A 55,626-nucleotide genomic window follows, 5' to 3' on the forward strand; every position below is an offset into this window, starting at 1 on the left:
AGACCACCCCCGAAACCGGCGCGGTGATGTCCAGCCGGTCCAGCTGTTCGATCAGCGCCAGACGCTGCTCGCGCAGTTCCAGTTCGCGGTATTGCAGGTCGCGCAGGCGGGTAATCGCCTCTTCGCGGCGGCCGGTTCCCAGCTTGAGGATTTCGATGTCGATCTCGGTGATCCGCCCGCCGGCCTGGGCCTTCTGCGCCTCGAGATCGCCCATCGTTCCGCTCAGCCGCGCCTCTTCGCGCTGCAGGCTCAGGACACGCGCAGCCTGGGCCAGCCCCTGATCCAGCAGGCGCTGCTGGTCGGTCAGTTCCTGCGAGATCAGCTCCAGCTGCTTGGTCAGCGCCACCTGCTGCGCCTCGATCCCCTCGATCTGGTTGGCAATCTGTCCGCGGCGTTTTTCCAGTTGGGCGATCTCGGTCACGGTCGATTCCGCCCGCGCCGCCATCAGCCGCCGCTGACCGGCTATCAGGTCAGGGACATCGGGGTTGGTCTTCGCCGCCTCCAGCACCAGCGGATCAAAGGTGATGGTGTCACGCTCATCGCGCTCGGCCTCAAGGCGCCCGCGGCGCGCCATCAATTCGTAAAGCTGGCTTTCATTGATCGCCAGCTGTGATTTCAGCTGCGTATCGTCCAGCCGGATCAGCACCTCGCCGGCCTGAACCTCGACACCTTCATCCACCAGAAGCTCGGCCACGACGCCGCCATCCGGATGCTGGACGACCTGGCGGTTCTGATCCACCTCGATCCGCCCCCCGGCAATGATCGCGCCCGAGATATTGGTGGCCACCGCCCAGGTGCCGAAGCCGCCGACCAGCACCAGCAAACTCACGAGGCCGATCATCATCGGGCCGCGCGTCGACCAGCTTGAAGTGTCGCCCGAGCTCATTGCACACCTCCCGGCCCGGCGGATTGGGCTATTTCCGAGTGATTCTTGACCACGTCCTTCAACACCTTGTCCTTGGGGCCATAGGCCCGGAGCGTTCCCAACTCCAGCATCAATAGCATGTCGCATTCCTTGATCGCCGCGGGCCGGTGGGCCATGATCAGGATCGCCTTGCCCTGTGCCTTCATCCCGCGAATGGCGGTATTGACGGCCTCGCTGCCCTCGTTATCGAGGTTCGAGTTCGGCTCGTCCAGCACCAGCACAACCGGGTCGCCATACATGGCGCGGGCAAGGCCGATCCGCTGCATTTGCCCACCCGAAAGCTTTCCGCCCGACGAGCTGACCCGGGTATCGTACCCGTTGGGCAGCTTCAGGATCATCTCGTGCGCATCTGCCTTCTTTGCGGCGATCACCACCTGCTCGGCATCGGGCGATTGCGACAGCTTGGCGATATTCTCGGCGATCGTCCCGTCAAACAGCTGCACACGCTGCGGCAGATAACCGATATGCTGGCCAAGCACCTCGGGCGCGTATTGTTCCAGCGCGGCGCCATCCAACCGGATCTTGCCGCCCGCGCAACGCCAGGTACCGGTCAGGGCCCGCGCCAGCGTGGACTTGCCCGCGCCCGATGCCCCGATCACGCCGACGGCCTGCCCCGGCTTCACCGTGAAGGTGACGCCCTTCAGCGCGGGCTGACGTTCGCCCGGCGGCACGACAGAGGCCTGTTGCACTTCCAGCAGCGCGCGCGGCTTGGGCAGGGGTGTGCGCGCCTGTTCCGGCGGCACCTGCCCCAGCAACCCCGCCAGGTTTTCCCAGCCTTTCACCGCCCGCTGCACGACCGCCCATTGGCCGATGGATTGCTCGATCGGGGCCAGCGCACGGCCCAGCAGGATCGACCCCGCAATCATCGCGCCCGGCGTCAATTCGTTCTGCAGGACCAGATACGCCCCAAGGCCCAGCATGGCCGATTGCAGAAACAGGCGAAAAGTCTTGGTACCGGTGGTGAACGTGCCCCCAAGGTCGGCGGAATGGATCTGCTCCTGCAGGGCCTTTTCCCGGGCCACCTGCCAGCGATCGAACGCGGCCTCGCGCATCCCCATCGCCTGTACCATCTCGGCCTCGGACCGGATCTGGGTCGAGATCGCCTCGGCCTCGACAGACGCTGAGTTGGCCTTGGCCAGCGGACGTTTGGTGATCGCCTGATTGATCAGGGTGACCGCGATCAGGATACCGCCGCCGGCCAGCGCCAGCGAACCGAGCCAGGGGTGGAAAATCCAGATCCCCGCAAGGAAAAACGGTGTCCACGGGATGTCGAACATCGCCGTCAGCACCGGCGAGCTCAACAGGCGCTGGATCGCCTCCAGATCACGCAATCCGGTAGCGGTGCTGGCATCGGGCGCCACGGCGGACTTGCGAATCACGGCGTCGAATACCCGACGGTCCAGCCGCGCCTGGAACCGCGCCGCAACCCGGCCCATGATTCGCCCGCGCGCGTAATCCAGCAGGCCCATCATCCCGTAGAGAAAGACAACCAGAACCGACAGGGCGATCAGCGTTTCGACCGACCGGCTGCCAAGTACCCGGTCATAAACCTGAAGCATGTAAAGCGGTCCGGTAAGCATCAGAAGATTGGCGAAAAAGCCAAAAATCCCGACAAACCAGTACAAACTCCGGCTTTCCTTGCGGGCTGCGCGCAGCTCTTCCCGGCCCGCCTCGAGTATTCTCTTGTCCATTTATTCCGTGTTCCGCTCTTTGTCCGCCGCGAGTGTTCGTGCGTCGGTTTTGCCTGCCTTACAGGAAATGTCACCATTCTGCCACAACGAGGTGCGGATTTCCGTACCTATGCTGGGCTTTGTAGTGTGATAGGCTAAATAACGCCTCAATAGATTTAGGACCGGATAAGAAATTGCTGCCGTTCATCAAAACTCTCTGCCGCATGGCACGCCCGGCGGCGTCTCTTGCCGGGCTTGGCATCCTGATGGCCTGCGCCCATCCAGAGCAGGTCGTGTCGCGCGGTCAGACACCTGACCCGTATGAGAAATTCAACCGCAAGGTACACAAGTTCAACCGCGGCCTTGACCGTGCGCTGATCCGCCCTGCGGGCAAAGGCTACAGCGCCGCTATCCCGGATGACATCGAAACCGCGATCGGGCGCTTTGCCTTCAACCTGTCGATTCCCAGTGCCGTGGTGAACAGCGTGCTGCAGGGCAACATGCGCGGTGCCATTCAGGACACCGCCCGGTTTGCCGTCAACAGCACCGTTGGCCTGGGTGGTTTTTTCGATCCGGCCAGTGAATTGAGCATGCCCGCACCCACCGACGCGGATTTCGGCCAGACCCTGTATGTATGGGGCGTCCAAGAAGGGAATTACGGCGAGGTACCGATTCTCGGCCCGGGCACCGACCGGCACCTGGCAGGCAAGGTGGTGGACGTCTTCACCAACCCGCTGACCTACGTGCTGCCCGACCCGGAAAAATACTATGGTACCGGCGCATCCCTGGCCTCGCGCCTAAGTGATAGGGCCCGCTATTCCGATACCATCGATTCCGTATTATATGAGAGCGAAGACAGCTACGCGGCGACGCGATCACTTTATCTGCAGAATCGCCGCTTCAAGCTGGACGGGGGCCGCAGCGATAATTATCGGGACCCCTATGACGAGCTCTACGGAGTACCGAGTGAGGATCCTGCCAATGTTACCGACGACCAATGAACTGAACCGCCGCCATCTTATCGCAACCGGAATTGCCGCCGCCGCATTTGCCGGGCTGCCGGGGGATGCCTTTGCGCTTACGGATGCGCGGGCCCGCGCGCTGGTGGATCGGGTGGTGGATGACATCAACAAGGTTATCGCCTCGGGCAAATCGCAATCTGCGATGATTGCGGATTTCGAGCGCATCTTTACCCGCTACGCCGATGTGAACGTGATCGCGCAATCGACGCTCGGGCCGGATTCGCGCCGCGCCAGCAGCAGCCAGCTGCGCGCCTATACGACCGCCTTCCGCGGTTATGTGGCGCGCAAATACGGCAAGCGGTTTCGCGAGTTCATCGGCGGCAGGATCGAAGTCCACAAGGTGCGCAAGGTCAAATCCTGGCACGAGGTCATTTCCACCGTGCAACTGCGCGGCTCGTCCCCGTTCGACGTTCGGTTCCTGGTCTCGGACCGCTCCGGCAAGGACCTGTTCTTCGATCTGATCATCGAGGGGGTCAGCCTGCGTTTGAGCGAGCGCACCGAAATCGGTGCCATGCTGGATCGCCGCAAGGGTGATATTGACGCCCTGATCGCGGATCTGAAAACCGCCGGGTAAGCCAGAGCGTCCGGTTCGGATTCCTGCCTGCGGAGGGCGGCCTGTGCTTCGGGGTCGGGAAATTCGAAAGTGATCGATGATCGGTATTGCCTGCCTGATCCGCTTGTCGCCGTACCACGCGCGCCTCGGGACTCGGGCGAATAAGATCGTCAGTGCAGGCTCAGCAACGCGACGGCACCCACGAAGATCAGGCTCAGCGCCCAGACGAGATCCAGGTTGAACCAGCCTTTCGAAAGGAATTTCAGGCCCAGCCAGTGATAGACGCCCACCGCGATCGCCCCGCCGGTACCTGCCATCGCGATCGTATGCGTCAGGGCGACGGCCAGCGCGACCCCGGCATCGCTTTGCATCAGATCATAGGCCGCGGCGTGACCGGCATCATCGTCCAATGTGCCGCAAATGCCCAGGTAGATCGGCACCAGCATCAAGCCGGCGCCATGGGCCATCGCCACCAGGAACGACCACAGCGCAAGGCGCCCCGGCGGCACCCGTGCCAGAAACCGCGGGTGGCGGCGCTTGAACAGCAGGTAGAGGCCAAGCGCAATCACCAGGCAGGCGGCACCGATCTGAATCTGCTGCTGCCATTCGACCAGAAACAACAGCGCCGCAAACGGCAGCAGGATAACCACCATCGCCAACAGGTGTCCCGCCGCCAGCGCCAGCAACGCTCGGTAAAGACCGCCGTAGTGCCGCTCCATCAATGCCGAGGATACGGCCAGCGGCCAGCCCATACCCGGGTTGACCCCGTGATAGATCCCCGACGCCACAACGGCCCACCACAGGGCCGTTGTCGTGCTCAATGCCTCCACGCGTCAGACAGACGGATAGCAGAAGCTGTCGGTTGAGCAATCGCCGCCCTCAAGGCGGATCTGGTGGCTGCGATAGCCTTCGGGGAAGTCGACCCAGAAGTCCTTGTCCAGCGTCAGGCCGCCCTTGGCGTCGGCGTGCGCCATGACCATCGCCGCCCCGCGGTCGCCGGGATAGAACTGGTCATCCCAGGTGGAATAGAGCGAGTTGGTCCAGTAGACCCGCTTGCCGTCGCGGCTGATCTCGACCATCTGCGGGCCGTAGCCAAAACTCTTGCCGTTGGGGTGTTTGTGATTGGCGACAATGCCCCCCAGTTCGACCTTGCCGGTAAGCTTGGGTTTCATCGGATCTGAGACATCGTATTGGTGCATCTCGCCCAGGCCCCAGCAGGACACATAGAGGAACCTGTCATCCAGGCTCAGGTCGATATCCGTGACCAGCGGCGGCACCGCCTCGAACCCCTGCAGCAGCGGCGGCAGATCGTCCTTGGCCGCGGGCACCGGATCTATGGTGATGGTCTTCTTGGCCTCGAAACTGCCATCCGCCTTGCGCCACCAGGTAAAGATCGAGCCCTGCAGATTGGTCGTATCCACCACCACCCCGCAGAACCCGTGTTCCTTGGCGGGGTCATGCGCCGGGCGGATCTCAAGCGCCATCTGGTGATTTTCACCAAGGTCGATCGTCTGGACGTTCTTGCGCCCGCGCAGATCCCAGAAATGAATCGAATGACCGTATTTGTTGGACAGAAGGTCCTCGGGGACGACACCGTTTTCGAACTGCGGCGGCAAGGCCCATTCCGAGCTGACCATGTAGTCGCGCGGAAGGTTCCACCAGAAATCGTAGTGTTTGTCCTGAACGCCGCGATCCATTTCGTAGCGGCCCAAAATGTCGAAGGTTTCACAATCCATGATGAAGATCCCCGGCGGGCCATCGGTGCCGTCCTTGCCGCCACCGCCCAAGGTCGAAACATAGATCCCCTCGGGGCCGCAATGGATCGTGTGCGGCCGCGAATAGCCGGTCTTTTCAAACAGCTCCTCCGGCTCGATGATCTTGTGGATCTTGGCCTTGAGCGGTTCCTTGACATCAATGACGTAAATCCGGCTGGACCGGATGCCGGGAATGATCAGATAGCGCCGCTCCAGGAACGCGTGACCTGTCAGCGGCGACAAGGCGGACGAACACGCATTCCAGCCGAAATGGTGAAATTCATCGCCCTTGTTGGGCATGAAAAGGCTTTGCAGGATCTTGCCGTAGGATTTCGATTTCGGATCGACATCGATCACCGCCAGGCCATCGGGTTGCGAGCCGTCGGGGCTCAGCATCAGGGTAAACGCCAGCGTTTCCGCCGGCGCTTTCATGGCCAGCTTCGGGGTTGCGTGGAATGTCGGGTCTGGTCTCAAATTCATGATATGCATCCTCCCTGGCGGCCGTAATTGACTGGTTTTTCTAAGGCCGCCTCTTGAAAATTTGCACAGAATCAAATGTCAGACAATTGAATTTTTTCTCCCGTGACCAGCCGATGGCAGAATGCCGTCCCGGAAATGGTCAAGTGCCGGGAAAACCATTGGCTTTTTGCCGCATCCGGCATCGGGGCATCATCCATCACGTTCCGTGTCAGCGATTATTGCCCTTCACACCGCTAGATGATCGCACCGCGAACCTTGGCGGACACCCATTCCGAGATCACAACGGCAAGCAGGATGACCAGCAGGATCAGGGCGACCTGCGGCCAGGCCAGAATGTTGAGCGACGCGGATAATTGCAGCCCGATGCCGCCAGCCCCGACCAGGCCCAGAACCGTGGATTCGCGGATGTTGATATCCCAGCGGAAAACCGCGATGCCGGCAAAGGCGGGCAGGATCTGTGGCACGATTCCATAGGCCATCACCTGCCAGCGCGACGCGCCGGTGGCGGTGATCGCCTCGACCTGGGTGTGGTCGATCTCTTCGATCGCCTCGTAGAGCAGCTTGGCGCAAAAACCGATGGACCGGATGGCAATCGCGATCACGCCCGCGAATACCCCAGGCCCGATGATGGCGATCAGCAGGAGCGCCCAGATCAGTGAATTGATCGAGCGTGTCGAGACGATGATCAGCAGCGCCACGGGACGGATGAACAGCGACGACGGCGTGGTGTTGCGTGCCGCCAGAAAGGCCACCGGAACCGCCAGCAGCAACGCGATGATCGTGCCCAGCGTGGCGATGTTGATCGTGTCCCAGATCGGTTTGCCCAGCTGGGTGATATATTCCCATTTCGGCGGCGTCGCACGGCGCCAGATATCCCCGGCGATATTGGGCGCATCCCAGACGAAAAACCACGTGGTGGCTGCCGATATCTGTTGCCAGCAATAGGCAAAGCCGGCGATTCCGATCAACCAGAGCACCCAGTGGGCCAGCGTTTCCCGACCCGTTCTGCGCTGCCAGACCTTCTGGTCCCTCACGTCCTGAACCGGCATTACTGTACCCTCTCGCGAATGATACCCGAGAGGTATTCCAACGCCATGACGATGCCGATAATCAGCAGCAGGATGGCCGCGGCGGTATCGTATTCATAGCGATCGAACGAGGTATTCAGCGTGGCACCGATCCCGCCGGCCCCGACCAGGCCCAGGATGGCGCTTTCGCGGAAATTGATGTCGATCCGGTACATCGACAGCCCGATCAGGCGCGGCATCACCTGCGGCTGCACCCCGTAATTGATCCACTGCAGCCAGCCGGCGCCCGATGCCTTGATCGCCTCGGCCTGCACCCGGTCCATGCTTTCGATATCCTCGGCCAGCAGTTTCGACAGGAACCCGATGGTGGCGAAACTGAGCGTCAGGAAACCGGCAAGCGGACCAAAGCCGAAAATCGCCACCAGCAGGATCGCGACGATGATCTCCTGCAGCGCGCGGCTGATGGCGATGATCCCGCGGCAGAGCAGGTAGACCGGCAGGGGGGCTATGTTGCGCGCCGCCCCCAGCGCGATGGGGATCGAGATGCCGATCCCCACGACCGAGGCCGCGATGGTCATGATGATGCTTTCCAGCATCCCGTCCCAGATGTCGCCCGAACGCGAAACGAAATCGGGGCTGGTAAAGGCCAGGATGAACTGTTTGCCACGCTCGAGCCCCTCGTAGACCCGCGCCCAGTTGACCTCGATAGTCAGAACCGCGGCCAGCAGGTAACAGGCGCCACCAATGACCAGAACCCAGCGCAACCACCGGCGTTGGATGAAGGGCGGTTTCCGCCACGGGCGGCCGACCATCGCCTCCAGACCGGCGCTCATTCCGCCGCCTCCACGTCGTCATCCTCGTCATCGACCTTTTCGATCGTCGCTTCCCAGTCCTCCTCGCCATAGATTGTCGTCAGCACATCGGGCGTCAGCGCATCGGGCGGGCCGTCGAATTCGATGGCGCCAAACCGCAGGCCGATCACCCGCTGCACGAACATTTGCGCCAGCGCCACGTCATGGATGTTGATGATCGCGGCCAGCCCGCGTTCCTTGCACAGCTCGCAGATTAGCCGCATGATCTGGCGCGAGGTCTTCGGATCGAGCGACGCGGTGGGTTCGTCCACCAACAGCAACGCGGGGTTCTGGATCAGGGCTCGGCAGATACCCACGCGCTGCCGCTGCCCGCCGGAAAGTTCATCCGCCCGCTTGTCGGCCATGTCCAGAAGGCCCACGCGATCCAGCAGGCGAAACGCCTCGTCCACGTCGGACTGAGGGTATTTGCGCAAAAAACTTCGCCAGAAACCGACATATCCCAACCGGCCCGACAGCACGTTCTCCATGACGGTCAGGCGCTCGACCAGCGCATATTCCTGAAAGATCATTCCCATGCGGCGGCGTTCGCGGCGCAGCGCCCCCGAGGACAGTCCCGTCAGGTCCACGTCGCCCAGATAGACATTGCCCGATGTCGGCTCGACCAGCCGGTTGATGCAGCGGATCAGCGTTGACTTTCCCGCCCCCGACGGACCGATCAGCGCCAGAACCTGGCCCTCGGGCACCTCAAGGTCGACCGACTTCAGCGCCTGGTCCCCGGTCTTGTAGGTCTTCACCAGCTTTTCAAGCCGCAGCATGAAAGCCCTCCCACCCATTATTCTCGTGTGGAAAAGGGCGGCCTGTTCTTGCCGCCCCTTTCCCGGTTTCAGTAGCGCCTATTGACACGCGTAGCTGACGTCATTGGCAGCGTCGATCTTGCGGATCACTTCCCAGTAATCCTTGTAGGTGATCTCGATGAACTGCGCCTCGCCGTTCTTGCTGAACTCTTCCTCAAGGCTGGTCCCGGCCCAGTCAAAGCTGAAGAAGGCGTTTCTGATCTTGTCCTGCAGCTCGGGCGTGAGGTTATGAACCACACCGTAGCCGGTCGTCGGGAAGGTCTGAGACTTGTAGATCGACACCAGCTGGTCGGCTTTGACCACATCGCGTTTCAGCATGCGCGCCAGCACCGAATTGGCGATTGATGCCGCCGGATAGTCCTTGTTGGCGACACCGAGGATGGAATTGTCATGTTTGCCGGAATAGACCGGTTCGAAATCGCGATCGGGCAGCATGTCGTAATCCGCCTTCAGGATCGCCGACGGTGCCTTGAAACCCGAATTGGACGTGGGCGAGGTGAAGGCCAGCTGCCCGCCCTTGATGTCCTCGACCTTTTCGATTCCCGATCCCGGATAGGTCAGGATTTCCATCTCGTAGCCAAAGCTGCCATCCTCGCCCGCCATGATCGTGAACGGGCGGAACCCGGCACAGTTCACCGCCAGCGGGTTGGACCCGGTGTTGAAACCTGCAATATGCAGCCGCCCCGAGCGCATTGCCTCGATCTGGGCCGCGTTGTTCTGAACCGGGAAGAACATGACGCTCTTGCCGGTTTCGTTTTCCAGATGGGTCAGGAAATCCGACCAGGCTTCCTTGTAGACAGCCGGATCCTCGACCGGTGTGTAGGCAAAGATCAGCGTGTCCGGATCGATCAGCTGGCTTGCATCCGCGGGAATGTCGGCAATCAGATCGCCGTCGGCATCGCAGAACCGTTCATCCAGATCGCCGCGCGGGCAATTCTGAGCCGCCGCCGGCGCGGCGGTCAGCGACAGGCAAAAGGCGCAGGCGGCGCCGGACAGAAATTTCGACAAGATATGCATTTGATCTCCTCTCCTTTCGAATGAGGCTAGTTTCGATTGCCCCGATTAACAAAGAAAAAGTCGTCCCCGTTTGCTGTCGTGCAATACAGACCAACCCCTTCACGGATCATCATCAACACATGGCAAGGACAATACAACCAGATTAGGAACGCCACACACTGCCTTGCTGACAAAGATCGCCTGCGGCACGCGCAGGCGATGCGGACACCACACCAGACATTCTTGACAGCAAGGTGACTGTATTCGCGCCACGACAAGACTGTTCGGCCGCACCGCATCCGGTGGAGACGCCGGTTGCGCCGCCCGGCCAATCAAATGGGACAAGAGCGGCACAGCGGGTTGACACCATTGCCGGGCTATGGCCCCTTGCCCATCCGAAGAATACAAGGACGACCCCATGTCATTGCAATTCCTGCTTACCGCGCTTGTGGTCGTTCTGATCCCCGGCACTGGCGTCATCTATACGCTGGCCATCGCATTTGGCCGGGGATGGCGGGCCAGCATCTATGCTGCGCTCGGCTGCACGCTCGGCATTGTCCCGCATATCCTGGCGGCAACGCTGGGGCTGGCCGCGCTGCTGCATATCTCCGCCCTGCTCTTCCAGGTGGTAAAATTCGCGGGCGTGGCGTACTTGCTCTACCTCGCCTGGCAGGCGATCAGATCCGGTGGCGCGCTGTCGGTCGAGGCCTGCCCCACGGCGCAGCGCGGGTGGCGCATTGCCTGGCGCGGGGCGCTCATCAACATCCTGAACCCGAAGCTGTCGGTCTTTTTCCTGGCCCTGCTGCCGCCGTTCCTGTCGGGTGATCCCGCCACTGCCACGGCCGAGTTGCTGGGGCTGGGTGCCGTCTTCATGGGGCTGACACTGGTGGTTTTCGTCACATACGGGGTCTTCGCCGCGACACTGCGCAGCCGTCTCTTATCCTCGGATGCGGCGATGCGATGGCTGAATCGCAGTTTTGCCGCGCTCTTTGCAGCACTTGGCGCGCGCCTGGCGCTTGAGAAGGCGTGACATACTCCATTCCCCACGCGCCGCTGTTGCTGTGGCCGGCGGGGTTGATCCGATTTGTCCTGTGCGCACTTGTCCCATCGGGGCTGAACGTAACCTCAAATGTTCCGGCGCGACGGGCTTTCGTCACCACCGCGGGCATGTATTCGGCGCTGGAATGCAGCCAGCTGAAGCCCTGTTCCTGCTGATGGTGGGTTTCATCGGATTACTTGGCCTTGGCCGGCTTTTCTGGCACTACGGCCTGGCCCCGGCATGGTGGACGCGCCCGCGGATTCCACTGACGCCCGGTGTGCGGACCTGCCTAGCAACGGGAGCATTCCTATGACCGGCGACTTGGAAACCCTCAGGGTTTATGGCGACATGGCAACAGACTATGCCGCCATGACCTCGGATGCGGATAAGGATCCCTCATTGACGACCTTTATCAACGCGCTGCCCACCGGCGCGCATGTCCTGGACCTGGGCTGTGGTCCGGGCGCGGCTGCGGCGCAGATGGCTCAGGCCGGCCTGATTGTGAATGCGACCGATGCCGCGCAGGCGATGGTTGATCTGGCGGGCCGACATGCCGGGGTCCGTGCCTGGCTTGCCACGTTCGATGACCTCACCGGCAGCAACCTCTATGACGGTATCTGGGCAAATTTCAGCCTGCTGCACGCCCCCCGCGCCGACATGCCCCGCCACCTTGTCACGCTGCGCGAGCTTCTGCGTCCCGGGGGCATGTTCCACATCGGCATGAAAACAGGCACCGGCGAACAGCGCGACAAGCTGGGCAGGCTTTATACGTATTACACCGCCGAAGAGTTGACCGGCCTGTTGCAGGATGCCGGTTTCACGCCCTTTTCCAGCACAACCGGCCGCGAAAAGGGCCTGGATGGGGTGGTGGCAGATTGGGTGGCGATTACCGCACATGGTTAAACTGCTTGCCTATACCGACGGGGCCTGTTCGGGCAATCCCGGCCCGGGGGGCTGGGGTGTGCTGATGCGGGCGATGGACGGCGACAGAATCGTCAAGCAGCGCGAGCTGCAGGGCGGCGAGGCCGAGACCACCAACAACCGGATGGAGCTGCTGGCGGCGATCCACGCGTTGGAAACGCTTGAGCGGTCCAGCGCGATCACGGTCGTGACAGACAGCGCCTATGTCAAGAACGGCGTCACCGGATGGATTCACGGCTGGAAGCGCAACGGCTGGAAGACCTCGAACAGGAAACCGGTGAAGAATGCCGAGCTGTGGCAGCGGCTGGATGCGGCTCAGGCCCGCCACGACGTGACCTGGGAATGGGTAAAGGGCCATGCCGGCCACCCTGAAAACGAACGCGCGGATGAACTGGCCCGCGCGGGCATGGCGCCGTTCAAGCCAGCCAAGTCCAAAAAGGCCGAGCAATGAGCCCGCTGGTATTGCTCGATTATGCCGCGGTGCTGATATTCGCCCTGACGGGCGCGCTGGTAGCCAGCCGGGCGCAGTTAGACATCGTCGGCTTTGCCTTCATGGCGTCGATCACGGCGGTGGGCGGCGGCACGGTGCGCGACGTGCTGCTGGACCGCAATCCGGTATTCTGGATCGGCAATCCCACCTACATCTTCATCGCTCTGGGCGCAGCGGTGTTCATCTACTTCACCGCGCATCTGGTCGAAAGCCGCTATCGCTGGCTGGTCTGGCTGGACAGTTTTGCGCTGGCCGTCGCCGTGCCCGCCGGGATGGCCGCCGCGATGATGACGCTGCAGCCCGGGCCGGTTCTGGTGATGATGGGGGTGACAACGGGATGCCTGGGCGGGCTGCTGCGCGATGTGGTCGCCAACCAGGTGCCGCTGGTCCTGAAACAGGGCGAGCTTTACGTGACCGCAGCCCTTGGCGGCGCTCTGGCGGGTCTGCTGGCGATGCAGTTCACCCACCTGACGACGCCGGTCCTGCTGACCTGCGCTATCGTTACCTGGGCCCTGCGCGCGGGGTCAATCATCTTTGGCTGGAAACTGCCCGTCTACAAGAGCCGGCCACCCCGGCAATGAAGAAGCACGAGGGCAACATGGCGGAACAAGCCGCCATCAAGGCGGCGAGTTCAGGCAACCATCTGATCTGCCAAGCCGCCATTCGGGCCGCTGGCGGCCACGCATCTGGAATGTTCTATCTTGCCTCCAAACTGCTGTGACCGTTAACAAAGTAAGTGGTTAAGGCTGCTGGGGGGACAGAGATGAACGAGCAGGTTGCGAATCCGACCGAAGAGACACTGGACCCCTGCGACTGGGACGGGCTGCAGGGTCTGGCGCATCAGGTCATTGACGACGCGATTGCCCATATTCGGGACGTGCGCGACCGCCCGGTCTGGCGCGAGATGCCCGAGCAGGTCAGAAAAGCCTTTGCAAGTCCGACGCCAGAACGGCCGCAACCGCTTCCGGATGTCTACAGGGAACTTCAGGAACTGCTCATGCCCTACCCGATGGGAAACATCCATCCGCGGTTCTGGATGTGGTTCATGGGGGCGGGTAGCTTCAGCGGTGCTTTGGCCGAGTTCATCGCGGCCGTCGACGGCTCCAACCTTGGCGGCGGGAACAACGCCGCGGCCCTGATGGACCTGCAGGTCGTGGATTGGCTGAAACAGATGACCGGCTTTCCCGAAAGCGCCGGGGGAACATTGGTCAGTGGCGGTTCCATGGCCAATATCATCGGGCTGACCGCCGCGCGCACTGCAATGGCAGGCATCGACGTTCGCGCCGAAGGGGTTGCCGCCATGCCGCAGCAACTGCGCTACTATGGCTCCGAACAGGCCCATAGTTGCCATCAGAAGGCCGTGGAGCTTCTGGGACTGGGCAACAGGGCTTTGCGCCGGGTACCCACGGGGCCGGATTTCCGGATGGATGTCAGCGCCTTGCAAGACATGATTGCCGAGGACCGCAAAGCCGGTCATCGTCCAGCCTGCGTCATCGCGACCGCCGGCACGGTAAACACCGGCGCCATCGATGACCTGCCCGAGATTGGCGCGCTTTGCCGAAAGGAAGGGCTTTGGTTCCATGTGGATGGCTGCATCGGCGCGCTGGCCGCCATTGCCCCGGAGAACGGGCGCTTGGTGCGCGGGCTGGAAACGGCCGACTCAATGGCTCTTGACCCCCACAAATGGTTGCATGTGCCCTTTGAAGCCGGTTGTGCACTGGTCCGGGACGCAAACACCCACCGGAACACATTTGCCGTCCACCCTGAATATCTTGAGGAAAAACCGCGTGGCATCGCGGCCGGCGAATATCTGCATGATTACAATCTTCAGACTTCCCGCGCGTTCCGGGCACTGAAAATCTGGCTGACGCTGAAGGAGCACGGCACCGAGAAGTTTGGCCGGTTGATTGACCAGAACATCGCGCAGGCCCACTATCTCAGCGGCTTGATCGAACGCGCGCCAAACCTGCAGATGATGGCACCGACGACGCTTAACATCGTCTGTTTCCGTTTCGATCCAGGTGCGCTGCAGGAGGCCGAACTGCGTGAACTGAACACGGAAATCATGCTGCGAATGCAGGAAACCGGCATCGCCGCCGTTTCCGACACCTCTGTTGCCGGGCATCACTGCCTGCGCGTGGCAATCTGCAACCATCGCACCAAGCGCGAGGATCTTGACTTGCTGGTTCAAGAAGTATCCCGGGTCGGTGCTGTGTTGACCTGTGGCGAAGGAATGGGCGCAGCGACAACAGACTGATCGCAGCCAACCAGAGGAACGGAGCAGGGTTGCCCGCAGGTCTGGCGCGCGCCTGTGCTGATCAGTCCGTTTGCAGGAACGGGTGTCGTGGGCTCAAAGAGCCAGAAGCCTCATGCCTGATTGCTTGCCCCGATGGGGGCCAGAGCGACCAGCGGTCGAAAATTCCAGCGTGACGCTCTGGTTGCTTCAACGGCGCCAGTGGGTCGGCACGATCACCAGCGCGCCGATCGAGGACAGGATCGCGTCGAAGCCCGGTGTTCCGAAGCGGATCCCGAACATGATCCGCACGAAATAGAACAGGAACGCCCCGCCCACGCAGATGATGATGGATTGCAGGTAGCCGTTATGCGTGAAACCCGATTTCTCGCTGACATAGCCGACGATCCCGGCAATCACCACGGTTCCGATCAGCACTGGAAACATGAAGCTCTCCCTAGTCAAGACAGGCGGGAGGAGACCAGCCGCGCATCACCTCGGCGGTGTCCGCCGCTTTGCGTCCCTCGCGCTGAAGCGAGGTTACCGCAATCGCGCCGTCACCGGTACCCACATAGAGCGTCCGGTCCGTCGCCTGTATCTCTCCGGGCGCGGCATCGGCCTTGGCAACAGAGGCCCTCAGAAACTTGAGCCTTTCTCCGCCCGCCATGGCCCATGCGCCGGGAAAGGGCGACAACCCGTTGATCTGCCGCACGATCTGATCCGAGGGGCGCGACCAGTCAATCCGGGCTTCGGATTTGTCGATCTTGGCGGCATAGCTCACCCCCGCCTCCGGCTGCGGCTCGGGGGTCAGCCTGTCCAGTCGGGAAAGCGCATCCACGATCGCCTCGGCCCCCAGAGCCGACAGCCGGTCATGCAATTCGCCCGTCGTTTCCGTTTGACCGATTGTTACCGCCTTGCGCAGCAGCACCGGCCCGGTATCGAGCCCTGCTTCCATCTGCATGATGCAGATGCCGGTTTCGGTATCGCCTGCCATGATGGCGCGGTGAATCGGTGCCGCGCCACGCCAGCGCGGCAGGAGCGACGCGTGGATGTTCAGGCACCCGAGTGCGGGCGCGTCCAGCACCGGCTGCGGCAGGATCAGCCCGTATGCGACGACCACCGCAAGGTCGGCGTTGAGCGCCGCGAACGCCTGTTGTTCATAGGGGTCTTTCAGCGTGACCGGATGGCGCACCGGCAATCCCAGCTCCCACGCGCGGGTCTCGACCGGCGTCGGCCGGTCATTCTTGCCACGGCCCGCCGGACGCGGCGGCTGGCAGTAGACACAGGCGATCTCGTGCCCGGCCCCGACCAGCGCGTCGAGCGCGGGTACGGAAAACTCGGGCGATCCCATGAAAACGATGCGCATCGCCTCAGACCTTCCGTGCCTTGCGGATCAGCATGTCGCGTTTGACCTTGCTGAGACGGTCGAAATACATCCGCCCGGCAAGGTGATCTATCTGATGCTGCACGCTGGTCGCCCACAGCTTGACGAAATCGCGCTCTTCGATCTCACCCGCCTCGTTCAGAAACCTGACAGTCACCGCCCGGGGGCGTTTGATCCGGGCCGAAACACCGGGCAGGTTGGGGCTGGCCTCGGTATGTTCGCGTGTTTCGATACTCGCGTGAATCACTTCCGGATTGGCCATGCGCACCACCTGCCCCCGCGTTTCGCTTGCATCAACCACGGCGAGCCGCCGCATCACGCCGATCTGCACGGCGGCAAGGCCCACGCCCGGCATCGCCTCCATCGTGTCGATCATGTCATCCCAGATCGCATGTATCTCGTCGGTGATGGTGGCAACCGTTTCCGCAGGGCTGCGCAACCGCTTGTCGGGCCAAGGCAAACAGGGCCTGACAGTCACGCGCGGGCCTTCTCGCGCTTCAGCTTCTGCATCTTGCGCGTTATCAGCTGCCGCTTCATCGCGCCCAGGTAATCAATGAATAGCTTGCCGTTCAGGTGATCGATCTCGTGCTGAACACAGGTGGCCCAGAGGCCATCGAAAGTCTCGGAATGTTCGTTCCCGTCCATGCCGATCCAGCGGACATCCACAACCTTGGGGCGCTTGATTTCGGCAAACTGATCGGGGATCGAAAGGCACCCCTCCTCGTAGACATTCTTTTCATCGGACGCAGCGACGATCTCGGGGTTGAACATCACCATCGGGCGCGGTGTTTCGTCTTCTTCCTTGATGCAATCCAGAACGATCAGGCGGCTGAGAACGCCCACCTGCGGTGCAGCAAGGCCAATGCCCGGCGCGTCGTACATCGTCTCCAGCATGTCCCCGGCCAGCGTGCGCAGCTCGTCCGACAGGTCGTCGACGGGGGCGCACATCTTCTTCAGGCGTGGATCCGGGTGGATGAGAATGGGCAGTTTCATGGGGGTGATTTAGGCCATGTGCGGGTAATCTGCAACGCCCCTTGCGCTCGATGTACAATCCGCTAGCGTGCGCCCCGACCCCCAAGGAGTTTCCCATGAATTTCGATCAGATCATCGACCGCCGCGGCACGAATTGCACCAAATGGGACATGATGGGTGCGCCGTCGGTCGGCGTGTCCGCCGAGGACGGTATCCCGATGTGGATTGCCGACATGGATTTCGAGGCGCCCGATTTCCTTCAGGAGGCCGTACACGGGTTGGTTGAAAGGGCCAATTACGGGTATTTCATCGGCGAAGACAGCCTCAAGGAGCGGATCGCCTGGTGGATGCAGACCCGCCATGGCTGGGCCGCAGACCCCGCGTCGATGTCTTCGACCTATGGTCTTGGCAATGGCATCGCGCTCTGCCTGCAGGCCTTCACCCAACCGGGAGATGAAGTTATCATTTTCACGCCGGTCTACCACGAATTCGCAAAGAAGGTGGCAAATGCCGGCCGCACCGTGCACGAAAGCCCGCTGGTCATCCGCGACGGCGTTTACCACATGGATCTCGATGCGCTTGGGGATTCGATGACCGGGCGCGAAAAGGTGCTGTTATTCTGTTCGCCGCATAACCCGGCCGGGCGCATCTGGACCGCGGGCGAATTGCAGGCGCTGGCCGAATTCTGTGCGCGCCATGATCTGATATTGCTTTCGGACGACGTACATAACGATCTGACCTATCCCGGCGAAACCTATGTGCCGATCCCCGTTGCCGCACCGTCGGTGACGAACCGTCTGGTCATGCTGACTTCGGCCTCCAAGACCTTCAATGTCGCCGGTACAAGGCTGGGCACGATCACGATCCCCGACGATGGGTTGCGCGCGAAGTTCAGTGCCGTTCTCACTGGCCTCAACATACAGCCGAACCTTCTGGGCCTTGTCCTGACCGAGGCTGCCTATTCAGCGCGCGGCGCTGCCTGGGTGGATGAGTTGAGGACGTATGTTGCCGAAAACAGCCGCCTCTTTCTGGCAGGCACCTCCGAGATTCCCGGCGTCACCCCGATGCCGATGCAATCGACCTATCTCAGCTGGCTGGATTTTACCAATACCGGCATGGAGATGGGCGAGGTGATCCGCCGCGTCCGGCAAGACGCCCGCATCGCACCCTCGATCGGGGCCGATTTCGGCACCGGCGGCGAAAACTTCCTGCGTTTCAATATCGGCACTACGCGCGCCCGGGTTCTTGAGGCCGTCGAACGCCTGCAAGCGGCATTCTCCGATCTGCAATAGGCTGGTACCGGTCAAACAAAGTTCCCTATGCGGACAAAACGGCCGTTCGGTTGGGTGCCCCCGCGCGGTGTCAAGGCCGCAGGCCGCCGCGCGATCGCCAAACCGCCCCCCGGCTGGCGATCGGGTGATGTTGCCACATCCTTCAGGGCATTGTCGGATTTGGCGGGGATAAACAGCGCCGAACCAAGTTTGTTCGCCACCCCGCGGTCTGGCCATCGCGCGGCTCGCGTTGCCTGACCACTCACGGCTCGGAGCCGTCGTAGCCGCCCTTTTTACCAGCAAACTTCGCCGCCCGCATAACTCACACGGGGACATAACAAGTCTCAGACCGGCTTGGCCTCGGGTTTGGGGCGCAGCGCTTCCAGCGGTTTACGCACGGTTTCGCGCAGGCCCGACCCGCTGGAGGCCTGCACCCGCTTGGTCGCCTCGACCAGCAGAACACCGCCCGCGGCAACGACGGACAGCTTCCCGCCCAGGCTTTCCCACATCCCCGCGGTCTTGCGCCAGAACCGACGCTCGGACGGCGGCTGATAGAGCGCATGTGCGTGTTTGACCGGCATGAAATCAAGCGATTTCAGCTGGCTTTCCAACTGTCCCTGACTGTAGGGGCGGCCGGACCCGAACGGCGTCCGGTCGCTGCGCGACCACAGGCCGGCACGGTTGGGCACCACGAACAGGGCCGAGCCGCCCGGCCCCAGAACCCGCCAGCACTCCTCGAGCAGGGCGGTGGGCTGTTCGCTGGCCTCGAGCCCGTGAATGACCAGCAGCTTGTCGACATGACCGGTTTCAAGCGGCCACCAGGTTTCCTCGCAAAGCACGGATACGTTGGGGCCGTCCGACGGCCAGCCAATGACGCCCTGCGGCGCAGGCATCAACGCCAGAACCCGCCGGGCATCCGACAGGTAGGGTCGCAGGAACGGCACCGCGAAACCGTACCCCGCCACGGTCTGACCCTTTGCCTCGGGCCAGATCCGCGAGACTTCGGCGCGTATGGTTTTCTGCGCCGCGCGCCCTAGCGCACTGCGATAGTAGAAATTTCGTAGATCCTGTACATCTAGGTGCATTGCAGCCCGGCCCGTGATCGGTCACTCTGACGTTAACATATTCGGCTAAGGGAAAAACACCGTGACACTAGAAATCCTGACCATCCCGTGCCTGTCGGACAACTACGCCTATCTGGCCCATGATCCCGCCACGGGCGAGACAGCGGCGATCGATGTTCCCGAGGCGGGGCCGATCCTGCGGGCGCTAGACGAAAAGGGCTGGACGCTGAGCCAGGTGCTGATCACCCACCATCATGCCGATCATGTCGACGGCCTGGCCGAACTGCTTGCCGCTGCGCCCGCCCAGGTCATCGGGGCTGGGGCGGACGCGCACCGCCTGCCACCGCTGGATGTCGCGGTGAAAGAAGGTGACACGATTTCGCTCGGCAAAGATCAGGGACATGTCATCGACGTATCGGGCCACACGGTCGGCCACGTCGCCTTTCACTTCCCCCAGAGCAACGCGGTTTTCACCGCCGACAGTCTGATGGCCCTAGGTTGCGGGCGGGTGTTCGAGGGGACGATGCCGCAGATGTGGGCCAGCTTGCAGAAACTCTGCGCGCTGCCACCGGAAACCATCGTCTATTCCGGCCACGAATACACCCAGACGAACGCCAAATTCGCCCTGACGGTTGATCCGTCAAATGCTGCCCTTATATCCAGGGCATCCGCAGTTGGCGACGCGCGTGCGCAGGGTCGGCCGACTGTTCCCTCAACGCTCGCCGAGGAATTGGCCACCAACCCTTTCCTGCGCACGACCGACCCCGACATTCAGGCCCAGCTGGGAATGCAGGGGGCGGACCCCGCCGACGTCTTTGCAGAAATCCGCACACGCAAAGATTGTTTTTGACACACCAAGCCTGCGTAATTCCTCAACAATGTCAGGAAAAGTGACCGCGTTGTGCCAAAAAAGCCTTGAAGCGCACACGATATCGACCAAACTTTAATGTTATGAGGCCATGGTCAGGGGCAGAGGACCCGACCCAGATCAGAAGGAGCACCAAACGTGCCTTCATTCTCGAATACGCTGGAACAGGCAATTCACGCGGCTTTGGCACTGGCCAACGCCCGCCAGCACGAATTCGCCACGCTGGAACATCTGCTTCTGGCCCTGATAGACGAACCTGACGCAACCCGTGTCCTCAAGGCATGCAGCGTCGACACAGAGGATTTGCGCGGCACGCTGGTAGAATTCATCGACGACGACCTGTCGAACCTGGTGACCGATATCGAAGGCTCCGAAGCGGTGCCCACGGCAGCCTTCCAGCGTGTCATCCAGCGCGCGGCGATCCACGTCCAGTCGTCGGGCCGGACCGAGGTAACCGGCGCCAATGTGCTGGTCGCCATCTTTGCTGAACGCGAATCGAACGCTGCGTATTTCCTGCAGGCGCAGGACATGACCCGTTATGACGCGGTCAATTTCATCGCCCATGGCGTGGCGAAGGATCCTGCCTATGGCGAAACCCGTCCAGTTACCGGCGCCGCCGATGAAAGCCAGGATAACACGCAATCTTCGACCGAGACGGATGCGGTTGAGGCTGGCGAATCCGCCCTCGCGAAATACTGTGTGGACCTGAATGAGAAATCCCGCCGTGGCGATGTCGATCCGCTGATCGGCCGCTCGCACGAGGTTGAGCGCTGCATTCAGGTGCTTTGCCGCCGGCGCAAGAACAACCCGCTGCTGGTGGGTGACCCCGGCGTCGGCAAAACCGCGATTGCCGAAGGCTTGGCACACAAGGTGGTTCAGGGCGAAACCCCCGATGTCCTGTCACGCACCACGATTTACTCGCTTGACATGGGCGCGTTGTTGGCCGGCACGCGCTATCGCGGCGATTTCGAAGAGCGCCTGAAGGCGGTCGTGACCGAATTGGAAGACCACCCCGATGCGGTTCTGTTCATCGACGAAATTCATACGGTGATCGGCGCGGGTGCCACCTCCGGTGGAGCGATGGATGCGTCGAACCTGCTGAAACCGGCCTTGCAGGGCGGCAAGCTTCGTTGCATGGGGTCGACCACCTTCAAGGAATTCCGTCAGCATTTCGAGAAAGACCGCGCCCTGTCGCGCCGGTTCCAGAAAATCGACGTGGTCGAACCGACGGTTGAAGACACGGTAAAGATCCTCAAGGGACTGAAACCCTATTTCGAGGAACATCACGCCGTCAAATACACCGCCGATGCGATCAAGAGCGCGGTCGAACTGTCGGCGCGCTACATCAACGATCGCAAACTGCCCGACAAGGCCATTGACGTGATCGACGAGGCCGGTGCCGCCCAGCACCTGGTGGCGGCATCGAAGCGGCGCAAGAATATCGGCGCGAAAGAGATCGAGGAGGTCGTGGCCAAGATCGCGCGGATCCCTCCGAAGAACGTCTCGAAGGACGATGCCGAAGTTCTGAAGGACCTCGAAAAATCGCTCAAGCGGGTGGTTTTCGGCCAGGACAACGCGATCGAGGCGCTCAGTTCGTCGATCAAGCTGGCACGGGCCGGTCTGCGCGAGCCGGAAAAACCCATCGGCAACTACCTCTTCGCCGGGCCGACCGGCGTGGGCAAGACCGAGGTCGCCAAGCAACTCGCGGATACGCTGGGTGTCGAACTGCTGCGGTTCGACATGTCCGAATACATGGAGAAACACGCCGTGTCGCGCCTGATCGGCGCACCGCCGGGCTATGTCGGTTTCGACCAGGGTGGCCTGCTGACCGATGGCGTGGATCAGCACCCGCATTGCGTGCTGCTGCTGGACGAGCTGGAAAAAGCGCACCCGGATGTTTTCAACATCCTCCTGCAGGTCATGGATCATGGCAGCCTGACGGACCATAACGGCAGGACCGTCGATTTCCGCAACGTGGTCCTGATCATGACGTCGAATGCCGGCGCGTCGGAACTGGCGAAATCGGCCATCGGTTTTGGCCGTGACCGCCGCGAGGGCGAAGATACCGCAGCAATCGAACGCACCTTCACGCCTGAATTCCGCAATCGTCTGGATGCGGTGATCTCCTTCGCACCGCTGGGCAAAGAGATCATCCTGCAGGTGGTCGAGAAATTCGTACTGCAGCTTGAGGCACAGTTGATGGATCGCAACGTGACCATCGAACTGACGACACCTGCTGCCGAATGGCTGGCTGACAAGGGATATGACGACAAGATGGGCGCGCGCCCGCTGGGCCGCGTCATCCAGGAGCATATCAAGAAGCCGCTGGCCGAAGAGCTGCTGTTTGGCAAGTTGGCAAAAGGCGGCGTCGTGAAAGTGGGTGTCAAGGCCGGCAAGATCGACCTCAAGATCGAAGGTCCGGACCGCCCACGCCTTGCTGGCAAGAAGCCGCCGCTTCTCACCGCGGATTGAGCCTGAGATCAGTTGCGCAGCAATCTGCTGCGCAACCTTGCCCGGCCAAGGCCGGGACAGGCATGCCGGTCCGCCCGAGGGGCGGCGCCAATGATCCAATCGGCATTTCAAAGGACCATTTCGATGGTCCGGCTCTGTCGGCTTTCAGATCAGAGATTTTGTCATCTGGGCCAGGAAACGCCGGGCTTCCGATGCGTATCGCGCCGTCAGTGGCCTGATCACGGATGGTGCCTTGTGACACACGCACGCAGCACTTGGTAAACCCGAAATCTGGCCCGGCCCGGAGATACTTGGCGGTTGATACAGTACCAAGAAACATCCCGAACGCGAGGCCACGGGTGCGAGAGCTATATCGGGCACTGCGGGCAACGGCTCGACGATCCCGGAATACCCATCAGAAGTGATCCGGGAACAGCCCCTTGATGAAGCGCCGGATGATCGACGTCGCAACCTCGCGCGAAAAGGCATCCGCGTTTGACATGTAATCCACCCACATGCCTTCCAGCATGACCAGCAGGCCGAATGTCGCGTCCCGCGCCAGGACGGAGTCACCCGCTTCGCCGTAGTCGCGGGCGATGGTCTTGAACGCACCATGCAGCGTGGCGCGCAGGCGTTTGTCTCTCGTACTGCTGTAGTGCGCGATGTCCGTGTGAGTCGGCGCCGCACCGCGGAAAGCGTGCCATATCCGGGTGGAGCGTTCGTTCATCACCCCTTCGCTGAGATCCGCCTGCACGACAGCCATGACGATCGCTTCGGGATCGTCACCGGCCCGCGCGACGTAGCTGTCAAGTTCACGGTAATACTGCTGTCCGAAAGCTTCCGCCGCCGCCCCCAGAAGCTGTTCTTTCCCACCGAAATGCAGGTGAATCATCCCACGCGAGAGCTTCGCACGCTGGATGATGTTGCTGACCGTCGTGTCCGAGATCCCGCTCTCGGCAATCGTATCAAGCGTGGCCCTGATCAGCGCGCTCCGATTGGTTTCCGGATCGCGTTTCGCCGGTTTTCTAGCGGTTTCGGGTTCTGTCTCTGCGTCTGCAGCGGTCAAGCGGGCGGCCTCCTGTCAGGGGGTCGAAACGACCCATCGCACAAAGATATTTGACACAACCAAAATGAAGAGGCAATACTTAATGGACGATCGTCCATTAAGAATCAAGGCGCAGATAAACGACAAGACCGGGTACAGCCGCATGAGAAGCGAAGCAGCCAAGGGGATGACATTGAGCGCGCCTGCGACGCTCTACGTCGGCTTTCTTGTGGCCGCACCCCTCGCGATCCTCGTCGCCTATTCGCTCTGGACGCAGACCTACGTTTCGGTCGACCGCACCCTGACACTGGCCAACTACCGCGAGGCGCTGACCGACCCGCTTGTGCGGCACCTGATGCTGCGTTCGATCCTCATCGCCGGGGCGGTCACGGTTGCGACGGTCCTGCTGGCCTATCCGATCGCCTATTTCATCGCGCTCAGGGCAAGACGGAAGACCATCTGGCTGTTGCTCATCACCATACCCTTCTGGTCCAGCTATCTGTTGCGTGTCTTTGCCTGGAAACTTGTGCTCGGGTTCAATGGTGTCTTGAACTCGGCGCTTCTGGGCCTCGGGCTGATCGACGAACCGCTGACCTTTCTGCTCTACAACGAGTTCGCCGTGGTGCTGACACTGGCCCACGCATGGGCGCCCTTCGCGATCCTGCCGATCTACGTGTCGATCCAGAAGATCGACCCCAGCCTGCTGGAAGCGGCAACCGATCTGGGAAACGGGCCGGTTCAGCGCTTCTTGCGCGTAACGCTGCCGCTGACCATTCCGGGCATCATCGCCGCCTGCCTGATCATTTTCATCCCGACGGTGGGTGACTACGTGACACCGTCATTGGTGGGCGGCTCGGACGGCAAGATGATCGCCAACCTCATCCAGGTGCAGTTCGGCGCCGCCAACAACTGGCCCCTGGGGGCAACACTCTCGCTTCTGGCGATGATGTCGGTCGGCTTCGTTGCAATCGTCTTTGTCCTGTCAGCCAGCGGCTTGGGGAGGCGCATCAGATGACCCGCCCCTCCGGCCTCGCAATCTACGCCCTCCTGTACCTGGTTTTTCTTTATCTGCCGGTGCTGTTCCTGCCGCTCTTTTCCTTCAACGCGGGCACCATCGTGGCCTTTCCCATCAAGGGCTGGACCCTGGAATGGTACCGCCAGCTGGGCGGCCAAGAGACATTGATCCAGGCGCTGGTGAACAGCCTTATCGTGGGGCTTGTCGCCGCGCTTCTGGCCACGTCAATGGGGCTATTCGCGGCGCGCGCCTATGTCCGCTACAGGTTTCGCGGCAAACAGGCCTCGGAAGGTCTCGTCATGCTGCCGCTGGTCATTCCGGGCATCATCGTAGCCTCGTCGATGCTTGTGCTATTCATCTCGATCGGTATCAAGCCGTCGCTGACCGCGGTCACGCTGGGGCACACATTCCTGGCGCTGCCGTTTTCGGTTTCGATCATGAAATCCGCCTTCGACGATTTCGATCCCTCGCTTGAAGAAGCCGCTTTCGACCTCGGCTCAAGCGTGTTCGAAACCTTCCGGCGCGTGACCCTGCCGATCGTGGCGCCGGGTATCGTGGCCAGCCTGCTGGTCACTTTCACGGTCAGTTTCGACGAATTCGTTCTGGCTTTCTTCCTGTCTGGCAATCAGCCCACCCTGCCCGTCTACATCTGGAGCCAGATCCGGTTCCCCGCAAAGCTGCCCAACACGCTCGCGCTCGGGTCTTTGCTGCTGCTGGCGTCGGTGGCGCTTCTGGTTGCCGCAGAATTCTTCCGCCGCCGTTCCAGCAAGTCGACGATATGAGGCGCCCATGACCACGAAAAACATCATCCAGCTTCAGGGTATCGAAAAGCGGTTTGGCAAATTCGTCGCGGTCTCGAACCTTGATCTGGACCTGCGCGAAGGTGAATTCTTTTCGCTGCTCGGGCCGTCGGGATGCGGCAAGACGACCGCCCTGCGCATGATCGCGGGTTTCCAGGAACCGAGCGCCGGAAAGGTCATCATCGACGGTGAGGACATGGCAGGCATCCCGGCCAACAGCCGCCCGACCAACATGGTCTTCCAAAGCTACGCCATCTTTCCGCACCTGAATGTCGGCAACAACGTCGCCTATGGTTTGCGCCATCGCGGCATTTCGAAATCCGAGATCAACACCCGCGTGACCGAAGCGCTGGAGATGGTCGAACTCGGCGGGCTGCAAGAGCGCGGCGCAACGGAACTGTCCGGCGGTCAGCGGCAACGGGTGGCCCTGGCGCGGGCCCTCGTGATGCGCCCCAAGGTTCTGCTGCTCGACGAACCGCTGTCGGCGCTCGACAAGAAGCTGCGCGAACAGATGCAGTTCGAAATGCGGCATCTGCAACGGGAACTTGGGATCACCTTCGTGATGGTCACCCATGACCAGTACGAGGCGATGACCATGTCTGACCGGATCGGCGTCATGTTCGAAGGACGCCTTGTCCAGGTCGATGAACCCTCGACGCTCTATGCCAAACCTTGCAACAAGGACATCGCGAGCTTCATCGGCGAGATGAACTTCCTGCCCGCCCGTGTCGAAGCGGACACCGGCGACAGCCTGAAGATCTCGGTCCCCTGTTTCGGCGAGATGAACATCCTGAAGAACCCGAATGTCGTGCAAACCGGGCGCGAGATCGAAATCGGCATCCGGCCCGAGCAACTGGAGATCTCGGCGCAGAAACCCGAAGGATATGACAGCATGGTCGCGGGCAAGATCCGCGATGTGGCATTCTATGGTGAGAACGTGCACTACCACGTTCAGGTCGAGGGCGCTGACCGGCCCATTGCCGCCTCGGTGCCCAACTATTTCCACACGGTCGACCATCGCCCCGGCGATCCGGTCTGGCTGGGTGTGCAGAGCGCCTCGGTCATCGACCTGGGCCAACGTCAATCAAAACCACAATAGGGAGAAGATGATGAAACCGACAATGATGGGGGCAATCGCGCTATCGGCGATCGTGACCGCCGGGGGTGCCTGGGCGGATGGGGCCGCGTTGAAAGTCTTTGACTGGTCCGGCTACGAAGATCAGGGCTTTTTCGGCGCCTACATGGAAAAACACGGCGCCGCGCCGACCTACACTTTCTTCGGCAGTCAGGAAGAAGCCTTTACCAAGCTGCAATCGGGATTTCAGGCCGATCTGGCACACCCGTGTTCGGACGCGGTGCGCAAATGGGTCGCGGCCGATCTGATCCAGCCGCTTGACCCCGCCAGGTTGAACAACTGGGACGCGATGCTGGAAGAGATCAAGAATGTCGATGGCATCGTGATCGACGGCAATGTCTACATGATGCCGTTTGAATGGGGCAATACCGGGTTGATCTACCGCACCGACAAGATCTCGGATGACCAGATTTCCCTGCAACTTCTGGCCGATCCGGCCTATCAGGGCAAGATCGCCATTCCCGACGCGGCCTCAAGCGCCTATGCGCTGGCGTCGCTCGCCACGGGGAACGCGACCGACTATACCAAACTGAGCGACGAGCAGTTTCAGGCGGCGTCGGATTTCCTGCGGTCAATCCACCCGAATGTCCGCTTCTACTGGTCCGATGCCGGCCAGATGGACCAGGCGATGGCCAGCGGCGAGTTGGAAATGGGCTGGGCCTGGAACCAGTCCGAACTGAACCTGATCTGGAACGAGACGCCCGCGAAGATGATGCGCGATGTCGACAAGGGTATCGCCACCTGGGTCTGCGGTTACGTCCACCTGAAATCATCGACCACGCCCGTCGATCAGATCTATGATCACCTCAACGCGCTATCCGACGCGGCCAGCGGCAAATACATCATCGAGAACTGGGGATACCCGCACGCCAATGCCGAAGCGTTTGCCGTTTCCGACCAGGATCTGATCGCGCAATACGGCTTCGATGATCCCAAGGTATTCTTCGAAGGCAGCCTGTTCTTCGACGCGGTCGAACCAGCGCTGGAAGCCAAGATGCTGAAAGAATTCGAGCGGATCAAGGCCGGTTTCTGAACCCGATACCAAACGCCCGGGCCGCCTACGGTCCGGGCCATCCAACCAGTAAAAGGCGTTCTCATGTCAGAGGCGAAGCAATATTCTGTGCTGTTCGAACCGGTCCGGATTGGGCCGGTGACCGCGCGCAACCGCTTTTTCCAGGTGCCCCATTGCAATGGCATGGGCCATGTCAGGCCACAGGCCGAAGCAGCGATGCGGGCGATGAAGGCCGAAGGTGGCTGGGCGGTCGTCAGCAATCAGGAGACCGAAATTCACCCCACATCGGACCTGTCGCCCTTTGCCGAGAACAGGTTGTGGGATGAACGCGACATCCCCGCGCTGCGGCTGATGACCGATGCGGTGCATGACAAGGGGTCGCTGGCGGCCATCGAACTGGTGCACAACGGCAACCACGCGCAGAACCTTTTCAGCCGCGCGCCGGTGCTGGCACCCTCGGACATGTCGGTCGATTACCCGCACCCCAAGCAGGCCCGCGCGATGGACAAATCCGACATCCGCGACCTGCGCCGCTGGCATCGCGACGCCGCGATCCGCGCGCGCGATGCAGGTTTCGACATCATCTATGTCTATGCCGGCCACCAGATGACCGTTGCGCAGCATTTCATGCTGCCGCACATGAACGCGCGTGGCGACGAATATGGCGGCAGCCTTGAGAACCGCGTGCGGCTGACCCGCGAATTGCTGGAAGAAACCCGCGAAGCCGTCGGCGATACCTGCGCCGTGGCTTTCCGGTTTGCGGTGGATGAGATGTTGGGGGCGGATGGTATGCAGGCCGCCGAAGAGGGCCGCGCCATCGTCGAAATGCTGGCCGAGCTTCCCGATCTGTGGGACGTGAACGTGTCCAACTGGGCCAATGATTCCGTCACCACGCGGTTCCAGCCGCAGGATGGCTACCAGAACGACTACATCTCGTTCGTCAAGTCGGTGACCAGCAAACCTGTTGTCGGCGTCGGCCGGCTGACCTCGCCCGACATGATGGTGTCGATGGTGCGCAAGGGCGTGGTTGACCTGATCGGCGCGGCCCGCCCGTCAATCGCCGATCCGTTCCTGCCGCAGAAGATCGAACAGGGCCGCATCGACGAGATCCGCGAATGTATCGGCTGCAATATCTGCGTCATGGCCGACACTGCCGGTGTGCCCATCCGCTGCACGCAGAACCCGACCATGGGTGAGGAATGGCGGCGCGGCTGGCACCCGGAGAAGATCGCGCCGAAAGGCGATGAGGACGAAACGCTGGTGATCGGCGCGGGCCCCGCAGGCCTTGAATGCGCGCTGCAGCTTGCGCGGCGGGGTTATCAGGTAACCCTTGCCGAGGCGGCAGAGGCGCCCGGGGGCCGGGTGCTGCGCGAAAGTGGTTTGCCAGGCCTGGGCGCATGGAAACGCGTCGCCGATTACCGCCTGAACGAACTGCGGCAGCGCGCAAATGTCCAGATCTTCACCGAAAGCCGGTTGAACGCGGACGAGGTTCTGGAACTGGACATCCGCAACGTGTTTGTCGCGACCGGCTCCCGATGGCGCAGGGATGGCATCGGACGCAACACGCTGCGCACCCCGCCGCAGATCGACGCCTCGGCCACTATTCTGACCCCCGATGACATCATGGCCGGCGCAGCCCCGCCCGGCGAAACCATCGCGATCTATGATGACGACCATGCCTATATCGCCGGGGTTCTGGCCGAAAAACTGGCACAGGACGGGCACAAGGTGATCCTGGTGACGCCCGAAGGCCTGGTCTCCAGCTTTACCGGGCTGACGCTGGAACTGCACCGGGTGCAGGCCCGCCTGATGGAGCTTGGTGTTGAAATCATCTGCAATCATGTTCTGGCGGGTCTCGGGGCCGGGGAAATGGAAATTTCTTGTGGCTTTACCGGGCGTAGGCGGAACATCGCATGCAATTCAGCCCTGCTGGTCACCGAACGCCTGCGTGAAACCGCGCTTTACGACGCGTTGAAGGACAAGGGCCTGAAAACGCTGGAACTGATCGGCGATGCCGCCGGTCCGGCGCTGATCGCGGACGCGGTCTATGCGGGCCACATGGCCGCCCGCAATTTCGAACGCAGCAAGCAAGAGATCGAGCGGGACTGGTTCCGCAGGGAAATCACGGCTCTAACGGACGGAGGTATGTCATGACATCGCGGCCCGGAGATTTGAACGACCTGATGTCGAAACACAGGCCCGGTTATGCCCTTCCGCGGGAGTTCTACACCTCGCAGGCGATGTTCGACCATGACATCGACAAGGTCTGGAACCGCAACTGGATCTGGGTCGGGCACGAAAGCCAGATCCCCGAACCGGGTGATTACTTCCTTTTCGATTACGGCACTGAATCGCTGATCATCGTGCGGGACCGGCAGGGTGACATACGCGCACATCTGAATGTCTGCCGCCATCGCGGGTCGCGCGTGTGCACCGAAGGGGCCGGCAAAGCGCGTGTCTTTGTCTGTCCCTACCACGCCTGGACATACGAGCTGTCGGGCGAATTGCGGGCCGGGCGCGATATGGGGGCGGATTTCGATCCGGCGAAATGGGGCCTGCTGGCGGCGCAGGTCATCGTGTTTCAGGGCATGATCCTTGTCTGCCCCGGCGATGACGCTCCACCCCTGGCCACGGCGCTGGAACAGCTTGCGCCGCTGACCGCGCCATTCGCCTTCGAGGATCTCAAGGTTGTGCACGAGGCCCGTTACCCGGTGCCCGCCAACTGGAAGCTTGCGGTGGAGAACTACCTTGAATGCTATCATTGCGCCCCGGCCCACCAGGAATATGCGCGATCGCACACCCTGAAATCGCCACAGCAGATGGCTGCCCTGATGCCCGCCCTGCAGGAACGCAGCGCGGCCGTCGGGTTGCCCACTGTCGAGCTCAACATGACCGGTCCCGATGCCATCGCACCCGGCGCCGATGCCTATTACCGCCGCTATCCGCTGTTCGAGGGCTACAAGACCGGCAGTCGCGATGGTGAACCGCTGGCGCCGCTGCTTGGCTCCCTGACCGGTTTCGATGGCGGCGCGACCGACGTGAGCATTGGCATCCTGAACTTCTTCCTGGTCTATTCCGACCACGCGGTCGGCTACCGCTTTGTCCCGCGAAACGTTCAGGAAACCGACATTCACGTGGTCTGGATGGTCCGCAAGGATGCGGAAGAAGGGCGTGATTACAACACCGACGATCTGACATGGCTCTGGCATGTCACGTCGCAGGATGACGAGAGGATCATCCGGCACAACCAGGCAGGCGTGAATTCGCATTTCTTCCGGCCCGGCCCGCTGGCCGAGATGGAATGGGCGATCAACGATTTCTACGACTATTACAAGAAAATGATCGCCACCGCCTGATCGGGGCTTCTCATCCTGCGCTGTGGCCGCCGCGGCCGCAGCAGCGACGATCCTATCGAAAGCGACACCAATGACCTTGCAGAACGACTTCGCCGATATACGCGAATGGGACAACCACAATTTCGTCCACCCCTGGGAGGGGATGGCCGATATCGGCCATAACGAACGCACCTTCACCGAAACCGCCAGCGGCATCTACGTGACGACGGAAACCGGCAAGCGCCTGATTGATGGCCCGGCCGGGATGTGGTGCGTGCAGCTTGGCTATGGCAACGCGGAAATGGCCGATGCGATGGCGGGACAGGCACGGGAAATGGCGTATTTCTCGCCGTTCAACAACGCCAATTCGGCCCCCGCCCGGCTGGCGCACGAGATCGCGAAACGCACGCCCGGCGACCTCAACCACGTGTTCTTCACCACCGGGGGGTCAACGGCTGTCGATACTGCCCTTCGTTTCGTGCAGTTTCGCAACAACCTGCTGGGAAAACCGGATAAAAAGGTCATCATTTCGCGTCAGAAAGCCTATCACGGATCGACCTTCCTGGCCGCCAGTGTCAGCGGCAAGGAACGCGACAAAGGGTGGCTCGATCAGCCCTCCGGCATCGCCTATTTCCTGCCGAACGTGAATCCCTCGCTCCGCCCCGTGGGCATGAGCATCGGTGACTTCCTTGACGAGAAGATCACCGACCTTGAGCGCGCCATCGTCGATATCGGCGCGGACCGGGTTGCTGCATTCATTGCCGAGCCGATCCTGGCATCGGGCGGCGTCATCGTTCCGCCCAGGGGCTATCACAGGAAATGCCTGGAAGTTTGCCGCAATCACGACGTTCTCTACATATCCGACGAGGTCGTCACCGCATGGGGTCGGTTGGGCCACTGGTTCGCGTCCGAAGACGCGTTCGACATCGTGCCCGACATCATCACCACGGCGAAGGGCCTGACCTCCGGTTACGTCCCGATGGGGGCCTGCATCATCTCGGATGCGTTGATCGAGAGCATTTCCGGCGAAAGCTCGCAGGGCTCGACATTCTCGAACGGCTATACCTATTCGGGGCATCCGGTCGCCGCCGCCGCCGCCCTGAAGAACATCGAAATCATCGAGCGGGAAAACCTGCTGGAGCATGTCAGGGAAGTTGCCCTGCATTTCCAGGAAAGGCTGCATGGCTTGCGCGAAAACCCGATTGTCGGCGATACCAGAGGCATGGGTCTTGTCGGCTGTGTCGAATGCAATACGGGAACGGATCGCGATTCCCTGGAAATCGACAGAACCATCGGCGCCCGCATTGATCAGCATTGTCAGGAGCTGGGCCTGATGCTGCGGCCGCTCATCAACATGTGCGTGTTCTCTCCTCCGCTGATCATTTCAAGGGATCAGATCGACCAGATGTTCGATATCATGGATATTGGGATCAAGCGCGCGACCGCCGAACTGGCAAAGAGCGGGATCCACGCGATGTGAGTTTGTGCAGGCACAGGCCAGGCGCCGCAGACGGAAATCATCTGTTCCGGACCGACCCGCGGCATTTGGCAGATCCATGCCTCATGGCGGCGCGTTCGTGGCCAGTCCCGATGCGGAACTCGCCGGGATACCGGGTCTATTTACCTGTGAACTTCAGCTCGATGCGCCGGTTCTGCGCGCGCGCCTCGGCGGTGTCCTCGGTGTTGATCGGCTGGTACTGACCAAAGCCGTTGGCCGATAGTCGGTCAGGCGGCATCCCCAGCACGTCGATCATGTAGCGCACCACCGACAGCGCCCGCGCCTGGCTGAGCTCCCAGTTATCGGCAAACCGTGCTGCCCCGATGATCGGCACGTCATCCGTGTGCCCGTCCACCTGCAGCACCCAATCGATCTCGTCGGGGATCTCGTTCGCCACCTTGCCCAGGATATCCGTGACCTTCGCGATCTCCACCTGCCCCTCCGGCGACAATCGCGCCTCGCCCTGCGCGAAGAGCACCTCGGAGGAAAAGACGAAACGGTCGCCGACAATGCGCACGCCCTCCTGCGCGCCCAGCACATCCCGCAACCGGCCAAAGAACTCGGACCGGTAGCGTTCCAGGTCCTGCTTCTCGGCCTCCAGCAGCTTTAGCCGTTCTTCCTGAAGCCTGCGCTTTTCCGCCTCCAATTCACGCGCGCGGCGCTCCTCGGCGGCGACCCGCGCCAGGGCGGTGTTCAGGTCACGCCCGAGATTTTGCAACTGGATATCGGCCGTCGCCTCGCGCGTCTTGGCCTCATCGAGCAGGGCCTGAAGCCCGGACAGTTGCTCGCGCAGGGCCGCGACCTGACGGTTCAGCAACGCCTGCTGCTGCTGCGCTTCGCTCGCCAGTTCCTGCTGCTCTGCCAGTTCCGCCTGGGCTTGTGCCAGAAGTGCTGCGCGCTCTTCGGCCTTGCTGAGGCTTTCGCCGGCCGCGCTTTCCGCTGCCAGTTTTGCCGCCAGGGCGGCGGCCAGCTGTTTGCGCACTTCCTCTGCGTCCAGCGCATCAGCCTGAACGGATTGCTGGGCGGCCAGCGCCTCGGCCAGTTGCCGTTGGGTGGCGTTCAGCTCGGCCTGCATATTGGCCAGCCGGGCCTCTAGCTCGGCGATCCGAGCAGTCCTTTCCGCCGCCTCCGAAACCGCCGTCTGCCGCGCCGATCCGGCCTCGGACAGCTCTGCTTCGACAGCGGCCAGGCGCCCTTGCAGCCGGGCCACCTCCGCCTCGCGTTCGGTCAGGGTATCCTGCATCGTGGCCAGCGCACCCTGGGCGTCTTCCTGTGCCAGAAGCGCCGCTGCCAGTTGAAGATCCAGATCCTCGCCTGCCGAACGTGCCGCCGCCAGCATGGCCAGGGTTTCCTCGGCCTTACGGCGCTCTTCTTCCAGCGCAAGCGTAAGGGCGGTCAATTGGGCCTCGGAATTCTCCAGCCGGTCGCGCAGGGCTTCCGCCGCGGCGGCCTCGGCCAGCCGGGCCTGTTCCTCTTCGCTCAACTGCGCCTGCAGGTCTGTGACCTGCGCACCCAGGTTTTCCTGCGTCTCGGCATTGCGCCGCCGCAGATCGGCCACCAGCGCATCCAGCGCGGCACGACGTGCGGCGGCCAGGCGCGCGGCTTCGGCCTGTGCGTCCACCTCTTCGCGCAATCCCGCCAGTGCCAGCTGCAGCGCCTCCTGCTCGGACAGCAGGCTGTCGCGTTCGCCTTCCAGCTCGGCCACTCGGCCCAGGGCACTGTCACGCTGCGCTAATAGACCGGCCACCTGCTCTTCGAACGAGGCAATGCGCGCCGCCTGTTCCGCCTCGCGACGGCGGACATCGCCGAGCGTCGCCGACAATTCACCCACACGCGCCTCGAGCGAGGTGTTGCGGTCCTGTTCCAGCCCCAGTGCCTGCGCCAGCGCCGCCACCTCGGCCGACAGGGCATCGAGCTTGGATTCCTGCCCGCTGATGGTTTCGCGCAGCACGAATTGCACCACCATGAAAATGGTCAGCACGAACATAAGCACCAGCAACAAGCCGGTCATCGCGTCCACGAAACCCGGCCAGATCGAGGCCTGGAACCGGGTGCCGGTGCGTCGCGAGAGGGCCATGGGTTATCCGTCCCCCAATCCGTGGGCCGGATCCGTGTCACGCCTGATGAACTGTTCCAGCACGCGGGTCAGCGCGGCCAGATCGGTGCGCAGCTCGGTCATGCTTTCCTGCCGGCCGGCGCTGATTTCCTCGAGGATGCGCAACATCTGCACGTCGATCGACCGCAGCCGCATCCGGCTTTCGGCGTCGATCCCCTCGTCGCCACGTTCCACCAGCTTTTCGATCAGCCGCTCCTGGCTTTCCGCCAGCCGCATCAGCGCGGCTTCGCCGCTATTGGCATTGCCGGCCTCGATCCGGTCGCTCAGGCGCTGGATGCTCTCGGTCAGCGCACCCAGTTTTTCGTCAACGGCGTCGCGGCTGATATCCGACTGGGTCAGCATCATCTGCAGCGATTCCATCTGCTCGCCCATATGGTCCACCACGTGGGCCATCATGTTCTGCTCCGGGCTGCCGTCGCCATCTCCGGCGGAGAACCCGACACGCGTGATGGTCGACATCCATTCCTCGAGCTCGCGATAGAACCGGTTCTGCCCGTGGCCCGCGAAAAGCTCCAGCAAGCCCACCACCAGCGAGCCGGCCAACCCCAGCAGCGACGAAGCAAAGGCCACGCCCATCCCGCCCAGTTGTGCTTCGAGCCCGGTCATCAGCCGGTTGAACACCGCCACCCCGCCTTCGCCCTCCTGTGGGGCCAGTGACCGGATCGTGTCCACGACCGCCGGCACGGTAGTGGCCAGGCCGTAGAACGTGCCCAGAAGGCCCAGGAAAATCAGCATGTTGACGATGTAGCGGGTGATTTCGCGCGCCTCGTCGATCCGCTGTGCAACCGAATCGAGGATCGAGCGCGCCGAGGACGATGCCACCTGCATCCGCTTGCCGCGCTGGCGCAGCAGCGTCGCCAGCGGCGCCAGCAATAGCGGCGCCTGGATGAACTCGTGCCCCGGGCGCTGCGCCGCAAAGCCTTCGATCCAGCGGACCGAGCCGATCAACTGAAAGACCTGCCAGAAACAGGCCAGAACACCGATCAGAAACACGAAGACGATGAAGCCGTTCAGCCAGGGATTGGCCTGAAACACCGGCAAAACCCGCGGCAATGCCAGAAAGGCCCCTGCCCCTGTCAGCCCAAGGACCACCAGCATCAGGATGATCTGGCGAACGGGATGTGAAAACTGCGGCTCGACCTCACGGTCCGGCTGGTCCATCTGGACGCTCCCGACACTTGTTCTTGCTGGCCTGCACCCTACGCGGATGCGGCAATCGTGCCAAGGATTTATGCGGAAGCTGCCCTGACGCGGGCGGTCAGCCACTCAAGATCGGTATCGTGAATCCCCAATTCGCCAAGATGCGACGCGGTGTTGTAGAGATATTCGTCATTCGGGCCGCGCCCGCCATGCGCCCGGGCGATGATCTCTGCCTGTTCTTCCAACGGCAGCCCGCCGCAATACTGCACGTGTTCGGGGTCGACCACATAGGTGACCGCCTCGACATGGCGGCCATCGGCCAGGCGGATTTCAAGGAATTTCTCAAGATAGGCCGAGGAGATCAGTTCGCGTTCACGCAGATAGTCCATCGTCGCCTCCTCAGACCCGTCGGCCACGGCAAAGGCGACGCCCTGGCAGGTCGCGTGCTCATCCTCGTCCAGGGCCAGCACCAGGCCCGGATTTTCATCCGTACCGCGATGATGGATCGACCTCATGCAGAAACTGCGGTGATAGCCGGGCAGCGTGGCGATGACCTTCTCGCGCACCTCGAAACCGGGGTTCCACATCAGCGAACCATAGCCGAATACCCACAGTGTCATGGTGTTGTTCCTCGCGCTTTTTATCCTATAAACACCAAAGCCAAGGGGCATTAAAGGGGCATCCGGAAATGAGGTTTCTTCTCACCCTCATCCTGCTGGCGGCGGTCGGCTGGTCGGGCTACTGGTTCATTGGCGCAGAGGGGTCGCAGTCGGCATTCGAACGCTGGATCGACCAGCGGCGCGATGACGGCTGGGTGGCGGAATATGGCGACCTTGCGGTGCGCGGCTTTCCCAACCGGTTCGATACCACCTTTACCGATCTGTCCCTGGCCGACCCAGAAACGGGGCTGGCATGGCAGGCCCCGATTTTTCAGCTCCTCGCGCTCAGCTACCGGCCCAACAGCGTGATCGCCATCTGGCCGCGGGCGCAAATGATTGCCACGCCGCAAGGCAAATATCAGCTGTCCAGCGACGATATGCGCGCCAGCCTGACCTTGCAGCCGAACGCCCAGTTGGCGTTGGAACGCACCACCCTGACCGCGGAAAACCTGATTGTCACGGCGTCGAACCCGCCGGAAACCGCCAGTGTCGGCGCCCTGACCCTTGCCGCCGAACGCAACGAGGGTTCTGATGCCACCTATCGTCTGGGACTGGCGGCGGACAAGGTCAAACCCTCTGCCCCTTGGCTGAAAAGGGTTGATCCCCGCGGCACCCTTCCCGACACGCTGCACGCGCTGAAGGCTGACCTGACCGTCACGTTCGACAAGCCCTGGAACCGTGCCGCGATCGAGGTAGCACGCCCGCAACCTCGCAGGATCGACCTGAAGCTGGCGCAGGCCCGCTGGGGCCAGCTTGATCTGCAACTGGCCGGTTCGGTCGATGTGGACGAGGGCGGCCAGCCGAAGGGGCAGATCACGGTCAAGGCCAGGAATTGGCGTGACATTCTGGACCTCGCCGTGACCTCGGGTGCCATCCCCGAAGGCCTGGGATCAACGCTGGAGGATGCGCTCGGCCTGATGGCAGGCCTTTCGGGCAATCCGAATACGCTGGATATTCCGCTGGATTTCCGTAATGGCCGGATGCTGCTGGGGCCGGTGCCGATTGGCCCTGCCCCGGTCCTGACGATCCGCTGATACCTAGCGGCAGTACGAGCCGCTGCGATACCGCGCCGTATCGAAATGGAAGTGATCGCGGTGGTACCGGTCCGCGTTGGGGCCCAGAACCGTACCGAAAGGTCCGCAGGCGGCGCGGTGCATCTTTTTCAGAATGCGGCCATTTTTCCCCCTTCCCCAGTGCTTGAGCACCGAGATTTCGTTGCCATCGCGCAGGGTGATGGCGGAAATGTCGATCGCGCGCCCCTTGCCATGTTCGGAAATGCGGGCTCCCTTGCGGCCATTACGTGTCCGGCAGGCGTAATGCGCCGCAACCCGCAGACGGGCGATACCACCACCGCGCTTGCCCACGGCGGGTTTCAGGCCCCGGTCAATCCAGGATTTCAGCGCCCGTGCCGTGGCGCAGTCCATCACCGCCTGCTGGCTGAGCGTCACCCCGCTGACCGAACGGACCTTTACTGCGCCGTCGATACCGCACCCCTTGATCCGGCCCGGAACGCGCCCGACGGCAATGCCCTGAATCGCGATATCGCCACAGACCGCACCTTTCCTGGCAAGACGCCGTTCGGCGCGCGACTTGCGGTCGCGCGATTTCGGCCTGAGAGATTCGAACAGTCCGACGCGCCGGATCGCGGCGGTATCGGTGGCCGTGCCCGGACGTGCGACGGGGCGTAGCGAAGTGTAAGGTGCGTTCGCGGCGGCAGCGGAGGATGTGACAACCAGCAATATCATCAACAACTTCCGCATGGCCTATACCTTTCCGCGTCCGAAATCCGGTGCATCCGTATCCTGGCCCGCCGCGATGATGCCCTTGCGGATCGCGCGTGTACGGGTGAAATAGGCATGAAGATGTTCGCCGTCGCCGTCGCGGATCGCCTTTTGCAGGGCAAAAAGCTCTTCGGTGAAACGGCCCAGGATTTCCAGCGTGGCGTCCTTGTTCGACAGGAACACGTCGCGCCACATTGTCGGGTCGCTGGCCGCGATCCGGGTGAAATCGCGGAACCCGGCAGCGGAATACTGGATAACCTCGGTTTCGGTCACGCGGCGAATGTCATCGGCCACGCCCACCATCGTGTAGGCGATCAGGTGCGGCGCATGGCTGATCACTGCCAGCACAAGATCGTGGTGGTCGGCATCCATCTCGCCGGTCAGCGCCCCCATGCCCTGCCAGAGCTTTTCGACCTTCTCCACCGCATCCCTGTCGGCGCCGATTTGCGGCACGACCAGGCACCAGCGATGGTCGAACAGCTCGGCAAAACCGGATCGCGGCCCGGAATGCTCGGTACCGGCCAGCGGGTGGGCGGGAACGAAATGTACCCCTTCGGGCAGATGCGGCGCAACCGCGTCGATCACCGCTTTCTTGACCGACCCCACGTCGCTGACCGTGGCACCGGGTTTCAGCGCCGGGGCGATTTCCGCGGCCACGGCCCCCATCGCGCCCACGGGCACGCAAAGCACCACCAGGTCCGCGCCTTCGACCGCCTCTGCCATGCTGTCGCAGACCCGGTCGCACAGGCCGATCTCGCGCGCGATGTCGCGGCTTTCGGATGAGCGCGCATAGCCCGTCACCTCACCGGCCAGCCCGCTGCGTTTCATCGCCCAGAACATCGACGAGGCGATCAGACCAAGACCGATCAGCGCCACGCGATCGTAAATCACGCTCATTCCTCATCCCCCATGAACTGCCCCACCGCATGGGCCACCCGGCGGCAGCTGGGTTCGTCGCCCACGGTGATGCGCAGGCAATGCGGCAGGTTGTAGCCTGCCACCTTGCGCACGATCAGCCCCTGGGATTTCAGGTATTCATCGCAGGCATCGGCCTCTGCCCGGTCGGCAAAACGCGCCAGGATAAAATTGGCCAGAGAGGTATCGGACACCACCCCATGCCCGGCCAATGCCTCGGCCAGCCAGTGCCGCAGACGATTGTTTTCATTGCGGCATTTCTCGGCCCAGCCGGTATCCCGCACTGCTGCCTCGGCCGCGGCCAGCGCCGCGGTCGACAGGTTGAACGGACCGCGCACGCGGTTCAGCACATCCACCACATGTTGCGGGCCATAGCCCCAGCCCACGCGCAGCCCGCCCAGACCGTAAAGCTTGGAAAAGGTGCGCGTCATCACCACGTTCTGGCGGCTGTCGACCAGCCCGGCGCCGCCATCGTAACCCTCGACATATTCCGCATAGGCCCCGTCGATCACCAGCAGGGCCTGCGGCGGCAATCCATCGGCCAGCCGCGCCATCTCGGCCTCGCCGATCATCGTGCCGGTCGGGTTGTTGGGGTTGGCGATGAACACCAGACGGGTCGCGTCGGTGCAGGCCGCCAGGATCGCATCCACATCCGTGACCCTGCCGCGTTCCGGCACCTCGACAGGTGTGCCGCCATTGGCCAGGGTCGATATCCGGTACATGGCAAAACCATGCTCGGTATGGATCACTTCGTCGCCGGGCCCGGCATAGGCCTGGCAGAGAAAGGCGATGATCTCGTCACTGCCGACACCGCAGACCACGCGCGACGGATCCACGCCATGCACCTCGCCGATGGCAGCGCGCAGCGCGCCGTGATCGGTTGAGGGATAGCGGTGCAGATCAAAGGCGACCTTGCGAAACGCCTCCTTCACCGCGTCGGAAGGCCCGAACGGGTTTTCATTTGAACTCAGCTTCACCACGTTGCTGACGCCGTCCACATGCGCGGCGCCGCCCTGGTAAAGTTCGATATCCATGATCCCCGGACGGGGTGTGATGACTGTCATAGATCCGCCTCCCGTGGCGTGTTCTATCCGTGGCTCTTGGGCTTGACCAGCACCAAACGAAAAAGACCGCGGCGGTTTCCCGTCGCGGCCCCTGGCAGAAAAAATCTTGGCTTAGTTCTGCGCGTAGAATTCGATGACGAGATTCGGTTCCATCATCACCGGATAAGGCACGTCGCTCAGGCCCGGGGTGCGGACGAAGGTTGCGGTCATCTTGGAATGGTCCGCGTCGATGTAATCCGGCACGTCGCGCTCGGCCAGTTGGGTGGCTTCCAGCAGAACTGCCATCTGCTTGGAGCGGTCGCGCACCTCGATCACGTCACCCTCTTTCACGCGGTAGGAGGGGATGTTGACCTTCTTGCCGTTCACGCGGACATGGCCGTGGTTCACGAACTGGCGCGCGGCGAACATGGTGGCGACGAACTTGGCGCGGTACACGACCGCGTCCAGGCGGCGCTCCAGCAGGCCGATCAGGTTCTCGCCGGTGTCACCCTTCACACGGGCCGCTTCGGCATAGATGCGTTTGAACTGTTTCTCGGTCAGGTCGCCGTAGTAGCCTTTCAGCTTCTGCTTGGCGCGCAGCTGCAGGCCGAAGTCGCTGATTTTGCCCTTGCGGCGCTGGCCATGCTGGCCCGGGCCGTATTCGCGGCGGTTGACCGGGGATTTCGGACGCCCCCAGATGTTTTCGCCCATCCGGCGGTCGATCTTGTACTTGGCAGACGTGCGTTTGGTCACGGCTGATCTCCTTCGTTTTTGAGTGCCGCTTCATCTTGTCCGAAAACCGGTTCCCACTTTCCGGGATGAAGCGCGCTGTGAAGGGCGTTGTCCTCTGGATTTCTCCTGACAGGGATCCCCTTGCGGGGGCCACCAACACCAATGAATGCGCGCTTATACTGCGTTGCAGCGTGGTGTCAACCGGGTTGGGCCAGGCGGCCCGAATATGTGCCTGGATTCTCAACCGGGGATGACAATGCCCGCTTTCAGCCCACTTTTACCGATACGGCGCACCAGACGAACAGCCGAAACTAGACGGAGGCAGACATGGCGATCAGGAGTTGATCCTCATTAATCTTCCGAAGTTGAGACGCGAAATCATGGATGGAAACAGACTTTCGCATTGGCTCAATAACCTCATCCTCCAAGCTCCCAGAGTAAAAGTGTAGTAGTATTCCAGCCTGATGCACACCGGCGACGGATATTACGTCATCAATGACGTGCGTCCAAAGTTCAAAGCTGTCTGGCGCATTGATTTGGTGTCGTTCTTCAGCCCGCTCATCCGCTTTCGTTCGATGCGCAATCCATCTTTCTATCTTCGTTGCCGACCACCCTTTTTTCTTTAGCTTGGCAACCTGTTTTGACCTCTGGTTATTCAACCTTCCGCTTGCATATTCTGTTGGCGAGAGGGCTGTTCCACAATCGCAATGCCCAACCGTCGTAAGGAAGAGATTTTCATCTGGTTGTAGCGCGTTGCGCATTGATGCGTTGTCAAATGGCATTGCTCGTCGACCGTGTCGGCGAAGCACCACATCAATTGCTTTGGCATCTCCGCCTTTTACAATGATTGAAATGAAGAAACACATGCTTTCATCTTAGACTGGTGCTAGCACGCCGGAAAGACCCCCTTGCTGTCCAAGAACATGATTCACGCCCAAAGCAGGCATTGTAGAGAGCGCAGGAACCGGCAACTTTATCCGCTTCGCTGCCGGTATGAACGTAGCGCTTTTTCGGATCAGCGAAGACTTTGTCTAGGCCGCCTCATGGGCCAGAATCGCCGCCTCGGAACTGCTCAGGTTGCGCCGGGCGAAGCTGCCATAGGCCAAGGGCTCGATTTCCAGCCGCGGGTTCAGGTCCAGCAGGCGGGATCTGTCCGCCTTGTCCAGCATGTCCAGCGACGTACCGGCCGGGTGAAAGCTTTCGGTCTCGATCCCGTTGGCCCACAGAATCTGGTGTCGCGGCAGCATCAGGTGCACATAGGTCACCTCGCGCACGGCCAGATCGACCGAAATCGTTCCGTTGTTGATCAGGTCCCTGGCCGAGACCAGCACCTCGGGAACGTTGAACAGCGATTGCGCCACCTCTCCCTTGACCAGTATCCGGTGTTCGGGGCTGACCAGCAATTCATCATCCGGGCGCCCGATCCCGAGCGCGCCGGCGCTGATGCGGACCGGGCGCAGGCGCGGCATGGCAAAGAGGCGTGCACCGGTCATGCGCCGGCTGCCGATCCATTCGATCTCCTGCGCGCCGTTATCCTTGGTCTGGACCCGGTCGCCCTCGCGCAGTTCCTCCACCAGGCGCGGGCCCTCGGGCGTCTCGATCCGCGTTCCGGGGGTAAAGCAGATCACGCCACCGGACATCGGCTGGCTTGCGTCGCTACGCATCCCGGCGAGCGAATTGTGCACCACCCACATCTCGGTATCGCGGGGCGGGATCTCATCGACGAACATCAGCAGCGGCGGTGCGCCGCGCCCGACGTCGATCACGGTGATCGTATAGCTCTGCGCGCCATCGGTCACGACGAACCCGTTGTCGATCAGCGGATCCTCGACCTCGATGCTTTCGATATCCGTGGTATGCGTGATCGCCGCCCCCACCAGCCGCCGCACCATCCGTGCGGCGCGCCTGCGGTTTGTCACATCGCCGTCTGCCTGCCCGAGACGCAGGAGTTCACCAGGCCCGTCCACCCGCACCACATCGCCCCGCCAGGACCATGCGGCCCCCATGCTGAGCGACTGGACCGGGGCGGCCTCTAAACCGTCCACTTCCGTCTGCGACCAGGAGATGACAAACGTGCCGCGAAAGCCCGTCTTCATTGCCTGTATGCCTGCCTTTTTTAATTATTATTAACCAAAGGTTAACAGAGGCGAATCACCCTGGGAAGCCCCGAGAATCGCGTAAAAGCTATTTTTTCGGCGCCGTCGCAAGAATTCCACACATGGACCGCTGCACTATGATCTGACGAAGGGCCCCATGCCGGTTTGATTCAGCAGTTCCGCACCGGAGCCCGTCAGCAAAACCGTGTTCGATACAAAGTAGTTGCCACGCCCGGTTTCCGTGAACCACGACATCAGGTGAAAGGTCATCCCCTCCTGCATTTCCAGATCCGAATCGTGCCTCAGGCCCAGCACGCGCGGCCCGCCTGTCCAGGATGGCGGGAAACCGATCCCCACCAGGTATCCACAATGGTGCCGTCGGTATTCGGGCATCCCGGCCGCATCCACCACCGCCTGCCAGCCATCATAGACATCCCGTGCCCGGCGGCCCGGTTTCAGCGCCTGCAGGGTCGCTTCGAACGCGGCCTTGCTCAGCTCCGCGGCATCGGCATCCGCATCGGATATGCCACCGATATTCACCAGCCGGCCCATCGGCGCATTGTAGCGCGCGACGCATCCGGCAACCTCCAGAAACACGGCCTCGCGGTGGGTGCCGTCGCCCCAGGTCGTGTGTTCCTCGGCCATGCGCCAGGCCGGGCGCAGAAACGGGCCGAACCCCGGCGGCCCGCCGCCGGCGCGGGTCATCGCGGCAAGGCATTCGGCGGCCACATCTGCCTCGGCGGCGCCCTCATGGATTGCCTCGATCGCGGCTTGTGTGCCCGCGTCAGCCGCCCGCGCGGACCGGCGCATGAAGCCCTGTTCCTCGACCGACTTCACCAGCCGCAGCGTATCGACCATACCGGTGATATCGACCCAGCCCGCGGTTTCGATCCCGGTCTTGATCTGCGTGCCCATCGCCAGGCTCATGCCGGAGGATCCCGCCTCGATCCCCAGCGTCCTGCCGCCGCATGTGCCGGCCAGATGCGTCACCACGACATCCGCCGCGGATTCCGAATCCGAATGGCCGATGAAACGCGCATTGCGCACCTGGTTGCGGACCACCACATGCTCCATCTGTCGGGTGATCAGCACCAGATCGCCCACTTCCGGAACGATCAGGACATGCGGGGCGAAATAGCCCCAGTGATCCAGCCCGATCAGGTAGAAGATATTCTCAGGCGACGACAGCAGCGCGATGTCGACCTCGCGCGCGGCCATCGCGAGCCGTACGGCGGCGACGCGCCGGGCCAGTTCGGCGTCGGAAAACGGGTTCGCGTGCATTCTCCCTCCTGCCCTGTTCTGCTGATACTGTCACAGTGCCCCGTGAAAATCACCGTATTTGTCCTGTGCTGCTTACGCGGTAAGATACGGGCAGACGGGATCGGAGACCGTGCGATGAACAGACCCGGTGACATGACCAGCGCGGCGCGCGCCGCTATTCTGGGCAAGCCGCGCTTTGACGAGGGGCGCAATGCGCGGGCCAGGATCGGATTTGTCCTGATCCCCAATGAACAGACCATCGAAGAGGAAATGACCCGCCACATGCCGCCTGGCGTCGGGGCCCATTTCAGCCGGGCCACGATGCCACGGGAGATTTCGACGAAAAGCCTTAGCCACTTGCGCGGATCGCTGGCGGAAACCGCCGCGCGCATCCTGCCCGATGACGGGCTGGACGTGATCTGCTTCGCCTGCACCTCGGGCACCGTGGCCGTGGGCGAAGAGGTTTCCTGCGCCGAACTGTCACGCGGCGCGCCGGGGGCGAAAGCCACGACGCTTGCCGGGGCAGTGCGCAAGGCACTGGCCGCCACCGGCGCACGAAACATCGCGCTCGGCTCGCCTTACGTGGCCGAGTTGAACGATAACGTCGCGGCCTATCTGGGCCGGGCCGGGTTCAACGTGGTCGCAAGCCACGGGATGGGGCTGAGTTATGACACGCAGATGATCCGCGTCGCCCCCGGATACCTTGTCGACTATGCCCGCGCCATCGACACGCCCGAGGCGGATACGATCCTGCTCAGCTGCGGGGCCCTGCGCAGCATCGAGGTGGTGGACGAGATCGAGCAGCAGCTTGGCAAGACGGTGATCTGTTCCAACCAGGCCATGCTTTGGGATTGCCTGCGGCTGGCGGGGATCGACGACAGGCTGCCCGGGCTGGGCCGTCTTTTGCGGGAATACTGAGCCGGGTCAGAGCGGTCGCATCCAGAACTGCAGCGCATGGTCGGTCTCGTCGGGCTGGTCCAGGTCTTTCCATCGGTAGGTTGCCGTCACGCCCTCCAGCGGGGCGTAGCCGCGCTTGCGCCAGAACGGATCCAGCGGCGCGTAACCGGCCGGGCGCAACGGGTGATCGCCGGGCCTGACCACTGCGCAAAAGGCCGAATACGCGCGGCCCAGATCGCGGGCATGTGCCTCGCGCTTGTCAAAGAAGGCATGGCCGACGCCATGACCGCGATAATCCGGCAGCAAGACACTTTCGGCGCAATAGAACACGCCCGTCAGGTCAATATCGCGCCCGGCGAAGGCCGCGGCGAATTCTCCGTGATCCTCCATCGGCGTCCCGGTCGAGGCCCCGACCAGCCGGGCACCGTCAAACGCCCCCACGAGGATGGCATCGGGACTGTCGCGATAGGTCTGCAGATACGCCGCCTCGTAGGCGGTATCGCCATCATAGAGATAGGGAAAGGCGCGAAACACCTCGATCCGCAAACGCGCCACATCTTCCAGCGCCGCGCCAAGCGCCTCGCCGGTCAACCGATCAACCCGGATCATGACACCTGGCGCACCCAGTCAGCGAGGTTGTAATAGGTCACGACCCGGGTGATCTTGCCGTTTTCAAGGCTGAAGAACGAACCGGCAGGCAGGCGATAGGTCTGTCCATTCGCCTCGGGCAGCCCCGCGTCGGTTTCCAGGTAGGTGCCGTTCACCACGTATTCTGCGGCCGCCCGGCAGCCGTCCTCGGCGTCGAATATCACCATGTCGGTCAGTTCTTCGCGATAACAACGGCTCATGTGCTCGCAAAAGCTGCGGAACAGATCCTTGCCCTGCCGCACGTTGCCTTCGTTGACATGGTGCCGCACATCATCCGACAGGCAGGCCAGCATCGCCGACAGGTCGCCGGTATTGAATGCGTCGAAATAGTTGCGCACGGTCGTGTTCATGGCTCTTCCCTTGGTGGCCCCCAACGCTCGGTCAGGTGGCTGATGATCTGGTCGCGGGTCTGGCGATAGGCCGCCAGCTTGGCCTCTCGGGTCTCGCCAAGCCCGGTCGGGTCCATGATCGGCCAGTAGCTGACTTCCAGATGGAAAACCCGCGTCAGTTCCAGCGCGCGCCGCTGACTTGCCGGGCTGAGCGAGACGACGAGATCGAAGGACGACAGATCATCGCCCCATTGCTCCATCTCGTCGAAACTCCGGGTGCGGTGGCGATCAAGCTCCACCCCGATCTCACCGCAGACCGCGATGCTGAACCCGTCGATATCCATGTCACTCTTGACACCTGCCGACTGCACATAGGTGCCGGTGCCATAGAATTTCTTCATGATCCCTTCGGCCATGGGTGAGCGCACGGCGTTGTGGTCACAGCAGAAAAGTACCGACTGAGGAAGCTCCTCTGCCATGCGCGTCAGGCCCCGAAATGCAGCACGCAGATCAGCGTGAACAGGCGACGGGCAGTGTCATTGTCGATATCGGCCTTGCCGTCCAGGCGCTCTTCGAGGATACGCGCGCCTTCGTTGTGGATCCCGCGGCGGGCCATGTCGATGGTCTCGATCTGGCTGGGCGGCAGGTTCTTGACCGCGTCGAAATAGCTCTCGCAAATCTGCCAGTAATCCTTGACCACCTGCCGGAACGGGCTGAGCGACAGGTGAAATTCCGCCGCGGGCTCCTCTGCCTCGGTGCGAATGTCGAAGACCAGCCGCTTTTCCCGGATCGACAGCTGCACCCGATACGGCCCCGGCGGAACAACGCGATCATCGCGCTTGGGCAGCTCAAAGGTGTTCCCCTCGATCAGGTCGAACATCGCCACCTTCCGCTCCTGCTCGATCTCGGGCGTGGGCGGCGGCAGGTTGGCGTCATCCAATTCGATATGGCTGATACGGCTCATTCCACTGACTTTCACTTGGCAAGCTGGCAAACCACTACCGCAGGATCGCTTCCTGAGCAATCCGGGTTCAGATTGCCGCTGGATCTGCGGCGAATTCGGCACAGATCGCGGCAAGCCGCCGGTGCTCGTTCTTACCATGCAACGGCCCGCCCGTTCAGTCGTTGAGGTGATCCAGACGCGCCCTGACCGACAGTCCATGCGCCTGCAGGCTTTCCGACCGGGCCAGCGTTTCCGCCGCCGGGCCGATGGCTTTCAGCGCTTCCGGTGTCATCCGCGCCAGCGTCGTGCGCTTGAGGAAATCCATCACGCTCAGCCCGCTGGAAAACCGGGCGGAGCGCGCCGTGGGCAAGACGTGATTGGGACCACCCACGTAGTCACCGATGGCCTCGGGCGTCCATGCGCCCAGAAATATCGCCCCCGCATGGGTGATCTTTTCCGCCAAGGCGTCGGCATCGGCCACGCAAAGCTCCAGATGCTCGGGCGCGACGCGGTTCGACAGCTCTGCCGCCATGTCAAGGTTGGGCACGGTGATGATCGCGCCGAAATCGCGCCAGCTGGCCTCGGCGATCTCGCGCCGTTCCAGGGTCAGCAGCAACCGGTCGATGGCCTCGCCGACCTGCTGGCCGAATTCGGCGCTGTCGGTGACCAGGATGGATTGTGCGCTTGCGTCATGCTCCGCCTGGCTGAGCATATCCAGCGCGATCCAGTCCGGGTTGTTGTCGCCATCCGCGATCACCAGGATTTCCGAGGGGCCGGCGATCATGTCGATCCCGACCTTGCCGAAGACCCGGCGCTTGGCAGCCGCGACATAGGCGTTGCCCGGCCCGGTGATCTTGTCCACCGGCGCGATGCTCCGGGTTCCGTAGGCCAGTGCGGCAATCGCCTGCGCCCCGCCGATGCGGTAGATTTCGTCGACACCTGCCAGCCGCGCCGCCAGCAGCACCAGCGGGTTGGCCTGCCCGTCCGGCGTGGGGACGGTGATCGCCAGCCGCCCGACCCCCGCGACCTTGGCCGGGATCGCGTTCATCAGCACCGAGGACGGGTACGAGGCCAGCCCGCCCGGCACATAGAGCCCCGCCGCGCTGACCGGCGTCCAGCGCCAGCCCAGCATCGCGCCCTGCGCATCCGTCCAGCTTTCGTCGGCGGGCATCTGCCGCACGTGATAGGCCCGGATGCGCTCGGCCGCCAGTTCCAGCGCCGCGCGTTCGCCCGCGGGAACACCGGCCACCAAGTCGTCGATCTCGGCTTCGGAAAAGCGCAACCGATCCGCGCTCAGCGCCATCCGGTCGAACCGTTCGGTCAGTTCCAGAACCGCCGCATCGCCACGCGCGCGCACATCTGCGATGATGCCCGCCACGGTCTTATCCACATCCGGGCTGTCCTCGCGCTTGGCCCCCAGAAGAGAGGCGAAAGCCGTTTCGAAATCGGCATCATTGGCGTTCAGAAATACCGGCATGGCGTGGCCTCCTTGATCGGGCAGAGCCATACTTTGATACGCCGCCGGGCTCAAGGCTTGGAGATCAGAGCCAGGGACTGTCCGGAAGAAGGATCTGGCGTGGCGCCCGCAATGCAGACATCTCACGTAACCCATCGGGAAATTTGTGCTTGTCTTGCGATTACACGAAACTCAGCTCACCCGGAAACATCGGCACCGGAAGAAACGCCGGTTTAAGACCCGTCTCCGCCATCGCCACCCGGTGCGCTCAGGTCCCCAGAATCCGCGCCCGATTGGTTGCGATTGTTTCTTCGTGGAAATCCAAGAACGGTGGTAACAAAATGAACGAGCAGAATGATGCCAAGCCAAGGCAGAATACCCTCGAAGATTCCCAGAAAGGACATCAGATCACTTAAGAATTCCATACTGCGCTCCCGACACCAAACCAACCTTTCTTCTCAGAATACGAACAACTGCGGCAACTGTTAGGCAGGCTGATCACCATTGCCGGACAGCGCCCCCCTTCATCTTGCCCAACAATACTCCGGGGTTCGGGGCAGCGCCCCGACCGATCGGCGCGCGAAGCGCGGCGAAATCCCTCTCAATCGCCGTGGTCGGGGGTTCTCTTCGACGGCGCCGCATAGGGCCGTGTCACGTCTTTCAGTGTCACTTCCAACGCCTCCACCGACAATTTGATCGCCCCGTCACCGGCAAGCGTCAGCAAAACGTGCCCGGCCCCGTCCCTACCCGCCTCGTAAGCGACGCTCAGCAGCGACAGGATCACATCCCTGTCGCCCCGGTCGATCCCCTGGCTTGACACGCGCAGCACATTATCGACCACCAGCAAAGACCGCACCCGCTCGGGCCCGTGCCGGTCGCGCCCGTCATCCTCCCAGCGGAACCGGTTCAACAGCAGCGCAAAGCGGCGCTGCCCGGCCTGCCATGTCATCTCGGTGATGGGAAAGACCGCATCCTGCACCAGCGACGAAATCACCCCCAGGTCATCCGCGTCGAGCGCGCCCAGGTTCAGCGGCGCTTCGCGGCCATCTTCGAACCGTGCATCATCGCTCATGTGCCCGGCACCCGTTCGATCAGGGCGCCAACGCCTTCGAACTTGCGCACCACCTGCTCATAGCCGCGATCCAGGTGATAGACGCGGCTGACCACGGTTTCGCCCTCTGCCGCCAGCCCGGCAAGGATCAGCGAAACACTGGCCCGCAAGTCCGTGGCCATCACCGGCGCGCCCTTCAGCTGTTCCACCCCCGTCACCGTTGCGGTGCCGCCATGCACCTCGATCCGGGCGCCCATCCGCGTCAGTTCCGGCGCGTGCATGAACCGGTTTTCAAAGATTTTCTCTTCCAGCACGCTGGTGCCCTCGGCGATGCACATCAGTGCCATCATCTGCGCCTGCAGGTCGGTGGGGAAACCCGGAAACGGTGCGGTCGTGACATCGACGGCGCGGACCCGGCCGTTCTTGCGGGAAACCTTCACGCCCTTTTCCGTCTCCTCAACCGATATTCCTGCCGCGTCCAGCTTCTCGCAGAATGCGCCCACCAGGTCGATGCGCCCGCCCAGGCATTCCACCTCGCCGCCGCAGATGGCGGGGGCCAGCATGTAGGTGCCCAGCTCGATCCGGTCGGTGACAACCGGGTGCGTCGCCCCGCCCAGCCGGTCCACCCCCTGCACGGTGATCGTGCCGGTGCCGTCACCTTCGATCTGCGCGCCCATCCGGCGCAGGCAGGTGGCCAGGTCGACGATCTCGGGCTCGCGCGCCGCGTTTTCCAGAACCGTCGTGCCCTTGGCCAGGGTCGCCGCCATCAGCACGTTTTCCGTGGCCCCGACCGAGGCGAAACCGAACGACACTTTCGCGCCCTTCAGCCCGTTCGGGGCCGTGGCATGGAGGTAGCCGTCGCGCAGCTCGATCTCGGCGCCCAGCGCTTCAAGCCCCTGGATGTGCAGATCCATCGGCCGCGCCCCGATCGCGCAGCCACCCGGCAGCGAAACGACCGCATGACCCAGTCGCGCCAGCATCGGCCCCAGAACCAGGTTCGAGGCGCGCATTTTCCGCACGATGTCGTAATCGGCGACGTGGTTGTCCAGGTCATGGCTCGACATCACCAGCACCTGACCGTCCTGCAGGCTGGACACCTCGCAGCCCAGCGAGCCCAGCAGCTGGGTCATGGTCTTTATGTCCGACAGGCGCGGCGCGTTGGTCAATGTCAGCGGCTCATCGCTCAGGATCGTCGCCGGCATCAGCGTCAGACAGGCATTCTTGGCCCCGGCAATGGGAATTTGCCCCGAGAGCGGGCCATTTCCCTTCACAACAATCGAATCCATCTGCTCTACCCTTCGCCTTCGCTTTTGCCTGTGCTTGCGGAACCACGGGCCCGCACCTGCGCCTTACGCCGGGCCAGATTGGCTTTCAACGCCTGTTTCAGCCGGTCTTCACGCGTTTCGCCGGTTTGTTTGGGTTTTTTCGCTGGCGCTTTTTTCTCCATGTCCACTGTCTACATCAGCCGTCAATTAGCGTCCAGATAACCCTTGCACCATGTGCAATAAGCGTCTAATCAGCGCGCCACGACGTGCTGCTGTAGCTCAGTGGTAGAGCGCACCCTTGGTAAGGGTGAGGTCGGGAGTTCAATCCTCCCCAGCAGCACCATTAAAACGTAATTTTTTTAATAATATTAAACTCTTAACAGAGTTAAATCAATTTATATCCACCCCATAGTCCACCTTCACTAATCCAGTTTCTCGGAAATCGGCAGTTTATCGCAGGAATGAAAGACCGCACGGCCCTGGGGGGGCACATGGGGGACAATAAGTGTGAGTTCTGCCGCCGTGACCAACTAGATGGCACAACCGACTACTTGGCCAGAACGCGCTATTCAGCCTGCCCGCTGGAACGCGATTCCCACAACGCCGGAATGGGTTTGGGCTGTAGGTAGGTCTGCCCTTGTTTCTGCAATGCACGGATAAATGCGCATGATGCGCTCGCTGCCGTCCTTCTTGGTGAAAGTCACCGAGACAAAGCGGCCCTTGGCGGCGGCAATCATCCGGCGCTTGGCTTCCATCTCTGCTTTCACCCGTTCCTCGGCTTCACGCTTGCAGGAAGCGTGATAGGCGCCGCGCAATTCGGATAAACGGTTGATGCCCTCGTGGCCAAGCGTGGTGCGGTTTTCCAATGTCTGGATTTCGGCCCAGAGTTCTGCAGAGGGGCGCAGGACTTGCTTGGCACGTTCGGTGGCAATCACAGCGCGGTGTTTCATCTCCGCCCATGCACGGCGCAGGGCGTCGGGAAACAAGCTGCGAAGTTCACATGCGGGCAAACGCTGACTGAACAGCTCCTGACGGGCAAGTGTCCAGGCAAAGGAAAAGATTTCTGAGCGGTTGATGGCACGTGTCATTGCTAATCTCGTTGCGTTTATGCTTACTGTGTATTAAATATAGGTACAGGGTTAGCATAATGTCAATACCCTGTATGCATAAATACATACGAGGTAGGCGAATGACCCCTGCGCAGTTAAGAATGGCAAGAAATGCCCTGCGAATTGGAACACGAGAATTAGCGGAAAAGGCAGGAGTATCTTTCACCACCATCAGCCGCTTCGAAACTGAAAAGGGTGGAATGCAGCACGCCAGCGCTGAGGCAATTCGCAAGGCCCTAGAGGCCCAAGGCATTCAATTTCTGGACAACGGGGACGTTGCCGCTGGGCCAGGCGTGGCGCTTAAGTCAGGTTAGTAACCGCTTTCACAGCTTGTCCTGGTATGAAGAACGTCTCGTCTGTCTCAACCCAAAACTCACTGAGTTGAGCGCAGGTGACAGGCCAGCCCCTTAACCTTTCAACCGCATAGATGTCAGCGACCAATATTGCTATCGAACGGTATAATTCGGCAGAGAGTTTTGCGTCTCTGCCGGTGTAATCAAAAAGCGGTTGTTCAAGCGCAGATGCCATCGAAACGAATGCAAATACCGCATCAATAGCTTTAGCATTGGGGAACTCCCCTATCGCTGCGGAAATGGCATTTCTTGCTGACAAATCCTCGTTTGAAACGATTAATTCAGCGACAAACTCCTCAATCTTTTCTGTAAGCGTCAATGGCACTAAAAACACTCGGGTATCTTGCAAACGCCCCGATGCTAGATATGACGACCACTTCAGCAAACAAAATTCTGGCAATTGAAGCCGGATTTAAAGGAAATACAACCCCGAGGTCCTACAGACTTGCCGATAATACGCTCAAAGGGTGTAATTCCGAAATCGAATGAGTTCTGGAAAGGCGGGAATCGTGTCTAGAGTTGGTATCTTTTTGACTATTGCAACCCTTGCCGTTTCGAGCAGTGTAGATGCGGGGGAATGGATCGAAGGTCGCGTAACCCATGTTCGCGACGTGGACACTGTTGAAGTGAACAGTCTTCCTATTCGCTTACAAGGTGTGGATGGTCCCGAATTGAGTGAGCGTGGCGGCCGAAACGCCAAGCGCTGGATGCAGCAGATTGTCCTTCGTAAACCGGTTCGATGCTGGCTGACGGGCGAGAAGAACCGCGACCGTTGGATCGGCGTTTGTTACTTGGGCGATGACGACATTGGTGCACTGGCAATCGCGGCAGGTCAGGCGAGAGACTGCCCGCGATTTTCGGGCGGGCGATACGCAAAGTTCGAAACCGCCCAAAGCCGTTCGCTCACGCGGCATGGCTATTGCAAATAACCTCTATCCGTCGCAGGCGCACCCTTTGCCCTTGTGGCACGTATAAGTTCGCTTGATGCACGAGTTACCACAGGCCTTGCCTTTCCTGCAGACCTTGCAGCAGGCGGCATTCCACCGTGTTTCAAGTCCGCGTTCCAGCTTCTCTCGCAAACTATTAATGCCTACAGACAACGACTGGCCGGATACCGGTGTACGTTCCGCTATATAATTAACTTGTTCGGATGCAGTGGAGGTCGAGGCGTACAAGGAAATCAAAGTGCAAACTAGCAAGTTACGCATTCTTATTTAACCAGATGTGTTTTGCATTCGACGAACCAGGTAATACCGATCCCCGAGACCCCCAAAGTCAGACAGTGATATGGGGCCACATGACCGCGAGAGTGTCGACAGTCAGGTATTCGCACCGCAAATCCAGGAAGCAGGCAATTCGGGTTAAACCGATTAATTGCTATTGGATCATGTAGACCACAGAGGTTCTGGGCGATTTGCGTACCGCAGGGAACGTCCCGCCCAAGTCTTTCTCGATTGCCTTCCTTGCAGCCGCTATTAGTTTTTCGGCTTCCGGAAACTCTTGATCGTCCGTGTATTCTTCGAGGTCATTCAACAAAACAAGCAGGTCTTTGTAACTCGTCATGATTTGCATCCCTTAGGTGTAGTTTGGGCGAGGTTCACCACCCGACACAACCTTAGGGAAAACAGTTAACAAAAGATAAACTTGTTTCACCTCAAAAGCATAGGAAGGGTGTTTCAGTGCATATGATGCAATTCTGTAGAGGCTTCAAACAGGTAATCGCTCTGTGATTGTGCGTGCGATTCCAGAAGGCCCAACAGGCGCTCCCCGATTTCGTCAAGTGCTTCCGCCGTGTTCAAGAAACCCTTCTCTCGAGCATCTTTGGCTGCGTTCATAGTTCTGATGAGCATCTCATTAGTGTTCATGGCGCATTCCTGACGTTGCAAAAAACTTTAGTTTTAATGAATCAACATTATTAACGGAGTCCTAATGATATCTTAAGGTTGGCATATATTGTGTCACATCGGCGTTATTCCGCCGTTATTATGTGTTGGAGCTGTTTCCACGCTACTGAGGTTCACCAATGTTTTCCGCCAATGACAATCGCTCGCCTTCGATCCGAAGGAGACTCGGCAGGCTGGCAATCCTGTGCGCAGGCTTCGCATTTGTCGCAGTTCTGGTTCGGAGTATCATCCTGCTTGTGATGAGTTTGATGTGACCGACGTCACACCATTCCCTAATTCATCCTGCGCCACCGCCCCAACCAGATAACGCGACAAGATGCGCTCGTATTTCGATACATTGATCCCGCTCGGCCTGCCAAGAAGCGCCTTCATCAGTTCCGGATCCTCAATGGCATCCGCGAGGATCTGACCCGCTCAGCTATTCGTCAGGCGCTTCAGATTCCGTTTGGCTCAAGGGCCATGTAGGTGATTGGCAGGCTTTCGGCGGCTCGGGCAGTTAACCAAAAACAAATGTAAGCGTATTCGTCTAAAGTTTTCTGAAATATACTATGAGAACTTTAATCGTATCTTTTGAGTGTTGGAGCGGACATGGCAGCGACGCCTGAACATGCAGCCAGGGTACTAGGTCTCAGTTTAGAGGCTACCCTTGAAGACGTAAGGAGCGTGCGGCGCAAAATGGCTCTCAAGTATCACCCAGACCGTTCTAACGACAAGGAGCAGGCAACCCGTCATATGGGGCGCATCAATGCTGCAGCGGACACGCTCAACGCTTACATCAAGAACAGAGCCAGATCCGGTGCAAGAAGGAAGGCACCCAGCTACCAGGAGTTTTCTGCACATAAACAGGCTGGCCAATCTTCCGCATGTTCCGAGAAACCCAATCCCCAAGAAAATTCACATACGCGTAAGCAGGATAGTGCACCTTTCAGAAAACCGAATAGGCCGAAAGCATCATCGCGAGCAGATAGCGCTCTCATTCGTTTGGCATCGGAATCCTACGCTAGTGTCCTGGATCGGATTGGACGCAAGGCTGCTGGATCGAGGATTGATGTGAGAATTCTGAATTTCCAGGGTGCTCACTAGAGTTCGACACCACGATCAAACGAACTTCTGATTTGACAAAGCCAATGTCAGTTATGAGCCCTAAGCAGAAGCCTAACAACTTCACTAAGAGCGCGCGCGACACGAAAGTTGCCGCACCTCCGCGCAAAACGTATTTGCAACGCGGCGGAGATTTCAGCCATTCATGTAGGTCGCGGCGAGGAAGAATACCTGGATCTACAAGTTGAGGAATAAACGGCC

General features: G+C 61.4%; 59 protein-coding genes and 1 tRNA gene (1 of these 60 only partly in view). 22 read left to right on the forward strand and 38 right to left on the reverse strand.

Features of this window, described 5'->3' with window-relative positions:
• Both AAFO92_RS19020 and AAFO92_RS19025 read right to left on the reverse strand, forming a co-directional pair.
• Positions 1-886, reverse strand: partial view of an HlyD family type I secretion periplasmic adaptor subunit gene (locus tag AAFO92_RS19020; protein ID WP_347537865.1) — the 5' portion only. It extends 422 nt beyond the left edge of the window; the window shows 886 of its 1,308 coding nt (coding positions 1-886); its start codon is at positions 884-886; its stop codon lies beyond the left edge, outside the window.
• Positions 883-2,616 (reverse strand): type I secretion system permease/ATPase, encoded by a 1,734-nt coding sequence (locus AAFO92_RS19025; protein WP_347537867.1) that lies wholly within the window; start codon positions 2,614-2,616, stop codon positions 883-885. The genes AAFO92_RS19020 and AAFO92_RS19025 overlap by 4 nt, the downstream gene beginning before the upstream one ends.
• 173 nt (positions 2,617-2,789) lie before the next feature.
• On the opposite strand from AAFO92_RS19025, the gene AAFO92_RS19030 reads away from it, so the two are divergent.
• Both AAFO92_RS19030 and AAFO92_RS19035 read left to right on the forward strand, forming a co-directional pair.
• Positions 2,790-3,596 (forward strand): VacJ family lipoprotein, encoded by an 807-nt coding sequence (locus AAFO92_RS19030; RefSeq protein ID WP_347537869.1) that lies wholly within the window; start codon positions 2,790-2,792, stop codon positions 3,594-3,596.
• The gene (locus AAFO92_RS19035) at positions 3,577-4,191 is read left to right on the forward strand and encodes an ABC transporter substrate-binding protein (protein ID WP_347537870.1); all 615 of its coding nucleotides are present in this window, start codon (positions 3,577-3,579) and stop codon (positions 4,189-4,191) included. The genes AAFO92_RS19030 and AAFO92_RS19035 overlap by 20 nt, the downstream gene beginning before the upstream one ends.
• Before the next feature lie 149 nt (positions 4,192-4,340).
• On the opposite strand, the gene AAFO92_RS19040 is transcribed toward AAFO92_RS19035, so the two are convergent.
• From AAFO92_RS19040 to phnD, 7 genes are all read right to left on the reverse strand, one after another.
• Positions 4,341-5,000: a hypothetical protein gene (locus AAFO92_RS19040; RefSeq protein ID WP_347537872.1), complete on the reverse strand. Its 660-nt coding sequence runs from the start codon at positions 4,998-5,000 to the stop codon at positions 4,341-4,343.
• Between the two features lie 3 nt (positions 5,001-5,003).
• Entirely contained in the window at positions 5,004-6,404 is a 1,401-nt protein-coding gene (locus tag AAFO92_RS19045) for a selenium-binding protein SBP56-related protein (RefSeq protein WP_347537874.1), read from the reverse strand.
• 71 nt (positions 6,405-6,475) lie between these two features.
• A complete protein-coding gene (locus AAFO92_RS19050; protein WP_347537876.1) occupies positions 6,476-6,601 on the reverse strand; it encodes a hypothetical protein in 126 nt (41 codons plus the stop codon).
• 36 nt (positions 6,602-6,637) lie between these two features.
• Complete coding sequence (gene phnE, locus AAFO92_RS19055) at positions 6,638-7,453, reverse strand: phosphonate ABC transporter, permease protein PhnE (protein WP_347537878.1); 816 nt, start codon at positions 7,451-7,453, stop codon at positions 6,638-6,640.
• A complete protein-coding gene (gene phnE / locus AAFO92_RS19060; RefSeq protein WP_347537880.1) occupies positions 7,453-8,265 on the reverse strand; it encodes a phosphonate ABC transporter, permease protein PhnE in 813 nt (270 codons plus the stop codon). Before phnE (AAFO92_RS19060) ends, phnE (AAFO92_RS19055) begins: the two co-directional genes overlap by 1 nt.
• Positions 8,262-9,059 carry a phosphonate ABC transporter ATP-binding protein gene (gene phnC, locus AAFO92_RS19065; protein ID WP_347537882.1) on the reverse strand — a complete coding sequence of 266 codons (798 nt, stop codon included), beginning with the start codon at positions 9,057-9,059 and terminating at the stop codon, positions 8,262-8,264. Before phnC ends, phnE (AAFO92_RS19060) begins: the two co-directional genes overlap by 4 nt.
• A 78-nt stretch (positions 9,060-9,137) precedes the next feature.
• Positions 9,138-10,115 carry a phosphate/phosphite/phosphonate ABC transporter substrate-binding protein gene (phnD, locus tag AAFO92_RS19070; RefSeq protein WP_347537884.1) on the reverse strand — a complete coding sequence of 326 codons (978 nt, stop codon included), beginning with the start codon at positions 10,113-10,115 and terminating at the stop codon, positions 9,138-9,140.
• A gap of 397 nt (positions 10,116-10,512) precedes the next feature.
• On the opposite strand from phnD, the gene AAFO92_RS19075 reads away from it, so the two are divergent.
• The 6 genes from AAFO92_RS19075 (at position 10,513) to AAFO92_RS19100 (ending at position 14,801) form a co-directional block, all read left to right on the forward strand.
• Positions 10,513-11,124, forward strand: a complete 612-nt coding sequence (locus AAFO92_RS19075; protein ID WP_347537886.1) for a LysE family translocator — start codon at positions 10,513-10,515, stop codon at positions 11,122-11,124.
• A 318-nt stretch (positions 11,125-11,442) separates the two neighbouring features.
• Positions 11,443-12,036, forward strand: coding sequence for a class I SAM-dependent methyltransferase (locus AAFO92_RS19080; RefSeq protein WP_347537888.1), 594 nt, complete (start codon positions 11,443-11,445; stop codon positions 12,034-12,036).
• A complete protein-coding gene (gene rnhA / locus AAFO92_RS19085; protein ID WP_347537890.1) occupies positions 12,029-12,505 on the forward strand; it encodes a ribonuclease HI in 477 nt (158 codons plus the stop codon). The genes AAFO92_RS19080 and rnhA overlap by 8 nt, the downstream gene beginning before the upstream one ends.
• Positions 12,502-13,125 carry a trimeric intracellular cation channel family protein gene (locus AAFO92_RS19090; RefSeq protein WP_347537892.1) on the forward strand — a complete coding sequence of 208 codons (624 nt, stop codon included), beginning with the start codon at positions 12,502-12,504 and terminating at the stop codon, positions 13,123-13,125. The genes rnhA and AAFO92_RS19090 overlap by 4 nt, the downstream gene beginning before the upstream one ends.
• Positions 13,122-13,265, forward strand: coding sequence for a hypothetical protein (locus AAFO92_RS19095; RefSeq protein ID WP_347537894.1), 144 nt, complete (start codon positions 13,122-13,124; stop codon positions 13,263-13,265). Before AAFO92_RS19090 ends, AAFO92_RS19095 begins: the two co-directional genes overlap by 4 nt.
• A gap of 42 nt (positions 13,266-13,307) precedes the next feature.
• The gene (locus AAFO92_RS19100; RefSeq protein ID WP_347537895.1) at positions 13,308-14,801 is read left to right on the forward strand and encodes an aspartate aminotransferase family protein; all 1,494 of its coding nucleotides are present in this window, start codon (positions 13,308-13,310) and stop codon (positions 14,799-14,801) included.
• A gap of 186 nt (positions 14,802-14,987) precedes the next feature.
• On the opposite strand, the gene AAFO92_RS19105 is transcribed toward AAFO92_RS19100, so the two are convergent.
• Genes AAFO92_RS19105 through def (AAFO92_RS19120) form a run of 4 tightly spaced genes read right to left on the reverse strand, consistent with a single transcriptional unit; the run spans position 14,988 to position 17,154 of the window.
• Positions 14,988-15,224: a hypothetical protein gene (locus AAFO92_RS19105; RefSeq protein ID WP_347537897.1), complete on the reverse strand. Its 237-nt coding sequence runs from the start codon at positions 15,222-15,224 to the stop codon at positions 14,988-14,990.
• A gap of 10 nt (positions 15,225-15,234) precedes the next feature.
• The gene (fmt, locus tag AAFO92_RS19110; RefSeq protein WP_347537899.1) at positions 15,235-16,143 is read right to left on the reverse strand and encodes a methionyl-tRNA formyltransferase; all 909 of its coding nucleotides are present in this window, start codon (positions 16,141-16,143) and stop codon (positions 15,235-15,237) included.
• Between the two features lie 4 nt (positions 16,144-16,147).
• Complete coding sequence (gene def, locus AAFO92_RS19115; protein WP_347537901.1) at positions 16,148-16,639, reverse strand: peptide deformylase; 492 nt, start codon at positions 16,637-16,639, stop codon at positions 16,148-16,150.
• Positions 16,636-17,154, reverse strand: a complete 519-nt coding sequence (def, locus tag AAFO92_RS19120; protein ID WP_347537903.1) for a peptide deformylase — start codon at positions 17,152-17,154, stop codon at positions 16,636-16,638. Before def (AAFO92_RS19120) ends, def (AAFO92_RS19115) begins: the two co-directional genes overlap by 4 nt.
• 95 nt (positions 17,155-17,249) lie before the next feature.
• Here def (AAFO92_RS19120) and AAFO92_RS19125 point away from each other — a divergent pair, with 95 nt between their 5' ends.
• Positions 17,250-18,425 carry a PatB family C-S lyase gene (locus tag AAFO92_RS19125; RefSeq protein WP_347537904.1) on the forward strand — a complete coding sequence of 392 codons (1,176 nt, stop codon included), beginning with the start codon at positions 17,250-17,252 and terminating at the stop codon, positions 18,423-18,425.
• A gap of 323 nt (positions 18,426-18,748) precedes the next feature.
• Here AAFO92_RS19125 and AAFO92_RS19130 read toward each other — a convergent pair whose 3' ends face one another.
• Positions 18,749-19,489 (reverse strand): methyltransferase domain-containing protein, encoded by a 741-nt coding sequence (locus AAFO92_RS19130; protein WP_347537906.1) that lies wholly within the window; start codon positions 19,487-19,489, stop codon positions 18,749-18,751.
• A gap of 61 nt (positions 19,490-19,550) precedes the next feature.
• Here AAFO92_RS19130 and gloB point away from each other — a divergent pair, with 61 nt between their 5' ends.
• Positions 19,551-20,318, forward strand: coding sequence for a hydroxyacylglutathione hydrolase (gene gloB / locus AAFO92_RS19135; protein WP_347537908.1), 768 nt, complete (start codon positions 19,551-19,553; stop codon positions 20,316-20,318).
• Positions 20,319-20,474: 156 nt separating this feature from the next.
• Positions 20,475-22,808, forward strand: a complete 2,334-nt coding sequence (clpA, locus tag AAFO92_RS19140) for an ATP-dependent Clp protease ATP-binding subunit ClpA (protein WP_347537910.1) — start codon at positions 20,475-20,477, stop codon at positions 22,806-22,808.
• A 394-nt stretch (positions 22,809-23,202) separates the two neighbouring features.
• Here the strand turns inward: clpA and AAFO92_RS19145 are convergent, their stop codons facing one another.
• A complete protein-coding gene (locus AAFO92_RS19145; protein ID WP_347537912.1) occupies positions 23,203-23,853 on the reverse strand; it encodes a TetR family transcriptional regulator C-terminal domain-containing protein in 651 nt (216 codons plus the stop codon).
• 142 nt (positions 23,854-23,995) lie between these two features.
• On the opposite strand from AAFO92_RS19145, the gene AAFO92_RS19150 reads away from it, so the two are divergent.
• The 7 genes from AAFO92_RS19150 (at position 23,996) to AAFO92_RS19180 (ending at position 32,609) form a co-directional block, all read left to right on the forward strand.
• The gene (locus AAFO92_RS19150) at positions 23,996-24,847 is read left to right on the forward strand and encodes an ABC transporter permease (protein ID WP_347537914.1); all 852 of its coding nucleotides are present in this window, start codon (positions 23,996-23,998) and stop codon (positions 24,845-24,847) included.
• Positions 24,844-25,629, forward strand: coding sequence for an ABC transporter permease (locus AAFO92_RS19155; RefSeq protein WP_347537916.1), 786 nt, complete (start codon positions 24,844-24,846; stop codon positions 25,627-25,629). Before AAFO92_RS19150 ends, AAFO92_RS19155 begins: the two co-directional genes overlap by 4 nt.
• Positions 25,630-25,636: 7 nt before the next feature.
• Complete coding sequence (locus AAFO92_RS19160; protein WP_347537918.1) at positions 25,637-26,746, forward strand: ABC transporter ATP-binding protein; 1,110 nt, start codon at positions 25,637-25,639, stop codon at positions 26,744-26,746.
• 7 nt (positions 26,747-26,753) lie between these two features.
• Positions 26,754-27,815, forward strand: a complete 1,062-nt coding sequence (locus AAFO92_RS19165; RefSeq protein WP_347537920.1) for an extracellular solute-binding protein — start codon at positions 26,754-26,756, stop codon at positions 27,813-27,815.
• 63 nt (positions 27,816-27,878) lie between these two features.
• Positions 27,879-29,948: an FAD-dependent oxidoreductase gene (locus AAFO92_RS19170; protein ID WP_347537922.1), complete on the forward strand. Its 2,070-nt coding sequence runs from the start codon at positions 27,879-27,881 to the stop codon at positions 29,946-29,948.
• Positions 29,945-31,150, forward strand: coding sequence for an aromatic ring-hydroxylating dioxygenase subunit alpha (locus AAFO92_RS19175; protein WP_347537924.1), 1,206 nt, complete (start codon positions 29,945-29,947; stop codon positions 31,148-31,150). Before AAFO92_RS19170 ends, AAFO92_RS19175 begins: the two co-directional genes overlap by 4 nt.
• 70 nt (positions 31,151-31,220) lie before the next feature.
• On the forward strand, positions 31,221-32,609 hold the full coding sequence (locus AAFO92_RS19180; protein WP_347537926.1) for an aminotransferase: 1,389 nt from the start codon (positions 31,221-31,223) through the stop codon (positions 32,607-32,609).
• A 136-nt stretch (positions 32,610-32,745) separates the two neighbouring features.
• Here the strand turns inward: AAFO92_RS19180 and AAFO92_RS19185 are convergent, their stop codons facing one another.
• From AAFO92_RS19185 to AAFO92_RS19195, 3 genes are all read right to left on the reverse strand, one after another.
• Entirely contained in the window at positions 32,746-34,704 is a 1,959-nt protein-coding gene (locus AAFO92_RS19185; RefSeq protein ID WP_347537928.1) for a peptidoglycan -binding protein, read from the reverse strand.
• Positions 34,705-34,707: 3 nt separating this feature from the next.
• On the reverse strand, positions 34,708-35,904 hold the full coding sequence (locus tag AAFO92_RS19190; RefSeq protein ID WP_347537930.1) for a biopolymer transporter ExbB: 1,197 nt from the start codon (positions 35,902-35,904) through the stop codon (positions 34,708-34,710).
• A gap of 68 nt (positions 35,905-35,972) precedes the next feature.
• Positions 35,973-36,503 (reverse strand): gamma-glutamylcyclotransferase, encoded by a 531-nt coding sequence (locus tag AAFO92_RS19195; protein WP_347537932.1) that lies wholly within the window; start codon positions 36,501-36,503, stop codon positions 35,973-35,975.
• Positions 36,504-36,571: 68 nt separating this feature from the next.
• Here AAFO92_RS19195 and AAFO92_RS19200 point away from each other — a divergent pair, with 68 nt between their 5' ends.
• Complete coding sequence (locus AAFO92_RS19200) at positions 36,572-37,576, forward strand: DUF2125 domain-containing protein (protein ID WP_347537934.1); 1,005 nt, start codon at positions 36,572-36,574, stop codon at positions 37,574-37,576.
• Positions 37,577-37,579: 3 nt separating this feature from the next.
• Here AAFO92_RS19200 and AAFO92_RS19205 read toward each other — a convergent pair whose 3' ends face one another.
• The 7 genes from AAFO92_RS19205 to AAFO92_RS19235 all read right to left on the reverse strand — a co-directional run bounded on the left by AAFO92_RS19205 (position 37,580) and on the right by AAFO92_RS19235 (position 44,390).
• Complete coding sequence (locus AAFO92_RS19205; RefSeq protein WP_347537936.1) at positions 37,580-38,302, reverse strand: extensin family protein; 723 nt, start codon at positions 38,300-38,302, stop codon at positions 37,580-37,582.
• Between the two features lie 3 nt (positions 38,303-38,305).
• Positions 38,306-39,220 (reverse strand): prephenate/arogenate dehydrogenase family protein, encoded by a 915-nt coding sequence (locus AAFO92_RS19210; protein WP_347537938.1) that lies wholly within the window; start codon positions 39,218-39,220, stop codon positions 38,306-38,308.
• Positions 39,217-40,302 carry a histidinol-phosphate transaminase gene (gene hisC / locus AAFO92_RS19215; protein WP_347537940.1) on the reverse strand — a complete coding sequence of 362 codons (1,086 nt, stop codon included), beginning with the start codon at positions 40,300-40,302 and terminating at the stop codon, positions 39,217-39,219. The genes AAFO92_RS19210 and hisC overlap by 4 nt, the downstream gene beginning before the upstream one ends.
• Before the next feature lie 111 nt (positions 40,303-40,413).
• Positions 40,414-41,034, reverse strand: a complete 621-nt coding sequence (rpsD, locus tag AAFO92_RS19220) for a 30S ribosomal protein S4 (protein ID WP_347537942.1) — start codon at positions 41,032-41,034, stop codon at positions 40,414-40,416.
• A gap of 290 nt (positions 41,035-41,324) precedes the next feature.
• A complete protein-coding gene (locus tag AAFO92_RS19225; RefSeq protein ID WP_347537943.1) occupies positions 41,325-41,879 on the reverse strand; it encodes a hypothetical protein in 555 nt (184 codons plus the stop codon).
• A 165-nt stretch (positions 41,880-42,044) separates the two neighbouring features.
• Entirely contained in the window at positions 42,045-43,109 is a 1,065-nt protein-coding gene (locus tag AAFO92_RS19230) for a Hint domain-containing protein (RefSeq protein ID WP_347537945.1), read from the reverse strand.
• Positions 43,110-43,244: 135 nt separating this feature from the next.
• Positions 43,245-44,390, reverse strand: a complete 1,146-nt coding sequence (locus AAFO92_RS19235; RefSeq protein ID WP_347537947.1) for a Xaa-Pro peptidase family protein — start codon at positions 44,388-44,390, stop codon at positions 43,245-43,247.
• Positions 44,391-44,504: 114 nt separating this feature from the next.
• On the opposite strand from AAFO92_RS19235, the gene AAFO92_RS19240 reads away from it, so the two are divergent.
• Positions 44,505-45,287: an arylmalonate decarboxylase gene (locus AAFO92_RS19240; protein ID WP_347537949.1), complete on the forward strand. Its 783-nt coding sequence runs from the start codon at positions 44,505-44,507 to the stop codon at positions 45,285-45,287.
• A gap of 6 nt (positions 45,288-45,293) precedes the next feature.
• Here the strand turns inward: AAFO92_RS19240 and AAFO92_RS19245 are convergent, their stop codons facing one another.
• The 8 genes from AAFO92_RS19245 to AAFO92_RS19280 form a co-directional block, all read right to left on the reverse strand.
• A complete protein-coding gene (locus AAFO92_RS19245; RefSeq protein ID WP_347537951.1) occupies positions 45,294-45,875 on the reverse strand; it encodes a GNAT family N-acetyltransferase in 582 nt (193 codons plus the stop codon).
• Positions 45,872-46,264, reverse strand: a complete 393-nt coding sequence (locus AAFO92_RS19250; protein WP_347537953.1) for a ketosteroid isomerase-related protein — start codon at positions 46,262-46,264, stop codon at positions 45,872-45,874. Before AAFO92_RS19250 ends, AAFO92_RS19245 begins: the two co-directional genes overlap by 4 nt.
• Positions 46,261-46,722 carry a low molecular weight phosphatase family protein gene (locus AAFO92_RS19255; RefSeq protein WP_347537955.1) on the reverse strand — a complete coding sequence of 154 codons (462 nt, stop codon included), beginning with the start codon at positions 46,720-46,722 and terminating at the stop codon, positions 46,261-46,263. The genes AAFO92_RS19250 and AAFO92_RS19255 overlap by 4 nt, the downstream gene beginning before the upstream one ends.
• Positions 46,723-46,727: 5 nt before the next feature.
• Complete coding sequence (locus tag AAFO92_RS19260; RefSeq protein WP_347537957.1) at positions 46,728-47,207, reverse strand: UPF0262 family protein; 480 nt, start codon at positions 47,205-47,207, stop codon at positions 46,728-46,730.
• 154 nt (positions 47,208-47,361) lie between these two features.
• Entirely contained in the window at positions 47,362-48,663 is a 1,302-nt protein-coding gene (hisD, locus tag AAFO92_RS19265) for a histidinol dehydrogenase (protein ID WP_347537959.1), read from the reverse strand.
• Positions 48,664-49,243: 580 nt separating this feature from the next.
• Positions 49,244-49,714, reverse strand: a complete 471-nt coding sequence (locus tag AAFO92_RS19270; RefSeq protein WP_347537961.1) for a DUF2948 family protein — start codon at positions 49,712-49,714, stop codon at positions 49,244-49,246.
• Positions 49,711-50,979, reverse strand: a complete 1,269-nt coding sequence (murA, locus tag AAFO92_RS19275) for a UDP-N-acetylglucosamine 1-carboxyvinyltransferase (RefSeq protein WP_347537963.1) — start codon at positions 50,977-50,979, stop codon at positions 49,711-49,713. Before murA ends, AAFO92_RS19270 begins: the two co-directional genes overlap by 4 nt.
• A 5-nt stretch (positions 50,980-50,984) precedes the next feature.
• Positions 50,985-51,140 (reverse strand): hypothetical protein, encoded by a 156-nt coding sequence (locus AAFO92_RS19280; RefSeq protein ID WP_347537965.1) that lies wholly within the window; start codon positions 51,138-51,140, stop codon positions 50,985-50,987.
• A gap of 86 nt (positions 51,141-51,226) precedes the next feature.
• On the opposite strand from AAFO92_RS19280, the gene AAFO92_RS19285 reads away from it, so the two are divergent.
• Positions 51,227-51,301 (forward strand) — tRNA-Thr (locus AAFO92_RS19285).
• A gap of 226 nt (positions 51,302-51,527) precedes the next feature.
• Here the strand turns inward: AAFO92_RS19285 and AAFO92_RS19290 are convergent.
• Both AAFO92_RS19290 and AAFO92_RS19295 read right to left on the reverse strand, forming a co-directional pair.
• Entirely contained in the window at positions 51,528-52,046 is a 519-nt protein-coding gene (locus tag AAFO92_RS19290) for a hypothetical protein (protein WP_347537966.1), read from the reverse strand.
• Positions 52,047-52,367: 321 nt separating this feature from the next.
• Positions 52,368-52,754: a hypothetical protein gene (locus AAFO92_RS19295; protein ID WP_347537968.1), complete on the reverse strand. Its 387-nt coding sequence runs from the start codon at positions 52,752-52,754 to the stop codon at positions 52,368-52,370.
• Between the two features lie 175 nt (positions 52,755-52,929).
• Between AAFO92_RS19295 and AAFO92_RS19300 the strand changes: the two genes are divergently transcribed.
• Complete coding sequence (locus tag AAFO92_RS19300) at positions 52,930-53,349, forward strand: thermonuclease family protein (RefSeq protein ID WP_347537969.1); 420 nt, start codon at positions 52,930-52,932, stop codon at positions 53,347-53,349.
• 448 nt (positions 53,350-53,797) lie between these two features.
• Here AAFO92_RS19300 and AAFO92_RS19305 read toward each other — a convergent pair whose 3' ends face one another.
• From AAFO92_RS19305 to AAFO92_RS19315, 3 genes are all read right to left on the reverse strand, one after another.
• A complete protein-coding gene (locus AAFO92_RS19305; protein WP_347537971.1) occupies positions 53,798-53,983 on the reverse strand; it encodes a hypothetical protein in 186 nt (61 codons plus the stop codon).
• A 113-nt stretch (positions 53,984-54,096) separates the two neighbouring features.
• A complete protein-coding gene (locus AAFO92_RS19310; protein WP_347537972.1) occupies positions 54,097-54,285 on the reverse strand; it encodes a hypothetical protein in 189 nt (62 codons plus the stop codon).
• A gap of 264 nt (positions 54,286-54,549) precedes the next feature.
• Positions 54,550-54,696, reverse strand: a complete 147-nt coding sequence (locus tag AAFO92_RS19315; protein WP_347537974.1) for a hypothetical protein — start codon at positions 54,694-54,696, stop codon at positions 54,550-54,552.
• Positions 54,697-55,626: the final 930 nt, after the last annotated feature.

Source organism: Roseovarius sp. CAU 1744 (assembly GCF_039839345.1).
Classification (GTDB): Bacteria; Pseudomonadota; Alphaproteobacteria; order Rhodobacterales; family Rhodobacteraceae; genus Roseovarius.

Bases quoted from the DNA above. Each gene is read 5' to 3' on its own strand.
- AAFO92_RS19035 (WP_347537870.1), top strand. From the start codon at position 3,577: ATGTTACCGACGACCAATGAACTGAACCGCCGCCATCTTATCGCAACC.
- AAFO92_RS19050 (WP_347537876.1), bottom strand. From the start codon at position 6,601: ATGGATGATGCCCCGATGCCGGATGCGGCAAAAAGCCAATGGTTTTCC.
- AAFO92_RS19305 (WP_347537971.1), bottom strand. From the start codon at position 53,983: ATGACGAGTTACAAAGACCTGCTTGTTTTGTTGAATGACCTCGAAGAA.
- AAFO92_RS19290 (WP_347537966.1), bottom strand. From the start codon at position 52,046: ATGACACGTGCCATCAACCGCTCAGAAATCTTTTCCTTTGCCTGGACA.
- fmt (WP_347537899.1), bottom strand. From the start codon at position 16,143: ATGCGCATCGTTTTCATGGGATCGCCCGAGTTTTCCGTACCCGCGCTC.
- AAFO92_RS19240 (WP_347537949.1), top strand. From the start codon at position 44,505: ATGAACAGACCCGGTGACATGACCAGCGCGGCGCGCGCCGCTATTCTG.
- AAFO92_RS19225 (WP_347537943.1), bottom strand. From the start codon at position 41,879: ATGTGTTTCTTCATTTCAATCATTGTAAAAGGCGGAGATGCCAAAGCA.
- AAFO92_RS19025 (WP_347537867.1), bottom strand. From the start codon at position 2,616: ATGGACAAGAGAATACTCGAGGCGGGCCGGGAAGAGCTGCGCGCAGCC.
- AAFO92_RS19200 (WP_347537934.1), top strand. From the start codon at position 36,572: ATGAGGTTTCTTCTCACCCTCATCCTGCTGGCGGCGGTCGGCTGGTCG.
- AAFO92_RS19175 (WP_347537924.1), top strand. From the start codon at position 29,945: ATGACATCGCGGCCCGGAGATTTGAACGACCTGATGTCGAAACACAGG.
- AAFO92_RS19245 (WP_347537951.1), bottom strand. From the start codon at position 45,875: ATGATCCGGGTTGATCGGTTGACCGGCGAGGCGCTTGGCGCGGCGCTG.
- AAFO92_RS19155 (WP_347537916.1), top strand. From the start codon at position 24,844: ATGACCCGCCCCTCCGGCCTCGCAATCTACGCCCTCCTGTACCTGGTT.
- AAFO92_RS19105 (WP_347537897.1), bottom strand. From the start codon at position 15,224: ATGTTTCCAGTGCTGATCGGAACCGTGGTGATTGCCGGGATCGTCGGC.
- AAFO92_RS19100 (WP_347537895.1), top strand. From the start codon at position 13,308: ATGAACGAGCAGGTTGCGAATCCGACCGAAGAGACACTGGACCCCTGC.
- AAFO92_RS19255 (WP_347537955.1), bottom strand. From the start codon at position 46,722: ATGGCAGAGGAGCTTCCTCAGTCGGTACTTTTCTGCTGTGACCACAAC.
- AAFO92_RS19045 (WP_347537874.1), bottom strand. From the start codon at position 6,404: ATGAATTTGAGACCAGACCCGACATTCCACGCAACCCCGAAGCTGGCC.
- AAFO92_RS19090 (WP_347537892.1), top strand. From the start codon at position 12,502: ATGAGCCCGCTGGTATTGCTCGATTATGCCGCGGTGCTGATATTCGCC.
- def (WP_347537903.1), bottom strand. From the start codon at position 17,154: ATGAAACTGCCCATTCTCATCCACCCGGATCCACGCCTGAAGAAGATG.
- AAFO92_RS19280 (WP_347537965.1), bottom strand. From the start codon at position 51,140: ATGGAGAAAAAAGCGCCAGCGAAAAAACCCAAACAAACCGGCGAAACG.
- AAFO92_RS19130 (WP_347537906.1), bottom strand. From the start codon at position 19,489: ATGCACCTAGATGTACAGGATCTACGAAATTTCTACTATCGCAGTGCG.
- AAFO92_RS19195 (WP_347537932.1), bottom strand. From the start codon at position 36,503: ATGACACTGTGGGTATTCGGCTATGGTTCGCTGATGTGGAACCCCGGT.
- AAFO92_RS19190 (WP_347537930.1), bottom strand. From the start codon at position 35,904: ATGGACCAGCCGGACCGTGAGGTCGAGCCGCAGTTTTCACATCCCGTT.
- AAFO92_RS19230 (WP_347537945.1), bottom strand. From the start codon at position 43,109: ATGAAGACGGGCTTTCGCGGCACGTTTGTCATCTCCTGGTCGCAGACG.
- AAFO92_RS19160 (WP_347537918.1), top strand. From the start codon at position 25,637: ATGACCACGAAAAACATCATCCAGCTTCAGGGTATCGAAAAGCGGTTT.
- rnhA (WP_347537890.1), top strand. From the start codon at position 12,029: ATGGTTAAACTGCTTGCCTATACCGACGGGGCCTGTTCGGGCAATCCC.
- AAFO92_RS19075 (WP_347537886.1), top strand. From the start codon at position 10,513: ATGTCATTGCAATTCCTGCTTACCGCGCTTGTGGTCGTTCTGATCCCC.
- hisD (WP_347537959.1), bottom strand. From the start codon at position 48,663: ATGCCGGTATTTCTGAACGCCAATGATGCCGATTTCGAAACGGCTTTC.
- AAFO92_RS19315 (WP_347537974.1), bottom strand. From the start codon at position 54,696: ATGAAGGCGCTTCTTGGCAGGCCGAGCGGGATCAATGTATCGAAATAC.
- AAFO92_RS19180 (WP_347537926.1), top strand. From the start codon at position 31,221: ATGACCTTGCAGAACGACTTCGCCGATATACGCGAATGGGACAACCAC.
- AAFO92_RS19095 (WP_347537894.1), top strand. From the start codon at position 13,122: ATGAAGAAGCACGAGGGCAACATGGCGGAACAAGCCGCCATCAAGGCG.
- AAFO92_RS19250 (WP_347537953.1), bottom strand. From the start codon at position 46,264: ATGAACACGACCGTGCGCAACTATTTCGACGCATTCAATACCGGCGAC.
- murA (WP_347537963.1), bottom strand. From the start codon at position 50,979: ATGGATTCGATTGTTGTGAAGGGAAATGGCCCGCTCTCGGGGCAAATT.
- AAFO92_RS19165 (WP_347537920.1), top strand. From the start codon at position 26,754: ATGATGAAACCGACAATGATGGGGGCAATCGCGCTATCGGCGATCGTG.
- AAFO92_RS19210 (WP_347537938.1), bottom strand. From the start codon at position 39,220: ATGAGCGTGATTTACGATCGCGTGGCGCTGATCGGTCTTGGTCTGATC.
- AAFO92_RS19080 (WP_347537888.1), top strand. From the start codon at position 11,443: ATGACCGGCGACTTGGAAACCCTCAGGGTTTATGGCGACATGGCAACA.
- AAFO92_RS19310 (WP_347537972.1), bottom strand. From the start codon at position 54,285: ATGAACACTAATGAGATGCTCATCAGAACTATGAACGCAGCCAAAGAT.
- phnD (WP_347537884.1), bottom strand. From the start codon at position 10,115: ATGCATATCTTGTCGAAATTTCTGTCCGGCGCCGCCTGCGCCTTTTGC.
- AAFO92_RS19205 (WP_347537936.1), bottom strand. From the start codon at position 38,302: ATGCGGAAGTTGTTGATGATATTGCTGGTTGTCACATCCTCCGCTGCC.
- AAFO92_RS19270 (WP_347537961.1), bottom strand. From the start codon at position 49,714: ATGAGCGATGATGCACGGTTCGAAGATGGCCGCGAAGCGCCGCTGAAC.
- AAFO92_RS19260 (WP_347537957.1), bottom strand. From the start codon at position 47,207: ATGAGCCGTATCAGCCATATCGAATTGGATGACGCCAACCTGCCGCCG.
- AAFO92_RS19185 (WP_347537928.1), bottom strand. From the start codon at position 34,704: ATGGCCCTCTCGCGACGCACCGGCACCCGGTTCCAGGCCTCGATCTGG.
- phnC (WP_347537882.1), bottom strand. From the start codon at position 9,059: ATGCTGCGGCTTGAAAAGCTGGTGAAGACCTACAAGACCGGGGACCAG.
- AAFO92_RS19235 (WP_347537947.1), bottom strand. From the start codon at position 44,390: ATGCACGCGAACCCGTTTTCCGACGCCGAACTGGCCCGGCGCGTCGCC.
- phnE (WP_347537878.1), bottom strand. From the start codon at position 7,453: ATGCCGGTTCAGGACGTGAGGGACCAGAAGGTCTGGCAGCGCAGAACG.
- phnE (WP_347537880.1), bottom strand. From the start codon at position 8,265: ATGAGCGCCGGTCTGGAGGCGATGGTCGGCCGCCCGTGGCGGAAACCG.
- AAFO92_RS19125 (WP_347537904.1), top strand. From the start codon at position 17,250: ATGAATTTCGATCAGATCATCGACCGCCGCGGCACGAATTGCACCAAA.
- hisC (WP_347537940.1), bottom strand. From the start codon at position 40,302: ATGACAGTCATCACACCCCGTCCGGGGATCATGGATATCGAACTTTAC.
- AAFO92_RS19150 (WP_347537914.1), top strand. From the start codon at position 23,996: ATGAGAAGCGAAGCAGCCAAGGGGATGACATTGAGCGCGCCTGCGACG.
- AAFO92_RS19170 (WP_347537922.1), top strand. From the start codon at position 27,879: ATGTCAGAGGCGAAGCAATATTCTGTGCTGTTCGAACCGGTCCGGATT.